Raw genomic sequence first — 57,671 nt, forward strand, 5'->3', positions numbered from 1 at the left:
ACACTAGAACCGCATCGCCTATCACCGTACATATGCCGATATACAAGGCTTTTGAATCTTCGAAGCCGCTGCCCATAACTACCTCCGGTTGCAATTTATGCAGATTAACATCTTGCGCCTGACAATGCCCTTTTAAGACCCGGTCGGCGCGGGCGGAAAACGAAAAACCCCAGCAATCATTACGATTACTGGGGTTCGTAGACGGGGTTAAACGTCTGTACAACTTATATGGTGCCGGCTACCGGAGTCGAACTGGTGACCTACTGATTACAAGTCAGTTGCTCTACCTACTGAGCTAAGCCGGCTAAATTTGGCGGAAGGACAGAGATTCGAACTCTGGGAGCTGTTACACTCGACGGTTTTCAAGACCGTTGCCTTAAACCACTCGGCCATCCTTCCAATGGGCGCAGATATTAGCGCTACCGTTATGAAATGTCTATCGTTTCATGATAAAAAATGCAGGAAAAAGTGCGTTTGGTTAAACTTCATGCCACTAGCGGTTAAAAAATGAAAAACCCCGCTAAAGCGGGGCTGGATTGAACAGTAATACGGGGTTATTTAGGTTGTGAGTCGTAGTCTGAACAAGTCTGATAACCTTTGTTCATCACATGACCGGTGTCGCTATAGCTGACAAAATAAGTTTGTACTTTCCCGTCACGTGGCGCCACCGCATAGGTGTCGCAGGTACCCTGCGCATGAACCAGAGTAGCTGTAGTAGACGGTGGTCCGGCAATCGCCCGTACCTGCTGTTTGGTCATTCCCACTTTTACGTCACTGACCACGGGTTCCGCTACGTAACTGGCGGCCCTGTCATAAGCCGTACAACCGGCGAGAAGGGTGAAAGTCGCTGCAGTGCAAATGGCTAAAACCAGCTTATTCGTCATGGTTTGTCCTCTTAGAGTACGTTTATTGTCCTCTAAGTCTAGAAGAGAGAAGGCTTTTCTACAAATTTCACTTTGTCGATAGGTGCGGTTCGCACCAATATCCTCACCAGTCCACGGTGGACAGGCCAACGTAATTCACATTTTATTTTGTTGCTGTTTTAACTGCGCCTCAAATGTCTGTTGTGACTGTTGTACGTATTGCTGCAACCCCTGACGATCGACAAACGCGTCCAGATCACCCGCTTGCAGTCGTAACATTTTATTTTCCAGATCGAAGCGCGTTCCCTTATTGGCAATAAAAATATCTGCTTGCTGCTGCGCGAGGCTGAGGAAACTGCCGCGGATATCCGCTACCAGGCTGGGATAGTTTTTGTTATTGATCAGGTAATAATCCGGCGTAGCCAGGCTGTCGGCATAAACCAGCCGGTAACTTCGCCCGCCCTGATGCAGAGTGGTCAGCCATGAGGTCGCTCCCGGTAAATGGCCCGGCGTCATCAATGCCGTTAACCTCAGACCTCCCAGGGTAACGCTGTCCCCCTCTCCGACGATAATATCGGCCTTCACCGGTGGGAAGCTCAACGCATCTCCCAGCGCGAAATCCTGTTTGCCCCCCAGTGCCAACTGCTTTGCATTGGCAGCGCTGGCGACCACTTTTGCTCCGCTCCAGGCCTTCATTCGCGCGATACCACCCGCCTGATCGAGACGCGCATGGCTATTAATGATATAGCGCAGATCCTTAATGTTGAAACCCAAAGCCTCAATGTGCGCTCTTATCGTCGGAGCACTGGCATCCAACGCAGCATCGATCAGAATCAAACCTTCTGGCGTACTCAGCAACACCGACGAAAGGTTGCGGGTACCGACATAATAAACATGTGGAAACATCTGGAAGGGTGCCACCGGCTGCGCCCATTGCTCAAACAATGAATACGGTGGCGCACTGGACAAGGGTTGGGCTGGGTTAAGCTGCGCCTGAGCGCTGAAACACAAGGCAAGAGTCATGGCCGTCAGATAGCCAACATTCTTTTTCATGATCCACTTCTATCGGGGTAAATGGGGCTGAAGTATACTCAGACCAATATTGAAAGGTATTCAATTCAAAAGGCCATTAATGAATATCCTGCAAATGGACATGAACCTGCTGAAAGTGCTCTATCTGTTGACCTGTACCGGCTCCAGTCAGAAAACGGCGGACAAGTTGGGCATCAGCACCTCAGCGGTCAGCCATGCGTTGGCTCGCCTGCGTGAAGTGCTGGATGAACCTTTATTTCGCCGCGAGGGACATCGCCAGGTGCCTACACTTTTTGCCCTGTCACTTAAAGAAAAACTGGCGCCGCTGTTCTCTTCACTGGACGGCGAATTGTTCGGTCATGTGCAGGATGTGCCACGGAACTTCACCCTGGTTGCACCACCGGCGCTGCATCCAATTTTACTGCCACTGTTGGCGCAGAAAAGCACTCTCGTCAACGCGGATATCCGCTGCCAAAACTTTGAGCGACGCTCATGGCGCAATGAACTGTTGGAAGGCAGTATCGATATGGTGATCGCAGTCGGCGATCATCAACAGCGCACCAGCGCACTGTGTTATGAACTCATTGGCAGCACCCGGCTGGTGGCGGTATTTGGGCCGCCTTTGCAGCCTGTGTTGCAGCACAAGAATGGGCTGGCCTTCAGCGAATTGGCAGACTACGCACACTATTACTGTCATCCCTGGCCTCAGGCGGAAAATGAACTGGATCGCCAGTTGGAGCGCCAGGGGTTGCAGCGCAGGATCCAACTCAGCTGCGCTGACTATGCCCAGCTACCGCCGGTGCTGCGAGCAGCTCCGCTGATGGCCGTAGTTCCGCAGCCCTGGTTCAGCGCGCAGCCGGATAAACAAAGGCTGTTCACCCTGCCTATTCTGGACAATCTGGCTATTGGCCATCTGTTTTCGCACTATAGACAGAGGGAAGTGGAGTGGAAAAAGCGGCTTATCTCCACGCTTCATACGCAACTGCGGCCCTATTATCAGTAACGCCGGTCAGAAACCGAATTCGCTCAGTGCCGCAATCTCATCCGGACGACGGCCAAGCGGCCAGTGGAACCGACGATCCTGTTCGCGGATTGGCATATCGTTGATGCAGGCGTGTCGATTAATCATCTGACCGTCCGGATTAAACTCCCAATTCTCGTTGCCAAAACTACGGTACCAGTTGCCGGAGTCATCACGCCATTCGTAGGCAAAACGCACCGCGATACGCGCCCCATCAAACGCCCAGAGCTCCTTAATCAGCCGATACTCCAGCTCTTTTGCCCACTTACGCTGTAAGAACGCGCAGACGGCCTCACGGCCATCAACAAACTCCGCCCGGTTACGCCAGTGGGTATCCACAGAATAGACCTGTGAGACTCGTTCAGGATCGCGGCTGTTCCAGGCATCTTCCGCCAGACGGACTTTCTCGATGGCCGATTCACGGGTAAACGGCGGTAGCGGGGGTTTAATGCTCATAGCTCACCTCTGCGGGTTACGATCAAGTAGACAGATTTGTCTACACGATTAAGCTAGCGCATGTAGACAGAGTTGTCTACAATCATTCAAGCCAATATTTCAGGAGATATTTCGATGTCTGCTACTCCCAGCGCTCTGCCGCCGCGTCAGCGTATCCTGCTGACTGCCCATGATTTGTTTTACCGCGATGGGGTACGCGCGACCGGTATCGATCGCATCATCAGCGAGTCAGGCGTGGCCAAGGTGACGTTTTATCGTCACTTCCCCAGTAAAAATGAACTGATTGAAGCGTTTCTGGCCTACCGTCACGATCAGTGGCTGAGCTGGTTCAGTCTGTCGCTGGAGCAGCATGTCGCGCGGTCAGGAGATGTAATGCTCGCGTTGGTGCCTTGTCTCGAAGAGTGGTTCAGCGATCCCCACTACCGTGGTTGCGCGTTTATCAATACAGCGGTGGAACTGGCGGACATGCTACCGGAAAGCCTAATCATAGCCCGTCGACATAAGGCACAGATGGCAGAAGTGCTTGCCCGCTACCTGCCCGCCGGTCCTGAACAGGAACAGCAGGCAGAGATGCTGGCGATGTTGATCGACGGAGCGATCGTCAAGGTGCAAATTGAGCAGCAGGCACAGAACGCACTACTGCTCCTGAGCGAAATGCTGAAAGCCTTGGCCACCGCCTGGAACCATCAGTAATTAGCCCAGATCCCCGGTGTGACCAACTCCAGCAGATGATCATCGGGATCGCGGAAATAAATACTCTCTCCACCCTGTTCCCAACTCATGCGCCCTTCTATCGCTACGCCATGTGCCGTCAGGTGTTGTTCCCATTGCGGTAATTGTTCTTTCGCTACTGCCAGGCCAATATGCAGTGGCCCACTGCCGTCATGTGGAGGGATGTACCCTTCCGGGTAATGCGCGCCTTTCACCGAGTCGCCTTCAATGAACAACAGCAGCACGCTTTGTTGGCCCACGTCATAGGCGCGAAAACGCTCGTTGGCCACCATCGCTGAAAGCTTTAATACCTGCTGATAGAAAACCGCGGCACGCTCGATATCTTTGACGTACAGCACCGTTTCAACCACTCGATCTATCTTGAGTTCCATATTAGCCCCCTGACTTATCTATATGGCAGAAGTTTAGGTAAACCCAGGCACATCGAAATAGCAATCCGTGCCGCTAAAATTCCAATTTGTGCCAAACCGCAGGCAAAAAAAACGCGGCCCGAAGGCCGCGTGATCATATCCACACTCTGTTGCTTAGAACTGGTAAACCAGGCCCACGGCAACCACGTCGTCGGTGTTGATACCGGCAGATTTGGTGAAGTCGTTTTCGTCCATCAGGTTGATTTTGTAATCAACGTAGGTAGACATATTTTTGTTGAAGTAGTAAGTCGCGCCCACATCAACATACTTCATCAGATCCTGATCGCCGTAACCGCGATCGATGTCTTTGCCTTTAGACTGCAGGTAAGCCACGGATGGGCGCAGACCGAAGTCGAACTGGTACTGAGCAACAATTTCAACGTTCTGCGCTTTATTAGCGTAACCGTAAGTGCTGCTGTTGCTGCTACCGAAGCGGGTTGCGTTGTAAGACTGGGTATACATCGCTGCCAGGTAGACGTTATTGGCATCATATTTCAGACCGCCGCTGTAGGCCTCAGCCTTGTCACCACGGCCCAGAATGCCAGGGTTGTTATTGCCATTTTGATCGTTGGTGCGGTCGGAAGAGAAGTACGCCGCTGCAGCGCTGATGCCGTAGCCCAGATCGTAAGACGCGGACATACCATAACCGTCACCGTTCTGTGCCAACACGTCACGACCATTGTTGGATTCGGTAGCGCTGTCGTTTTTACCCTGGTATTGCAGAGCAAAGTTCAGACCGTCAACCAGACCAAAGAAGTCTGAGTTACGGTAAGTCAGCACGCCATTGGTACGCTGGAACATGAAGTTGTCCGCACCGTAGGTATCGCCACCGAACTCTGGCAGTACGTCGGTCCAGGCGCCGATGTCGTACAGCACACCGTAGTTACGGCCGTAATCCAATGAGCCGTAATCGCCGAATTTCAGACCGGCAAAGCCAACACGGGTGAAGTTATTGTTGTCTTCACTTTCTGCGCGGTTGAGGTTTGCCTGATATTCCCACTCACCATAACCGGTCAGTTGGTCGCTGATTTGTGTTTCGCCACGCAGGCCAAAACGCATATAAGACTGGTCGCCATCGGAGCCTTTATCGTCGGAGAAATAGTGAAGACCATCGATTTTACCGAACAAATCCAGTTTATTACCGTCTTTGTTGTAGATTTCCGCCGCGCCTGCAGTGCCTGCAACCAGCAGAGCGGGTACTATCAGTGAAAGTACTCGAAGTTTCATCGTTATTATCCTCGTTAATTATGTCGAACTATGGCCACTGCCCTTTTGAGCATTATTAGCACGACTGTGCATTACCATTCTGGTAACAAGGGTTATATTAATCCAGAAAGAAAATGATACCAAGTATCCGATAGTGTTTCATTGTGATTAATAAAGGTTTCCAAATGTAAATTTTCGCGAACTTCCACAAAACATTACAGACAAACAAAATAAGGCACACAATGCCAAAAAATACATTTATAGAAATAAAATTAGCTAGTTATACAAAACTTTAAGAAAAAACAGACTGATATACAAAACTCACCACTGATAAGCACATTGTGCCAAAAACATCTCATATATCTGACGTTATAATAATCCCGCTATCATCATTATTTTCATTATTACCTTCATTATCTGTAAGATAATTTTTGTACATTTCGACCGGCTTCTGGCCGGTTTTTTATTATTTTACATTTTCTTCACATTTCATCTTTATCCGCACTTTTTGCCAAAAAATAATCACCTATAGATATTATCCCCCTAATTAACTTTCGCACTAATCGCTAATTTATTAGCCTGATTTAGGCTATGAATTAATCGCATTAATTAGGGGAGCGTTTTATGGCTAAAACACCTTCAGCTTAAGTCGGCATTCGGTTTGGGGAAGCAACATTGGCTCATCCTGCCTATTTTGATAGCCTGTACAAAATATCCCGAAGAGATGACCCATGCTATTTCAACCCGAAGCGCTATGGCGTCGGCTGCAAAGCTCCCCTTTCCGCGCCAGGTTCCGCCTGAACCCCAAAGACCAACTTTACTTTGATACCAAAGGGTTGCCGCTGATCCTCAGCCACGCACGAGATTTTATCGAGCAACGGCTTGCGGCCCCTTTCCCGAAAAATGACGGTAAACAAACCCCGATGCGTGGCCATCCGGTATTTGTCGCCCAGCATGCCACAGCCACCTGTTGTCGTGGCTGTCTGGCCAAGTGGCATAACATTCCCCAGGGGCAAGCGCTGGACGAGGAACAAAAGCGGTACATTGTGCAAGTCATTACCTTGTGGCTGGAGCGACGGGCGGGCGCGAAGACCGATGACAGCGCAAATCCTTTCGACCCGGATCGCGGATTGTGATAAAAACACTCCATAACTTTCAGTCCGCATTTCCACAATAGATCCTGATGCCCACATGACATCCACCTTGTGTAATGAACAGCAAAAACCCGGCGTCCCGGCCCAGATTGCAACTCGGTTGGCTTTCTTTGTCGCCGGCTTTGGTATGGCCGCCTGGGCACCCTTGGTGCCGTTTGCCAAAGCACGTATCGGCATAGACGATGGCTCGCTGGGTCTGCTGCTGCTGTGCATTGGTGCAGGTTCGATGTTAGCGATGCCGTTAACCGGCTTCCTGACCGGCAGGTTGGGCTGTCGACCGGTGATCCTGCTCGCTGGCCTGGCGCTGTGTATTGATTTGCCCCTGCTGGTTCTGATGAACACCACCACCGGTATGGCGTTGGCCCTGCTACTGTTTGGTGCGGCGATCGGCATGATCGACGTGGCAATGAATGTGCAGGCGGTGGTAGTCGAGCGCGCCAGCGGCAAGGCAATGATGTCCGGTTTCCATGGTTTCTTCAGCGTTGGCGGTATCGCCGGTGCCGGCGGCGTCAGCCTGATGCTGTGGCTGGGGCTGTCACCCTTGCTGGCAACCTGGGTCACCGTATTGACCATTGCCGTGCTGCTGATGCTGGCCAGTCGCAATTTATTGCGCGAAAGCGGCGGTGAAGAAGGCGGGCCGATGTTCGTGCTGCCTCGTGGCTGGGTGATGTTTATCGGTATCCTGTGCTTCATTATGTTCCTGGCGGAAGGCTCGATGCTCGACTGGAGCGCCCTGTTCCTCACCACCCTGCGTGGGGTTGACCATAGCCAGGCCGGATTAGGCTATGCGTTGTTCTCCATCACCATGACTATCGGCAGGTTGAACGGCGATTGGGTAGTGAACCGGCTGGGCAGATATAAGGTATTGCTGCTGGGTAGCCTGTGTGCGGCCATTGGCCTGAGCCTGGCCATTGTGTTCAACAACGCCATGGTTTCACTGATTGGGTTTATGCTGGTGGGCCTGGGGGCTTCCAACGTGGTGCCAATCCTGTTCAGTGCGGCGGGCAACCAACATGATATGCCGGCCAATCTGGCTATCGCCTCAGTGACCACCGTGGGCTATGCCGGCATTCTCGCCGGACCGGCACTGATCGGCTTTATCGCCCAGTTCTCCAGCCTGACGGCGGCCTTTGCCTGCGTTGCAGTATTACTCCTGGCAGTCACCGCCAGTGCCCGGGCCATAACCCGTTGATTCAGGAATGCGCAGCCAACTATGCAAAATAAACAACTGACCATCAGCTCAAGCAATATTACCCGCTGCTTCCTGTTATTTTCCGTACTGCTGACGATAGCCATCGGCTTGTATGGCTACAACTACACCAACGCCTGGCTGGCAGAAAAGAAATACGCGCTGAACAGCATCGCCAACGGCCTGCAAAAGCGTATCGACAACTACCGCTACATCACTTATCAGATCTACGAAAAATTCGGTAATGCGCCGTCATTGAATGTCGATCCCAGCCTGCAGGAAACCCGGCTGCGCCCGGACGTTTATTACCTGGAGAAGCCGCATAAAAAGACCGACGCGGTTATTTTTGGCAGTCATGAAGAAAGCACTCTGGCGATGATCGCCAATATTTCAGACTATCTGGACACCCGTTGGGGGGCCAAGACTGAAAATTACGCCATGTATTACCTTAACGGGCAAGATAACAGCCTGAGTCTGATCACCACCCAGCCGCTGAAAGAACTGGCCTCACGCTTCAAGGAAAGCTATCTGACAACCTCGGCAGAGGATCGTCGGGCCGAAATGCTGCAACAGGCCAATATGCTCGACGAGCGTGAAAGTTTTTCCGCGTTGCGCAAACAACGCTTCCAGAACACCTATTCGTTTTCAATCCGCACCACTTTTAACCAGCCGGGTCATTTGGCCACGGTGATCGCCTTCGACCTGCCGATTAACGACATCATCCCCATTAATATGGCGCGCGCCAACTTCATGCTGTTGCCTGACGATAGCAGCATGGATGACGGAACCTTGCCGTTGGATACGGCGACCAGCACCGGCATAGCGATGAGCGGCAGTTGGGTGGAGTTCAGCGCTCCCCTGCCTAATTCGCCGCTGAAAGTGGTTTACCGCGTCTCCGCTATCAGCCTGGCGATCGACCTGCTGCGGAACAATATCTGGCTGATCGCCATCAATCTGTTGCTGTTGGCGCTGTCGTTGGTGGGTATTTACTTTATCCGTCGCCAATATATCCGCCCGAGCGAGAATATGGCGGTTGAACTTGAAGCCGAACGCGCACTGAATCAGGAAATCATCGCCAGCCTGCCTTCCGGCCTGCTGGTGTACAACTTCGCCAGCAATACGGTGATCGCCAGTAACAAGATCGCCCAACACCTGTTGCCACATTTAAGCCTGCAAAAAATCGCCCATATGGCCGAACAGCATCACGGCGTTATTCAGGCTACGGTCAACAATGAAGTGTATGAGATCCGCATTTTCCGCAGCCAACTGTCGCCGGAAACCTACCTGTTCCTGCTCAACGATCAGGACAAGGAAGTGATGGTGAACAAGCGGTTGCAGCAGGCGCAGCGCGAGTACGATAAAAATGTCCAGGCACGCAAACTGATGCTGCATAACCTGGGCATTGAGCTGAACCAGCCGGTGCGCCAGATGCACGATCTGGCCGATCGCCTGCGTACGCAAGCGGATGAAGAACAGCAACAAGCGCTATTGAAGCAACTGACGGTACAATCGTCGACGGTGCTGGGGCTGATTGAAAACATCACCCTGCTCACCCGGCTGGAAACCCAGGACTGGCAGCCTTCGCGTCATCCCTTTAGCCCATCGGCCCTGATAGATGAATTACTGCAGGAAGCCCTGCCATCCATCAATCAAAAAGGTCTGTCGTTGTTCAATCATTTCCATCTTGATGTCGAACAGCAATATATCGGGGATGCCAATGCACTGCGCAAGGTGATCTCACTGCTGGTGCATTACGCCATTATCACTACCGCCTGCGGCAAGATTTCGCTGGTGATCGATCATGAGCCCGAGCATCCCGATCGCCTGGTGTTCCATATCAATGACACCGGGTCAGGCATTTCCAACGAAGAGATCAGCAACCTGAACTATCCGTTCCTTAGCCAGACGCTGGTGGATCGTTTTAATCACGGCTCCGGCCTCACCTTCTTTCTGTGTAATCAACTGTGCAAAAAGCTCAATGGCCAGTTGGATATCCGCAGCAAGATTGATATCGGCACCCGCTACACCATCCGCGTGCCGATGGAAATGGAGAAAAAAGAGACGGAAGCACAGGAAAAGCTGCTCGACGGTGTGACCGCATTGTTGGACATCACTTCTGAAGAAGTGCGTGGCATCGTCACCCATCTGTTGCACGCCTACGACGCAAGCTGCATCGTTGCCGACGAACGCCAAATTAATCGCGACTACGACGTATTGCTGACCGATAACCCGCAAAGAGCAGACGATTACACCCTGTTGCTGACCAGCGATGAAGCCGGATGGCAGCAGCTTGAAAAACGGTATATTCGGGTAAACTATAACCTGAGTGGTGCGATGATAGACGCCGTGCTGATGCTGATTGAGCAGCAAATGGCCGCGTTGGAACAGCAGGAAAGCGCGCTTTCACTGACCGCCGATGACATCCAACTCTATGAAAAACAATTGAAATCAAGTGATTACTATGGCCTATTTATTGATACAGTACCCGACGATGTCAAAAAACTGTATACTGAGGCGGGCAGCAGTGATTTCAATGCTCTGTCACAGACAGCACACCGCCTGAAAGGCGTGTTTGCCATGTTAAATCTGCTTCCCGGCAAGCAACTGTGTGAATCGTTAGAACAGCACATCGCAGACGGTGATGCGCTCAAGATCGAGAATAACATCAGTCAGATTGATTTTTTCGTCAGTAGACTGCTGCAGCAAGGTAGCCAACAACATGAATAACCTGAACGTAATTATTGCTGATGACCATCCTATCGTACTGTTTGGCATCCGGAAGTCACTTGAGCAAATTGAATGGGTGAATGTCGTTGGGGAGTTTGAAGACTCAACAGCACTGATCAACAATCTGTCCAAACTGGACGCGAACGTCCTGATCACCGACCTTTCGATGCCGGGCGATAAGTATGGCGACGGCATTACGCTGATCAAATACATCAAACGCCATTATCCGCAGTTGTCGATCATCGTTCTGACCATGAACAACAACCCGGCTATTCTTAGCGCCGTGCTGGATCTGGATATCGAAGGCATCGTGCTGAAACAGGGTGCGCCGACCGACCTGCCGAAAGCGCTGGCCGCATTGCAGAAAGGCAAGAAGTTCACGCCGGAAAGCGTCTCCAAACTGTTGGAGAGGATCAGCGCCAGCGGTTACGGTGATAAGCGTCTGTCACCGAAAGAGAGCGAAGTACTGCGCCTGTTCGCCGAAGGTTTCCTGGTGACCGAGATCGCCAAGAAGCTCAATCGCAGCATCAAAACCATCAGTAGCCAGAAGAAATCGGCGATGATGAAGCTGGGTGTTGAGAACGATATTGCGCTGCTCAACTACCTCTCCTCTGTCAGCATGGCACCGCTGGACAAAGACTAAAATCCCGGTAGTTAACAGAGGGCGCGGCATTTTGCTGCGCCCTTTTGCTTTCAGACGTCTTCTGACTCAGCCCGCGTGCGGCGCACCTGCTGGCTGTAATACCCCAAAGTCTGCTCCAGCGTTTCCAGCGTCACCGGTTTCGACAGGCAGTTATCCATCCCCGCCTCAATACAGCGCTGCTTCTGCTCCGCCAGGGCATTCGCCGTCACGCCGATCACCGGAGCGGTAAAGTGCAACTGGCGCAAACGCTGGGTCAAAAGATAGCCATCCATGTTGGGCATGTTGACGTCGGTCAGCACGATATCGACGGTATTGCGATTCAGTACGTCGAGTGCATCTACCCCATCATTGGCCGTCACCACCTGGTAACCCAGTGAGCTAAGCTGGTCAGACAGCAGACGACGGTTAATCGGGTGGTCATCCACCACCAGCAAATGAATATCCCCGTTGTCTACCCTGCTGGCCTTGGCCGGTACCGGCAGTTGCATCAGAGTATTGCCGCTTTCATCACGGGTACCAAACAAACGGTTGAGCAGCGTCAGGGTTTCACGCGGCGTTGAGGTACTGTGCATCCAATAGCCCGGCCGGGTTTCCTGCGACGGGCCAATATGCTCGGTAGTGAACTGGATCTGCGCCAGCAGTGGCGTATTGACCATCAGTGGGTGATCGCTGAGCATCACATCCCCTGCGGCGGTATCCTGCCCCTGGTGACGCAGTACCGTAGCTCCATAACCACCAAGGATCTCCATCAGGTAACTTTCCAACCGCTGGTTGCGGATATCCAGCCACAGAGTTTTACCTTGCCAGGTATCGCTGGGCTGCGGGATCGGGAACTGGGCGTTAAACAGCGGAATGCGAATGGTGAACAGACTGCCTAATCCCGGCTCGGATTCAACGGCAATGTCGCCATCCATCATGTTGATCAGCTTTTCGCAAATCGCCAACCCCAGCCCGGTGCCCTGGAAATGGCGTTGCACACCACTACCGACCTGGAAGAACGGGTCGAACAGGCGGGTGATTTCTTTCTCCGGAATGCCGACCCCGGTATCGCGAACGCTGAATTCCAGATAGCTACCACGCGTACAGACTTGCAGAATGATGCAGCCAGTATCGGTAAACTTAATCGCGTTGTTCAACAAGTTCGACAGTACCTGCTGCAAACGCACCGGATCGCCGGAAATGCGCTCCGGCACGTTCTGCTCGATAAAACAGTACAACCCCAACCGTTTCTTCACCACCAGCGGCAAATAGTTGCCGGCGATGTGGGTGATCACCTCCAGGCAGGAGAACTCACGCGGTTCAATCTTCAACTGCTCGGATTCAATTTTCGAGAAGTCCAGGATGTCGCTGATGATCTTCAACAACAGCCCGGACGAGTTGTTCATCGCATTGACCAGTCGATCAACGCCCTGCGGCAACGCCTTGGTCTGCAATAAATCGAGGTTGCCGATAATGCCGTACAGCGGCGTACGCAACTCGTGGCTGACGGTCGCCAGGAACATCGATTTGGATTGACTGGCCTGCTCTGCCGCCGCCGCCATCTCCTGTAGCGACTCTTCCATTTTCACACGTGCGCTAACGTCCACCAGCACGCAGATCGCCACATCCTCGTTGCGGTAACGGGAATGAACAAAGCTGATTTGCAGATTATTGTTATTACTGGTCATCACATCGACAAAATTCACCTGTTGTTCGCAGATGATGCGTGTAATGCGGTCACGGTCTTCGTGAGTCAGCAGGTTGATATAGTTGTGTGCCAGCTCATTACTCAGAATGTTGGTACCGTCACTGATGCGCAGAATACAAATGCCCACAGGTGCCGAGGCGACAATCTTACGGTTGAACTGCTCATGCTCCTCCAGCCGGAAAGCGTTGTCTTCCGCCGGCAGGAACATTTTTCGCTCAAACAGCCAGGCCAGGCTGAACAGCACAATGGCGGACAGCAGATTCAGCAGTACTGCATTGAGGATTAACATCCTGAAGCGTTCAACCACCGTCTGCACCGGCACGGCATAAACAATACTGAGCGATGACGGCGGCAGCGCCTTCTTCATGATCAGGTCGCGGTAGTTATCTACATAGCCAAAGTAAGCCGGATCGTCCGGATAGCTGCCGGGGGCCTGCGCATCGCGCTCGCCATCCACCAGCCGCAATATCGGTTGGTTATTCTCATCCAGCAGGGTTACACCGGTCGGCAAGCTGCCTGCGGTGACAAAGTCTTCCAGACGAATAGTCTGCTCAATACCCAGCAGCGCCTCAAGCTTGTTACCAATATAGATAGGCGTCAGCACATACAGATAACCGACATCCGGCCGCTGCTGGCTTGGGCTGATCCAGTACAGATTATTGTCTTTGTCCTGGTTCTTGGCATTACGGTATTTGAGGATGCGCTCATGCAGGGTTTTCAGCGCGTCGGCTCGGTTGGCCACACCGCTGCTGCTGCCACCAAACTCCGCCATGCATAAAGTGTCACCGTCGATGAAAAACACCCGGTTGAGATCGTAGGCCGCAACGAAATTCTCTTTCCAATACTGAATCAGTCCGCTCAGTGAATTGAGCGAGCTGCGATAAGTGGTATTAAGTGAACAGTTGGACTCTGAATACAGTGGTACAAACTCCAGTGGAGTGTTCTTGCCGGGGAAAATACCGCTGAACATGTCCAGGCTACTGACTGAGCCGTTGAGGCGGTTTTCCGCCATATATTTGATATCACGCATTATATCGGCAGAATGGCGGATATAGCCCTGCGCCTGATCGAAATTCAGATTGTAGTCCTGTCGAATGTCAGACTCTTTCTGGTGCAGGATATTCAGGATATAGAAGGTGGTGAGCAACGCCCCCAACGACCACAGCATTATCGCCAGCACCCGGAACAAATAGCGGGATATCTTTAACGTGGTGCGAAAAGAAGCTAAATATTTCAATCGGATACCATACAAAAGTGAGTGGCGACCAGCGCGTTCATATCAGAGCCGGGATCTCTGACTTGGGTCCGGCAATTAAACCATATAACTGAAAAAGGGCCTAGCATCGCTGCCAGGCCCTTTTAACCTCAGTGCGACAGGGGCGGCAAGCCAGCCCCTACCACTTAGGCGTTGTCATCTTCCACGTCATCTGACGCTTCAGAATCATCATCGCCTTCATCCAGCGGTGCAGCGTCTTCTTCTGCAACTTCCGCACCCGGTTCGAGGCTGTCCAGCTCTTCATCTTCCACCGGTTCGGCAACGCGCTGCAGACCGACGACGTTCTCGTCTTCCGCAGTACGGATCAGCGTAACACCCTGGGTATTACGCCCGACCACGCTGACTTCCGATACGCGGGTACGCACCAGCGTACCGGCATCGGTGATCATCATGATCTGATCGGTGGTATCCACCTGAACCGCACCCACTACCTGACCATTACGCTCGCTCACCTTAATGGAGATAACCCCTTGGGTGGCGCGTGACTTGGTCGGATACTCGGTAACCGCAGTACGTTTACCGTAGCCGTTCTGGGTGACGGTCAGAATATCGCCCTCACCACGTGGCACAATCAGGGAAATAACGCTGTCGCCTTCACCCAGATTGATACCGCGCACGCCGGTAGCAGTACGGCCCATTGAACGCACCTGCGTTTCCGGGAAGCGCACCACTTTACCGTTGGCGGAGAACAGCATGACTTCGTTGCTGCCGTCGGTCAGGTCAACACCAATCAGCTCGTCACCCTCATTGAGGTTAACGGCGATGATGCCGGCGCTGCGTGGGCGGCTGAAATCGGTCAACGCGGTTTTCTTCACGGTGCCGCTGGCGGTAGCCATAAACACGTGACGCCCTTCTTCATACTCACGCACTGGCAGAATGGCGGTGATACGCTCATTGGCTTCCAGCGGCAACAAGTTGACGATTGGACGACCACGCGCGCCACGGCTGGCTTCAGGCAGTTGGTACACCTTCATCCAGTACAGGCGACCACGGCTGGAGAAGCACAGGATCGTATCGTGGGTGTTAGCCACCAACAGACGATCGATAAAGTCTTCTTCTTTAATACGTGCCGCTGACTTGCCTTTACCACCGCGGCGTTGCGCTTCATAGTCAGTCAGAGGCTGATACTTCACATAGCCCTGGTGCGACAGCGTAACGACCACGTCTTCCTGGTTGATCAGGTCTTCGATATTAATATCTGAAGTATTGGCGGTGATCTCGGTGCGGCGGCCGTCGTTGTACAGCTCTTTGACTGCCACCAGCTCTTCGCGGATCACTTCCATCAGACGGTCTGGGTTTTCCAGAATAAAGATCAGCTCGGCAATCGCCGTCAGCAGCTCTTTATATTCGTCCAGCAGCTTTTCATGCTCCAGGCCGGTCAGTTTCTGCAGACGCAGATCCAGAATCGCCTGAGCTTGCTGCTCGGTCAGATGGTATTTACCGTCACGGATGCCGAACTCCGGTTCCAGCCACTCAGGACGAGCGGCGTTGTCACCGGCTCGCTCCAGCATTGCAGCCACATTACCCAGCTCCCACGCCTGAGCCACCAGCGAGATTTTGGCTTCCGCAGGGGTTGACGCACGACGGATCATTTCGATGATCGGATCGATGTTAGCCAGGGCGATAGCCAACGCTTCCAGGATATGGGCACGATCGCGGGCTTTACGCAGTTCGAAGATGGTACGACGAGTCACCACTTCGCGGCGGTGGCGGACAAACGCCTTCAGAATGTCTTTCAGGTTCAGCAGTTTTGGCTGACCCTGATGCAATGCCACCATGTTGATACCGAAGGTGACCTGCAGTTGCGTCAGCGAGTACAGATTGTTCAGTACCACTTCACCGACCGCGTCGCGCTTGATTTCAACCACGATACGCATGCCGTCTTTGTCGGACTCATCACGCAGCGCGCTGATACCTTCCACGCGTTTTTCTTTGACCAGTTCGGCGATCTTCTCAATCAGACGCGCCTTGTTCACCTGATACGGGATCTCGTGAACAATGATGGTCTCGCGACCGGTTTTGGCATCGGCTTCTACTTCGGCGCGTGCGCGCAAATAGATTTTGCCGCGCCCGGTGCGGTAGGCTTCTTCGATGCCGCGGCGGCCGTTGATGATCGCCGCAGTCGGGAAGTCCGGCCCCGGGATGTGCTCCATCAGGCCTTCGATGCTGATGTTTTCATCATCGATATAAGCCAGGCAGCCGTTGACAACCTCTGACAGGTTATGCGGCGGAATGTTGGTGGCCATGCCCACGGCGATGCCCGACGAGCCGTTAACCAGCAGGTTCGGGATCTTGGTTGGCATGACGGCTGGGATCTGCTCGGTGCCATCATAGTTAGGCACAAAGTCGACGGTTTCTTTTTCCAGATCCGCCAGCAGTTCGTGAGCAATTTTGGACATGCGCACTTCGGTATAACGCATCGCCGCGGCGGAGTCGCCATCGACAGAACCGAAGTTACCCTGACCGTCCACCAGCATATAGCGCAGCGAAAACGGTTGAGCCATACGCACGATGGTGTCGTAAACCGCGCTGTCACCGTGTGGGTGATATTTACCGATTACGTCCCCGACGACACGGGCCGATTTTTTGTATGGTTTATTCCAGTCGTTACCCAATACACTCATCGCGAACAAAACGCGACGGTGCACCGGCTTCAGTCCATCACGAACATCTGGCAGCGCACGTCCGACAATTACGGACATCGCGTAGTCCAGATACGAGTTTTTCAACTCGTCTTCGATGTTTACCGGTGTGATTTCTCTGGCAAGGTCGCTCATGGAGCTGCTATCCCTCTACTAATGATTCATCTGCCCGCTGCCATAGTGGCAAAGGTGTAAAACTATATCACAAAGCACGCTTTACGGGAAAATAACCGCCGCTGTTTAACTTAAATTATGCATATATGTGCAGTAAAAATGCATCGACGCAGACGGTGCTGCGCCGGAACATGTATAATCCGCGCAACGAGAACCAGGAGCCAAATACGCCCATGAATGCAGAATCATCCAGCCAAGCGCAAAACGTAGACCATCATGAAATCGCCAAGTTCGAGGCCGTGGCCTCACGCTGGTGGGATTTGGAAGGTGAATTCAAGCCGCTGCACCGTATCAACCCGCTGCGTCTGAACTACATCCTGCAGCGCGCCGGCGGCATTTTTGACAAAACCGTCCTCGACGTGGGCTGCGGCGGCGGCATTTTGGCGGAAAGCATGGCGCGAGAAGGCGCACAGGTCACCGGGCTGGACATGGGCGCCGAGCCGCTGCAGGTTGCCCGGCTGCACGCACTGGAAAGCGGCGTGAATGTAAACTACATACAGGAAACGGTGGAGAGCCATGCGCAGGCCAACCCACAACGCTATGACGTAGTGACCTGCATGGAAATGCTGGAGCACGTTCCCGATCCGGCTTCGGTGGTACGCGCCTGCGCTCACCTGGTCAAACCGGGTGGCCACGTGTTTTTCTCCACCATTAACCGCAACACCAAAGCCTGGCTGATGGCGGTGGTCGGTGCGGAATATATTCTGAAGATGGTGCCACAGGGCACCCATGACCATAAGAAGTTCATCCGCCCTTCTGAGTTGATCGGCTGGGTTGACGGCACGCCGTTGCGCGAAAAGCATATGATTGGCCTGCATTACAACCCAATCACCGACCATTTCAAGCTTGGCCGCAACGTTGATGTGAACTATATGGTACATACTCAGCACGAAGGCTGAGCCTTCCAAAGCGCGCCGGGACTGGCTTGTCTGTTCCGGTGCGCCGATAACATTAAGATAAATACCTGATTTTTCCGCTTTCGATCAAAATCACCGTTGTAAACAGTTTTTAAGAATATTAAATCAGATCAATATGCCGTTTTTTTCTAACGTTTAATAAAGCGGCAAACGATCACGTTTTTCTGATTCTAAGGAAATTCTTATCCCGCTTATTGACAAGCTTGTCGCGCCAGTCACAGCGCGCACTGCGAAAGACAAGTCACATTTCACCCCCAAGTTATCCACAAATTAGGCCACTTTTGTTCACTTGCAAACGCCCTGTTTTCTCACTATCTTGTTACCTCACCGACATACAACCCCTATATATAGTGTTTACATACTGAGCAGAGCTACTACACTTCTGCTTAGGGGCACCATACGGACAGGTAAAACACCACATGAACCAAAGTCTGCTTGTAACTAAACGCGATGGCCGTAAAGAACGCATCAATCTCGACAAAATCCACCGTGTCATCGACTGGGCCGCGGAAGGGTTAAACAACGTCTCGGTTTCTCAAGTAGAGTTGCGTTCTCATATTCAGTTTTATGACGGCATCAAAACTGCTGATATTCATGAAACCATTATCAAAGCGGCAGCCGACCTGATCTCGCGCGATGCGCCGGACTATCAGTATCTGGCAGCACGCCTGGCCATCTTCCATCTGCGTAAAAAAGCTTACGACCAATTCGAGCCACCGAAGCTGCTCGCTCACGTAACGCGCATGGTAGAGATGGGCAAGTACGATAAGCATCTGCTGGAAGACTACAGCACTGAAGAGTTCGAGCAGATGGACTCCTTTATCGATCACTGGCGTGATATGAACTTCTCCTACGCAGCCGTTAAGCAGCTGGAAGGGAAGTATCTGGTGCAGAACCGCGTTAGCGGCGAGATCTACGAGAGCGCACAGTTCCTGTATATCCTGGTGGCCGCGTGCCTGTTCTCCAACTATCCGCGTGATACCCGTCTGGACTACGTTAAACGTTTCTACGACGCGATCTCCACCTTCAAGATTTCACTGCCTACGCCAATCATGTCCGGCGTGCGCACCCCAACCCGCCAGTTCAGCTCTTGCGTGCTGATCGAGTGCGGCGACAGCCTGGATTCCATCAACGCCACTTCCAGCGCCATTGTGAAATACGTTTCGCAACGCGCCGGTATCGGTATCAATGCCGGTCGTATTCGTGCGCTGGGCAGCCCAATCCGCGGTGGTGAAGCCTTCCATACCGGCTGTATCCCGTTCTACAAACATTTCCAGACCGCGGTGAAGTCCTGTTCTCAGGGCGGCGTGCGTGGTGGTGCAGCTACGCTGTTCTACCCGATGTGGCATCTGGAAGTTGAAAGCCTGTTGGTGCTGAAGAACAACCGTGGCGTTGAAGGCAACCGCGTGCGCCACATGGATTACGGCGTGCAGTTGAACCGCCTGATGTACCAGCGCCTGATCAAGGGCCAGGACATCACCCTGTTCAGCCCGTCTGACGTGCCGGGACTGTATGACGCGTTCTTCGCCAATCAGGACGAATTCGAACGTCTGTACACCCAGTACGAACAAGACAGCAGCATCCGCCAGAAACGAGTGAAAGCGGTTGAACTGTTCTCACTGATGATGCAGGAACGCGCTTCTACCGGCCGTATCTACATCCAGAACGTTGACCACTGCAACACCCACAGCCCGTTTGATCCGCAGATCGCGCCGGTACGCCAGTCCAACCTGTGCCTGGAAATCGCCCTGCCGACCAAGCCGCTGGATGACGTCAACGACGAAAACGGCGAAATCGCCCTGTGTACGCTGTCCGCCTTTAACCTGGGCGCCATCGAAAGCCTGGACGATCTGGAAGAGCTGGCTACCCTGGCAGTACGTGCTCTGGATGCCCTGCTGGATTACCAGGACTACCCAATCAAAGCCGCTCACCGTGGCGCTATGGGTCGTCGCACCCTGGGTATCGGCGTGATCAACTACGCTTACTACCTGGCGAAGAACGGCGTACGCTACTCCGACGGCAGCGCTAACGCCCTGACCCACAAAACTTTCGAAGCCATCCAGTACTACCTGCTGAAGGCCTCGAACCGTCTGGCTCAGGAACAAGGCGCCTGCCCGTGGTTCAATGAAACCACGTATTCACAGGGCATCCTGCCGATCGACACCTACAAGAAAGATTTGGATGTCATCTGCCAGGAGCCACTGCACTACGACTGGGAAAGCCTGCGTAAAGAGATCAAGGAAACCGGTCTGCGCAACTCTACCCTGTCGGCGCTGATGCCTTCGGAAACCTCTTCGCAGATTTCCAACGCCACTAACGGCATTGAGCCGCCACGCGGTCACATCAGTATCAAAGCGTCTAAAGACGGTATTCTGCGCCAGGTGGTACCAGAATATGAGCGTCTGAAAAACGACTACGAACTGCTGTGGGAAATGCCGAACAACGACGGCTATCTGCAACTGGTTGGTCTGATGCAGAAGTTTATCGACCAGTCGATCTCGGCCAACACCAACTATGACCCAACCCGTTTCCCGGGCGGCAAGGTGCCAATGAAGCAGCTGTTGAAAGACCTGCTCACCACCTACAAGTTTGGTGTTAAGACGCTGTACTATCAGAACACCCGCGACGGTGCCGATGATATTCAGGAAGATTTGCTGCCGGCAAAAGGTGGCGATGATGACTGCGAAAGCGGTGCCTGCAAGATCTAAAGTTTGACACAGCGGGCCGGAACTCTTCCGGCCCCTTCATTTAGCCACGTTACGATGGATTCAGGCTTATGGCTTACACCACATTTTCTCAGAACAAAAACAACCAGTTGCTGGAGCCGATGTTTTTCGGTCAGTCGGTTAACGTTGCGCGTTTCGATCAGCAAAAACATGAAATTTTCGAAAAACTGATTGAGAAGCAATTGTCCTTCTTCTGGCGTCCGGAAGAAGTGGACGTTTCCCGCGACCGTATCGACTATCAGGCGCTGCCGGAACATGAAAAACACATTTTCATCAGCAACCTGAAATATCAGACGCTGCTGGATTCGATCCAGGGCCGTAGCCCGAACGTCGCCCTGCTGCCGCTGATCTCGATCCCTGAGCTGGAAACCTGGATAGAAACCTGGTCCTTCTCCGAGACGATTCACTCACGTTCCTACACCCACATCATCCGTAACATCGTCAACGATCCGGCGGTGGTGTTTGACGACATCGTCACCAACGAAGAGATCCTCAAGCGCGCGAAAGACATCTCCGGCTACTACGACGATCTGATCGAGATGACGGGTTACTATCATCTGCTGGGTGAAGGCACGCATCAGGTCAACGGTAAAACCGTGACCGTTACCCTGCGCGCATTGAAGAAACAACTCTATCTGTGCCTGATGAGCGTTAACGCACTGGAAGCCATCCGCTTCTACGTCAGCTTCGCCTGTTCGTTTGCCTTCGCGGAACGTGAATTGATGGAAGGCAATGCCAAAATCATCAAGCTGATCGCCCGTGACGAAGCGCTGCACCTGACCGGTACCCAGCATATGCTGAACCTGATGCGCTCCGGCGCAGATGACCCGGAGATGGCGGAAATTGCCGTTGAGTGTCAGCAGCAATGTTATGACCTGTTCGTGCTGGCGGCCGAGCAGGAAAAAGAGTGGGCGGAATACCTGTTCCGTGACGGCTCGATGATCGGCCTGAACAAAGACATCCTGTGCCAGTATGTGGAATACATCACCAACATCCGCATGCAGGCGGTCGGTCTTGGCCTGCCGTTCGCAACCCGCTCTAACCCGATCCCATGGATCAACGCCTGGTTAGTGTCTGATAACGTGCAGGTTGCCCCGCAGGAAGTGGAAGTTAGCTCCTACCTGGTCGGCCAAATCGACTCGGAAGTGCATGCCGACGACCTGAGCGACTTCGAACTCTAAGCGATGGCATCATCAATCGTGACGCTGCGTGCCACAGGTACGCAGCTATCCTGCCCAAAAAGTGAAGGCTGCCTGCTCGACGTACTGGAATTGCACGACGTTGAAGTGGAATACCAGTGCCGTTCCGGCTATTGCGGCGCCTGCCGTCTGAAGCTGGTGAAAGGTGAAGTGGTTTATCACCAGCAGCCGCTGGCGTTTATCAACGACGGCGAAATCCTGCCTTGTTGCTGTATGCCACTGACCGATATCGAACTGGAACTCTAAAAAGTTGGGTGCCGGAAACCGCGCCTGGAGACCAGAAGGCGGGGTTTCCCCCGCCCTATGATTACCGCTTCACATACAGGTTAACGTCATCAGGATAGTGATATCTTTCTGGTAGATTTCCAATCCGCAAAAGCGATCTTTAATCATCCAGATAAATACCAAAACCGTAATACATACAACAGTTAACGCGTATAGCGCATGCTTTTTATACATGGCTTGCCTCCTTGCTGTGAAGGGGCTACCATAACGGTGTCTAGGCGTTAGGGCAGCCCCAATCTGATTGAGAGTCAGTTTGGGGCTTTCTTCTATCCGCCTTGCCACACAATGCCCAAGACGAACAGTCTCAAGCACCCGCAGCGATTGTAACAGCCTATTCCAGACGCGATAACCCCTTATAATATTATGATTAATAAGGGATATATTACTGCCATCAAGCATTCTCTACTCAATAATCTCGACGATTTCCAACCAGCCGTTTTTCCCGCACACTGGCCCGCCGTTTAGCCAGCGCCGCAACATGTCCAGCGCTAACATTGCCACCGACTCCTGCCGCAGACGCAAACCATGACGCGATGCCTGGTACCGCACCGTCTGCCCGATACCGCCTTTTGGCGTATGCAACACCACGCTCACCTGGTCACCGCTCATGGCACTGACCGCCAGCGCCAGCTGTGCCCCGGTCAGTTCTGCCAGTGAACGAGCGCGGGCCAGCGTAGTTTCCAGCGTTTCCACACAGTGCGCTGGCAGCAGCTCACCACCGGCCAGCGGCGCGCCCTCGCTCTGTAACTGCAGATTGATCAAGCCGGCGCTAAACTGTTCGCTCAGCGCCAACTTCAACCCCTGCTGATTCAAGCGTTGCGTCAATACTGCCGGCAGGCCAACAGTTCCCTCAAACAGAGTGTTATCCCCCGCCACCTGACGCACCCGTTCCCAGGCCTGCTCCATCGCGGCTCGCTGAGTCACCGGGCCGGTTAACTTCAGTTCAATGATCGGGCTGGAAGAGCGGTAGCCCATTACCACGTCTGCCGGCAGCGGCATGCCATCCAGCGCGGCGGCCAGATCGCTCTCCGAGGTGCCAAAGGTGGTTAAACGCAGGCACAGCGGGGGTGCCGGTAAGGTAAAGCGCTCACGCAGACGCGGTACGATTTGCTGCTCGACCATCACTTTGAATTCAGAAGGCACGCCAGGGGTGAAAAACATCGTGCATCGGTTCAGCTTCAAGGCGAAGCCGCAGGCGGTACCCACCGGGTTATCGAGCATCTCGGCGTTAGCCGGGATCAGCGCCTGTTTACGGTTTGAAGCCGCCATCGGCCGCCCACGCTCGGCAAAATAAGCCTCAATACGCGCCATCCATTCGGCATGTTCAACCAGCTCAACGCCACAAGCGGTGGCCGCCGCCAGCGCGCTGAGATCGTCACTGGTCGGCCCCAGGCCCCCGTTAACGATCAGCACATCGGCGATGTGACTACGCTCCTGTAATGTTTCGATCAAAGAGGAGAGACTGTCCCCCACCGTTTCGCGCCCGCTCATCGGCATACCCTGCTGGAACAGATAGTCTGCCAGCCAGGCGGCGTTGGTATCTATAATTTGCCCATGCAGCACCTCATCACCGGTGCTGAGCATCTCCACCCTTAACATTGATCTCTCCCACATTTTCTGATCATTCCACTATAGAAGCCCGTAAATAAGTTTTCACTAAGCATCAGCGGATAATTTCTGTCGAAGGCACTTTTTTGCGATATCACGCGGCCCATTGGGGTGTAAACATAAGTTAACGTGCTCCGTAACGCCTGTTTGACACAAAATAATCCATCCACTATCCTGCCGCACATAGCATGGGTTACCTATAATTTTACAAAATCTTTGGCTGGTAGAGAAAAACGTGAAAAATCGCACGCTTGGCAGTGTTTTTATCGTGGCAGGAACCACCATTGGCGCAGGGATGTTGGCGATGCCACTGGCGGCTGCCGGTGTCGGCTTTGGCGTCACGCTGGGTCTGTTGGTCGGACTGTGGTTGTTGATGTGTTATACCGCGCTGCTGCTGGTTGAGGTTTATCAGCATGAGCAAGCCGGTACCGGCCTCGGCACGCTGGCAAAACGCTACCTTGGCGGCGGGGGCCAATGGCTGACCAGTTTCAGCATGATGTTCCTGATGTATGCCCTGACCGCCGCTTATATCAGCGGCGCCGGCGAATTGCTGGCGGCCAGTATCAGTCAATGGACCTCACAGGATTTCCCCACCACGCTCGGCGTGTTGTTGTTTACTCTGGTAGCAGGCGGCGTCGTCTGCATCGGCACCCATTCGGTCGACTTGTTTAACCGTATCCTGTTCAGTGCCAAAGTGGTGTTCCTGATCGTCATGCTGGGCCTGATGTTACCCAATATCCATCAAACCAACCTGATGACCCTGCCGCTGGAACAGGGACTGGCGCTGTCGGCCATCCCGGTGATCTTCACTTCGTTTGGCTTCCACGGCAGCGTGCCCAGCATTGTTAACTACATGGGCGGCAATATCCGCAAGCTGCGCTGGGTATTCATTATCGGCAGTGCCATTCCGCTGGTGGCCTATATCTTCTGGCAGTTGGCGACGCTCGGCAGCATCAGCTCCACCACTTTCGTGGGTATTTTGGCGCAGCAAGCCGGTCTGAACGGCCTGTTGCAGGCAGTACGTGACGTCGTGGCTTCCCCACACGTCGAACTGGCGGTGCATCTGTTTGCCGATCTGGCGCTGGCCACTTCGTTCCTTGGCGTAGCGCTCGGGCTGTTTGATTTCCTGGCTGACCTGTTTAAGCGCCAGGATAACGTGCGGGGTCGTCTGCAGACCGGGGCCATTACCTTCTTGCCGCCGTTGGCTTTCGCCCTGTTCTATCCACGTGGCTTTGTGTTGGCTCTGGGCTTTGCTGCCATCGCGCTGGCGGTGCTGGCGCTGTTATTACCGTCACTACTGGTGTGGAAAACCCGTCAGCAGCATCAGGCAAAATACCGCGTCTGGGGTGGCACACCGGCATTGGCATTGGTGTTTGTCTGCGGGATAACGGTGATTGCCATTCAGTTGGGCATCGCCAGCGGCATCCTGCCTGCAGTAGGGTAATAGATTGGTCAATAAAACAAAGGGGCCGATTGGCCCCTTTGTTTTTGGTATCAGAAGCTCAGACCGACACCCACATAGGGGCCATCGGCCAGGGTGTTGTCACGATGCCCGTCTTTCCCTTCCATCTTAATGTAGCGATAACCTACATCTACGCTGAGCGGACGGAATATATTCCAGCGCAGGCCACCGCTGGCTTCGTTATACGCCTTCACACCGCTGGTCAGTGAATCCGGAGCAAAATAGCCTTCGCCATGCAGGCTGAAGTAACGGCTGATAGCCCAGTCCAGGCCGCCGCCCAATGCCAATGCGCCACCGTTATCGCCGTCTTTCGGGCTCAGATACAGTGCCTTGCCGCCCACAGTGGCGGTCAGCGGCCCAAGCGGCAGGCCAAAATTCAACCCGAGACTGCCAACGTTGCCGTTATGATCGCTGCGCGCCCAGTTGCCGGTTAGTCCCAACCCGGTGGTCCCGGTGTCCTGGCCAAAGCCAAGGTTGGTGTAGTGCTGCCCGGCTTCACCCGACAGGCTGAGAGCGCTCGCCGCACCGGTCACGAACAGCATGCTTGCTGCGCAGGCCACCAAAGTCTTTTTCATCATCTATCCCTCTTGCTGCTTCATCCATTGCGAATGATATGAGTTAACCCGTAATAATACCGTCACAAGTCTATACCAAAGCACAACCAGTCCTTAAGGGATAAATCCTTAATTAATCAAACAAATGTAAAGTTTTGCAAGCAAAGCGCATCTCCCCCGAGGCAATGGCAACGATAACTCAGACCTATTTGCCGCGAGCGTTCAATAGGGCTACAACTAGTAGTGGCATTGACCCAAGTCAGGGTAACCATTCCCTGCTGAATTATGATGATGAACGCTTAATTCGCCCGAGTTTTCACTCGATTGCACTAAGTTTAAGGAGCAAGTGATGAGCAAGAAAGGACTGACCACCGCAGCCGGCGCCCCGGTTGTCGATAATAATAACGTGATCACCGCAGGCAAACGCGGCCCGATGCTGTTACAGGACGTGTGGTTCCTGGAAAAACTGGCCCATTTCGATCGTGAAGTGATCCCCGAGCGCCGTATGCACGCCAAAGGCTCCGGCGCCTACGGCACTTTCACCGTGACTCACGATATTAGCCAGTACACCCGCGCAAAAATCTTTTCTGAAATCGGCAAGCAAACTGACATGTTCATCCGCTTCTCCACCGTCGCCGGTGAGCGTGGTGCCGCAGATGCCGAGCGTGACATTCGTGGCTTCGCCATGAAGTTTTACACCGAGGAAGGCAACTGGGATCTGGTAGGTAACGATACACCGGTATTCTATCTGCGCGATCCACTGAAATTCCCGGATCTTAACCACGTGGTCAAACGCGATCCGCGCACCAATCTGCGTAATCCAACCTACAAGTGGGATTTCTTCTCGCTGTCACCGGAAAGCCTGCACCAGCTGACCATTGACTTCAGCGACCGTGGCATTCCGAAATCCTACCGTCATATGCACGGCTTCGGTAGCCATACCTTCAGCTTTATCAACGCCAACAACGAGCGCTTCTGGGTGAAATTCCACTTCCGTTGCGAGCAGGGCATTGAGAACCTGATGGACGATGAAGCGGAAGCGATCATCGCCAAGGATCGTGAAAGCTCACAGCGCGATCTGTATGAGGCCATCGAACGGGGTGATTTCCCGCGTTGGAAACTGCAAATCCAGATTATGCCAGAACACGAAGCCTCCCAAACTCCATACAACCCGTTCGACCTGACCAAGGTATGGCCACACGGTGATTACCCATTGATCGACGTGGGTTTCTTCGAACTGCATCGCAACCCGGAAAACTACTTCTCCGAAGTTGAACAGATGGCGGTGAACCCAGCCAACGTGGTCCCTGGCGTCAGTTTCTCTCCGGATAAAATGCTGCAGGGACGCCTGTTCTCTTACGGAGATGCACAGCGTTACCGTCTGGGCGTAAACCACCATCAAATCCCGGTTAACAGTCCAAAATGCCCATTCCACAACTATCATCGTGACGGTGCAATGCGCGTGGATGGCAACAGCGGCAACGGAGCAACCTACGAGCCGAACAGCTTCGGTCTGTTCCAGGAGCAACCGGACTTTAGCGAACCGCCGTTGAGCATCGAAGGCGCAGCCGACCACTGGAATCACCGTGAAGACGATGATTACTACAGCCAGCCACGCGCGCTGTTCAACCTGTTGAGTGCCGAAGAGCATCAGCGCATGTTCACCCGCATCGCCGGTGAGTTGTCGCAGGTGCCGGAACAAATTCAGCGCCGTCAGGTTGATCTGTTTAGCAAAGTGCACCCGAATTACGGTGCCGGCGTGGCCAAGGCTTTGGGTCTGAAATAAACCTGTCCTGAAGACAAACTGCCCCTGCGGCTAATACCATGCACGCAAGCTCGCTGAATGGGAAAGCCGCTATAGGTATAAAGCACCGATTGATTATCTCGTCGGTGCTTTTTTTACCGGAAAATAAAGGCGTTGAAATCAGACTCGGCGTCCGATTTTGAAACCTTTTACATCAAATGACATCCATTACCATTCTGAATGTATTTTATAACCATCTACCCTGCGCCGAAAACGAGCACCTGGCCAAACCAAACACCATAAACACTTGAGAACAGCGGAAAAACCCAGGTATGGTGCGGGATTCATTGTTCTCCCCACCTCTATGTGCATAGATATCGGCATGCAATTACGCAAGGCTAAAAAGTACAAAAAGTAACCTCGCTAGTTGAATTGTGATAAACATCTAATGATTCGTACAAAAAAACACATTCCCTTTGCCCTTCCGACTGACTTCTGAGAAATATGCTGATGCCTGGTGTCAGGCATACCAACCCTACAAAAGGATCAATGTGATGAAACTGAAAAAAATCAGCAAAAAATCCACGAAGAAGCTGGGCGGCGCAACCTGCGGCTAACCGGTGATCATAATAAGCAGGGCCAGTCATAAGCACCGGCCCTGCCTTCAGAATAAAAGGAAAATGCCATGGATAAAAACTACCAGACTTCTCCAAAATTCGTTCACAACCTGTGGACCACTAATGAAGATGACGAATACTATCTGCGTTTTACCGCAGGGCTTTACGAAGTGGAAAAGGAAGATGCCCGGGATTTTTATAAAATACGCAGCTATTGCACCGGTCATAACACCGTAGCTGAAATTTCAAGTAAAACAGATATCCCCATTCAGCGTATCGAGGAGATGGTCGCTTCTCTTAACGAAATAGGCATGGTTAGGAACGAGACAAAATCGGCTAATGAAGATTTTCTTGGCAAAGCTATCCAAGCCTGTGAGATGTGGGCGGAGCAGGTCGAAGAAACGCATTTATTTAATAAGTTTCTGTATGGCGACACCAACCGAAACGTCCTTATCGGTTTTTTCATGGAAACTTACCATTATATAAAGGCCTTCCCATCCATCATTAACGCTGCGATTGATAACACAGACAATCCCGAGCTAAAAATGGTTTTAACAGAATACAAACAGCAAGAAACAGGGCATGAATCTTTTATATTGTCGACATTACTGAAACTGGGAATGAAACAGGCCGAAGTGGAAAGCTCGGTTCCTTTGGTCTCAACGCTTAATTTAATCAGCATGATAAGCGCGTTGTTCAGAACCCACCCCAGTACCGTATTCCTTATTGCCAAGGTCATCGAGTCTCATGACTTTGACCAGGCAGAAGTCACAAAAGCCATTGAGGACATCACGCAGCACTATGACCTTGAGCCAGGTACCCTTGAGCCATTCTTCCAACATTCACAAATCGACTACGAATTGGGTCATTCACGCCTGCTCGACGAACATAGCCATCTGGTTAGCCTCGGGGACCTGGAAAAAACCTCTTTCATTTTGAATGCCATACATGACATAAAACATGCCATTGATCTTCAGTGTCTTGAAATAGAAGAGTATTATTCAAAAGAAGGCAACTACATCCCTCGTCAACGAGTCGACTACTTTGGTATATAATATATGTTTCCCATTCTGCTCTCCGCATTCACATCCGGCGTTTCTATGGCAGTATTCTTCACTGCCATTGCCTGGTTTATAGAGAGCACGTTCAATTCCAGCTTGCTGGTTTCTGTCGTTCTGTCGTCAGGGTATATCATCACCTTTTTTGCCCTGCCCTACATCGGTCACCTGACAGACAAAACAACATGTAAAAAAATGCTCAATATTATTTACGTCGCGGGGGCCTTCAATGCGCTGGTTTTTTTGATAATAAATCCAGCCACGCACGACTCATTACTTTCATTTATCGTCATTTTGTTATCCACAGCGGTGTTTACGCTGATACGTGCATCTGACCAAGTGATCCGTTCCACCTACATGAAAAAGGTCTTGCCTGAACATAAGCTGTACCACGCCAACAGGTTGTTGGAAATGGTCAGGCAAGGGATAACTTTTCTTTCCGGCGGAATTGCATTTTTGATCTTGCAGGATAAATCCATTCAAAACGTTTGTTTGATTGCCCTGATCTGTTTCTCTCTTTCATTAGTTATCAACCGCTATATCCCCCGAGACATTATCAATGAGGTGGATGCGTCAACAACACCAGAACCTAAAAAACTGACGATGTACCATAATGGCTATGTATTTTTCCTCGGTGACAAAAAACGAATTATTGAACTGCTCTCATTATTCCCCTACATTTGCGTCGTGTTCTTGAACGCATTATATCCGGCTCTATTTACTCATATAGGGGCCCCCGTCAGCGCATATGCTATTCTCGTCGTCCCCTATGGGCTGGGTGCCATTATAGGCAGTATGCTAAATACACAATCTTGGGTGCCAACCTTAAAATCCGTGTATGTTATTTTCGGCAGCGGTTTTATTATCGGACTGCTTTTACCCTTGTTTTTCAAAAGTCTCCCCGCCGTTTATATCTGTCTTTTTGTGATCGCCTTCTGTCATTCCCATATTCGGGTGAGAAGAAACACACTGATCATGACCCAGGCAGAAAGCAAAGAACTGGCACGCATCCTCGCCTTCAACGAAGTGCTGTTCATTTGCCTGTCCACGGTGTTAAGTCTGGGATTGAGCCTGATAGCCGACCGACTGGATTTCTGGTTGGCCTGGGAGATCGTGATTGCCCTGAATTCGATGGTGCTGTTGCTGATTGTCCTGACGAAAAATCCGGCGACAGAACCCTGCACATCAATGGAAAGCGCTGCGCAACACGACCGCTGAGCGACGGTTTTGGCCGAAAAAAAGCGGTGCCAGAAACAGTCGGCCCCGCTTTTCCTTTTTATCTCACTGCCAGAAAATAACGTTTCGATCCAGGCTGCCTATTCGATGGAGATCTGCTCCGCCACCCATTGCTGCAACTGACGGCGCGAGATCTTGATGCCGCCGGCTTTCAACGCATTTGGCATCGGCAACAGCGCCATTGGCCGCTGGAAGTTCACCAGCCGATCTTGCGACCAGGCCAGCAGTTCTTCCAGCGAAAGAGGCTGCTCACTGTCGATAACCGCCACCGGGCGTTGACCAAACTCGGCATCGTTCACCGGAACCACTACCACTTGTAAAATCTGCGGATGAGCTGCCAACACACGCTCAATATCCTCCGGCTGAATGCCTTCTCCACCGCTGAAAAACAGGTTGTCCAGCCGACCGATAATCCGCAGCTCACCCTGCTCCATAACGCCGCGATCGCGGGTATGGAACCAGCCTTGCGGATCAACGAGCGGCTGCAACGCACCCTGCCGCCAGTATCCTAACGCCAGACTCTGTGCACGGATCCACACTTCTTCATCCACCAGCTTAATTTCCCGACCGGCCAACGGCAGGCCGACACCCGGCCGTGCATCGGCGCGCTTGGCACACACAGTGGAAGCCAGTTCGGTCAGCCCATAACCGCACCAGCAGCGGATACCCGCGGCCTCCGCCTGTTCGGTCAGCGCAACCGGGATCATCGCGCCCCCCAGCAGCACTTTTTTCAGCGTCAGCCCTGCCAGCGGTTGCGCCAGCAGACGCCAAAGCTGAGTCGGCACCAGCGAGGCATGGGTACAGCCCGCCAAAGCATCCGCCAGCGGGTGCATATCGCGCACCACCAGCGTGGCACCCGCCTTCAGCCAGCGCCAGACAATGCCCTGCCCGGACACGTGAAACAAGGGTAACGACAGCAGCCAACGATCCCGAGGTTGAAACTCCATCAGCTGCAACACGCCTTCGGCGCTGGCGAGATGCCCGGCAAAACTGTGTGCGGCCGCTTTCGGTCTGCCGCTGGAGCCGGAGGTCAGGGTCAGCGTGGCCAACCGTTGGGGATCCCAGCGCGGCGGATTCAGCCAACGGGGTTCGGTAGAAGGAGGATTTAAGCGGATAACGCTGGCCGGCAAGGTCGGCAACGCGTCTGGGCTGAAGGCAAAATCGATATCCAGCTCGGGCAACAGCGTCGCCAGCAGGGTAGCAGGCAGCGCCGGATTCAGCGGCAGCAGTCGTGCACCACACTGCAACAGCGCCAGATAGGCCAACAACAGCGGATAACTGTTCTTGCCACACAGCGCAACGCCGCAACCGGGCTCGACCCCCTGGTACTGAAAATCCGCCGCCAGCTTATCCACCTGACGCCGTAACACCAGCCAGCTCACCGGCTGATGACCGACAATCAGTGCCGTCGCCTGCGGACGCCGTTGCGCCCAATATCGCCATGGCCAGTCATTTAACTGCGCCATACACACTCCAGCGCTTGCTGATCCAGTAGCGGCAGCTTGCTGTCCGGCCAGCGCCGCAGCAGTTGTGCCTGCATCAGATCCAGCGTGTCGAGTCCAGGCACGGTGGCCGGTGTCAGCCAGTGCGCGATGCGCGCCAACTGCGTCAGCCCCAGGCTGGATTCAATGCTGGAACTGATCACCGCCGTCAACCCCACCGCATGGGCCTGCTCCACCAACGCGCGACAACGGGTCAGGCTACCGACCAACGTCGGCTTAATCACTATCGCTGCCACGCCCGGTTCCGCCTGCACCACAAAATCGGCCTCGCGCACGCTTTCGTCCCAGGCAATGGCAATGCCGGTCGCCTGAGCGAAATCCCGCGATTCATCACGGGTTTTACAAGGTTCTTCAAGGAAAGCAATGCGGTCACGCAGCGCCGGGTTGACGTATTTAGCGAAACCATCGGCCTTGGCCCGCGTCCAGCTGCGGTTGGCGTCCAGCCGCAGTCGGAGATCCGGCAGTGCTTCCAACAGCACGTTGACGATCATACCGTCGCGCACCGCTTCATACAGCCCGACCTTCACCTTGGCGACCTTTTCCCCCGGCAAGGCGGTCAATACTTCGAACAGCTCATCGGGGTCACCGGTACACAGCGGCGCCTTGCGGTAATCGGCCTGCAGCGGCAGCCGCTGCTCCAGCTCGGCCAATGCACAGCTGATGCCGAACGCCACCGAAGGTAACGGGCTTTCTGCCGGTAATGCCCCGCCTTGCCAGCTTTGTAGCCAGCTCAGTGCGGCCTGTTCGGCCTGCGCCAGCGTTTCCTGACTGAACTCCGGCAGTGGCGCGATCTCACCCCAGCCCTCCTGTTCACCCTGCTGCAGATGGATCAGCAAGCCATCGCGGGTTTTCAGCCGCTGGTTACGCAGCACTACACCAGCGTCCATCGGCAGGCTGTAACGGTAAACGGCCGCGTTACGTCTAGCCGTGTTCATTACGGATTACGCTTGAATTTGCTGAAGTCAGGCTGGCGCTTTTCGTTAAACGCGTTGCGCCCTTCCTGGCCTTCGTCAGTCATGTAGAACAGCATGGTGGCGTTACCCGCCAATTCCTGCAGACCGGCCTGACCGTCGCAGTCGGCGTTCAGGGCCGCTTTCAGGCAGCGCAGCGCCATCGGGCTGTTCTGCAGCATTTCACGGCACCAGCGCACGGTTTCTTTTTCCAGCTCCGCCAGTGGCACCACGGTATTGACCAGGCCCATGTCCAGTGCTGCGGCTGCATCATATTGACGGCACAGGAACCAGATCTCGCGGGCTTTCTTCTGGCCGACGATACGCGCCATGTAAGAAGCGCCCCAACCGCCGTCGAAAGAACCGACTTTCGGGCCGGTCTGGCCGAAAATGGCGTTGTCCGCCGCAATGGTCAGGTCACACATCATATGCAACACGTGGCCACCGCCGATCGAATAGCCGGCGACCATCGCCACAATCGGTTTCGGGCAGGTGCGGATTTGACGCTGGAAGTCGAGCACGTTCAGATGATGTACACCGCTGTCGTCCTGATAGCCGCCGTAGTCGCCGCGTACTTTCTGATCGCCACCGGAGCAAAATGCCTTGTCGCCGGCACCGGTAAGGATAATGGTGCCGATCCCGTCGTCATAACGGGCATTGGACAACGCTTCGATCATCTCTTTTACCGTATGCGGCCGGAACGCATTGCGCACCTGCGGACGGTTGATGGTGATTTTGGCAATGCCGTCGCTGGACTTGTGATACAGGATATCTTCGAAATCACCGGAGCAATCCTGCCAGTCGATGGCGGCGTACAGTTGTTCTTCATTCGGATAGAGCATGTTCTGTTCCTTTAACCAGGGTTAACGAGAAAAGTGCGCAGCTCGGCGGCGAAATCTTGCGGATTGGCCAGGTGCGAGTTATGCCCGGCCTGCGGCACGATGCGTAACGGCAGCCCGGCATCGCGCGCCAGCTGTTGAAATTTGTGATCGTCACCACCACACAGCACCACCAGCGGGACCGGCAGTTGTTGCAGCAGTGGCGCCAGAGCGGGCTGTCTGCCCAGCGAAGTGGCTTCCAGCATGTCTGCCACGGCCGCGCCGGCATTGTCAGAGCGGGCGTCGATCAGCGCCTCACGGTGCACCGCACTGAGATTGGCGAACACCGGCTGTTGATACCAGTCTGCCAACACCTCGGCGAGTGGCTCACGGCGAAAACGTTCGGCCCAGGCGGCATCATGCGCCAACCGCTGCTCGCGCTGCGCGACATCGGCCAGCCCTGGGTTCCCCCCTTCAATAATGACACCCTGTAAGCCACGGGTGTCACCGTGGCAGGCGTGATACATGGCGATACGTCCGCCCAGCGAATAGCCCACCAGCCAATAGCGTTCGATGCCGTGCATTTGCAGAGTGGCGCTGATCTGCGCGCTGATATCGTCAAAGCTGGTGCAGACTACCGCAACGGAATCCCCGTGGCCGGGCAAGTCGATCGCCAGCGACGGCCATTCCGGACAGCGTGAAGCGATCACTCGCCATTCATTATTATTGCCCAACAGGCCGTGCAGCCAGATCAGCCATGGGCGATCGGCCTCGCCCTGTTGCAATACTTTGGTTGCCAGCATCATTGCTCCGCCATCTGTTGCACCAGATGCTGCAGCGTCTGCGCACCATCACTCGGCGGCACCTGCAGCTCAATCAGCGTGGCACCGCTATGGCGCCAGCCCTGTTCCACCGCCTGCAGCAGTTGCCCCCAGTTTTCCGGGCAGGCGTAAGCCAGCTGGAACATCGCCGCCGCATGGCTGAATTCTACGTCCTGCGGCATGCAGTAAAACCGCTGCCGATCTTCTTCCGGCGTCGGCAACAGTGAGAAAATCTGGCCGCCGTTGTTATTCACCACGATCAGCACCGTCGGCGCAGAACATTGGCGCAGCAGCGCCAGCGCGTTCAGGTCATACAACGCAGAGAGATCCCCCACTACCGCCAGCGTCGGTTTGGCGGTTGCCCGCTGCACGCCAGCCGCCGTGGAGATCAGGCCGTCGATACCGCTGGCCCCGCGATTGCTGAATACCGGGTAACCGGCCGGCAAGCGGGTCAGCGCATCAATCAGCCGCACGATCAAGCTATTGCCGAGGAACAGTTGGCCATTTACCGGCAGTAATTCCGGCAGTCGGTGAGCTAACTGCGCCTCACCAAAGCGGTTAACCAAATGGCCGGCGACGCTATCCAGCGCGTTGTCTGCCAACCGAGTCAACTCATCGGCCCAAGGGGAACGCCGCTGCGCCGGGTGCAGTTCAAGCCACTGCGCCACGCTGGCACGAATGCGACGTCCACGATGCTGCGCCGGATCGAGCCGCCCCGGTAAATCGTCGATCAGCCAATACTCTTGCGGACGACACTGTTCCTGCCACTGCAACAGGCGTTTGCCAGTCAGGCTGCTGCCGAACTGCACCACCAACTGCGCATCATCCAGCCGCTTTTGCGCCTGCGGCTGAGCCAGCCATAAATCGGCGCAGGGCAGCGGCTGCCCAGTCTGAGACAGCACGTCGCCAATCAGCGGCCAACCGAGCAGTTCGGCCCATTGGGCCAGTTGCTCGCCCTCTTCCGCGCTCATGCGCCCCGCCACTATCACGCCGCGCTTTTGCCGCCAGAAGAACCAGTCCGGTTGTTTGAGCACCTGGTGGGGATCCATTTCACGCAGCCAGGGGTGGCTGCCTTGCCACCAGTCGCCGAGCGTCGCCGACCAGTCGGCATACTGTTGCTCATCACCGCCGTACAGCGGTTCGGCAAACGGGCAATTAATGTGCAAAGCGCCGTGCTGCAGGCGTGCCATCGCGCTGTCGACGGTGGACACCAGCCAACGGGCAGGAATGTCGGTCGTCGGGCGCGGCAGGTCAATACTCAGCGCCGGGTGGCTGGCATACAGACCATTTTGGCGGATCGCCTGGTTGGCGCCGCAGTTGATCAGTTCAGGTGGCCGATCGGCGGTGAGAAACACCAGCCGTTCACCGGTCAGCCCGGCTTCGATCAGGGAAGGGTAAAGGTTGGCTGCCGCAGTACCGGAAGTGACGATCACCGCCACCGGCTCCCGCGATGCCTTCGCCAGGCCAAGCGCCAGATGGCCCAGCCCGCGCTCATCAAAATGGGTATGGCAGATAAAAGACTTGTTAGCCGCCGCCGCCAGCGTCAACGGTGTAGAGCGTGACCCCGGAGCGATACAGACATGTCGCACTCCATGGCGGGCCAGCGCTTCCAACAGCAACGCCGCCCACCGGCGATTAAAAACACTTGTCGACATAATTCGCTCACAAGTCGGTTAACAGAATCGTCCGCTGGCCCCGCCAATCGCGGTGTGCCAAAAATGATGTTCTGCATTATATGAGTAGTTATCTTTACGACTTTTGCGCCAGCGCAAAAACGCCGTATATCCCGGTGACTTTATGATAGACAATCAATTGATTTTGAACAAAAAATAAACATAAAAATCACAAACAGTTTACACTCACCGCGCCATTCTCTCAATGAATCCAGAACAACAGCAGGGAAATTCAGGCCAGGCTTAGGGTTGCAGCAAGCTCAGCAACCCGGCGGCCTTGTTTTCAATTTCCTGCCACTCTGCGGCAGCGTCAGAGCCGGCCACGATGCCCGCACCGGCATACAGCCACAACCCCTGGTCATCGAGCTGTGCACAGCGCAGGGACACACAAAACTCACTGCGGAAAGAAGACAGGTAACCGGCAGATCCGGCGTACCAGCCACGGTCGAAAGGTTCATGTTGCAGAATAAACTCGCGGGCAGCCTGGCGTGGGAGCCCGGCAACCGCCGCCGTGGGCTGCAAGCGCTGCAGGCAATCGGCATCGTCACCCTGGTTGAGCCGGCCTTCAATGCGACGCCGCAGATGCTGCACCTTACGCAAGCGCACCACCTCCGGCGGCAACACATCCACCGCATCGGCTCCCCCTTGCAGACGTTGGCAGATGTCATCCACCACCAGCAGATTCTCATGCTGGTTTTTGCCATCCTGCAATAACCACTGCGCCAGCGTCTGAGCCTGCTGTCGATCGGGGTGATTGGCCACGGTGCCCGCCAGCGCCTCCGTCTGCAGATGGCGACCGTTGCGCAGATACAGCCTTTCCGGACTGGAGCCGAGAAAGGCGCAATCTGCATCAAAGCGCAGCATAAAGTGGTAGCAGCGGTGGTTCACCCGGCGGCTGGCGTCCATCATCGCCGGTGCAGACAGCGGGCAATCCAGCGTCAGTAACGTACTGCGCGCTAACACCACCTTCTCCATCCGTTGCCGACCTATCGCTTGCAGTGCGTCGTGCAGCATGATTTCCCACCCGGCAAAATCCGGTTGATGCTGCACCTGGGTCACCTGCGCCTTTAATGGCGTGATGGGCCTTGCCAACGAGAGCTGCTCCAGCCCGTGGCCGGCTAACGCCGCATCTTCACGTAGCGAGCTGGCAGAAAACAGATTCAGAGTTAATTGTGTTTCACCGTCACGGCTCAGAATTTCCAGCCGTGGCAAAAATAAATGGGCCACACCGTCAAAAGCATTCAGCCCCCATACCCGCGCTCCCTCATGCTCCCTGAGAAATGCCTGTGCCTGCCGTGGCTGGCTAAACTGACATACTGCGCCGCAGACTGCCGCCTCCTCATGCCCATCGCGATGACGCCAATAAAATTGCGGGAATGCCGCTTGCGCCGCCAGCCACTCCAGCAAATGGTCGGCTAACGGTGCCGGTACGGGAAGTGAAAGCTGCCGGAAACCACCCACAGCAGGAAAAGGTTGTTCAAGCTGCTGGCGTAACCGCCTCAGCAATCCCGAAAGTTGTTCCACGACCACCTCAATAACCAAGCTTAATGTAAGGAATTATACGGCAAATCAAGGCAGGACGGCGGAAAAATAGCGTTGGGGATCAACGCCAGCGGTCTTTAATTGTTTATTAAAATTAAACAATTAGTTCAAAAAACGGCCAACATGCCATTATGCAGCTATACTGAGAAGGCATGTTCCTGCCTGCTGCGAACCCACGCCAAATCTGCCCGGCGCTAAAAACAGGATATTCACGATCTCCCAGCGGTTTCACCGGCTGCCCTTTGGGTCAGATGTAAGGAGCTTTTGTGTGAAAGAAATACTAATCAATTGGTTAAAAAAACAACGCAGAACACCGAAAGTAAAATCTTTACCCGCCCGGCGCGGCAAGGGAGAACCCGAGCCTAGCGGCGGAACGATCAAGGCCGAGCTGTTTTCTGTCGATCAAATGGAGCGCTATGGCCAACGTCTGGCGCGCTCCCACAAGCTGGCGACGCGTAAGACTCCCTACTACTTGCTGAAACGACTGGATGATAACGAGCGCATCCTGGCGGAAAGCTGCCATCAACTCAGCAATGGCAAGAAAGCCAGCATGACCCCCGCCGGCGAATGGCTGCTGGATAACTACTATCTGATCGAAGAACAAATCCGCGTCGTGCGCCATCACCTGCCGAAAACCTTCGGGCGCGGCCTGCCGCAATTGAGTGCACCGCATAACTGTCCACGCATCTATGACGTTGCTTCGGAAGCCATTGCACACGGTGACGGCCGCTGGGATGCCGAGAGCCTCACGCGCTATATCGCCGCCTATCAAAAAGAAGCCAATCTGACATTGGGTGAACTTTGGGCGCTGCCTGGCATGCTGCGCCTGGCGTTGATCGAAAACCTGCGGCGCGTCAGCGTTGAGGTGGCCCAGGCGCAGCAGGAACGCAATCTGGCCGACAGCTGGGTGACTAAAATGCTGGAATCGGCGGAAAACGATCCGGCCAATCTGATCGTGGTGATTGCCGACATGGCGCGATCCAATCCCCCGCGCACCAGTGCCTTCGTCGCCGAGCTGGTTCGCCGCCTGCAGGGTCACGGCACCATGCTGGCGTTGCCGCTCACCTGGGTGGAGCAGCGCCTGGCGGAAGTCGGCCTGACCTCCGACGAATTGATCCACCGCTTTAACCAGCAATTGGCGGTCAGCCAGCTGTCGGTTAGCAACAGTATTTCCGGGCTGCGCCAACTGAGCGAAATGGACTGGGCTGAATTTGTCGAAACCATGAGCCAGGTGGAACAAACTCTGCGCCAGGATCCGGCCGGGGTTTACCCGTTGATGCACTTCACCACCCGCGACAACTACCGCCACGTGATTGAAATGCTGGCGCGGCATTGCCCGCACAATGAGGTGCAGGTCGCCCAGCATGTGCTGAATATGGCACGCATTGCGGCTGAAATTCCCTCCAGCGATCCACGTTGCAACCACATCGGCTATTACCTGATTGATGATGGTCGCCCGGAGCTGGAGCAACAACTTGATGTGCGCCTCGGCCGTATTACCCGCCTGCGCCATGCGTTGAGTCAGGCGCCGCTGCTTTCCTGGCTCGGCAGCCTGAGTCTGATCACCACCGCCTGCTGCGCCGAGCTGCTGCGCCACGCTTACAGCACCGGCATCAGCTGGGGGCTGGCGCTGTTGTTTTTCCCCATGGCGATCGTCATCAGCCAATTCGTGCTCAACCTGCTCAGCGAGGTCACTACCCGCAGCCGTACCCCACAACCGCTGCCGAGGCTCGATTTCTCCTGCGGCATTCCGGCCGAGTTCCGTAGCCTGGTGGTGATACCGACGCTGATTGACAGTAAAAGCGACGTCGATAAGCTGATCAATGCTCTTGAAGTCTGTTATCTGGGCAACGCGATGAAACATCTGCACTTTGCCCTGCTTACCGACTTCAACGATGCCCCGCAACAACAGCACGCGGACGATGCCGAACTGCTGGCCTATGCCAGCCAACAGATGGAGGCGTTGAACGGGCGCTATCCTTGTGAAGGACCCAGCCATTTTTTCCTGTTTCACCGCAACCGTGAATGGAACGAAAAACAGGGCGTGTGGATGGGACTGGAGCGTAAACGCGGCAAACTGAATGCGCTGAACGACTGGCTGCGCAACCGTGGCAACGCCTTCTGCACCCAGATTGGCGACGGGCTGGAAGTGCTGAAAAACGTCAAATACGTCATCACCCTGGACAGCGATACCGTCTTGCCGCGCGAAAGCGCCCACCAATTGATTGCCGCCATGGCCCATCCACTCAATCAGCCCCAGTATGACGCGCGTCAGCAACGGGTGGTGGAAGGTTATGCCATCCTGCAGCCACGCATGGCCGAGGAGATCCCAAGCTATGGTCAGGGCCGTTATGCCGCGCTGTGCAGCAGTACGCCGGGTAACGATCCCTATACGCTGATGGCCTCGGATATCTATCAGGATTTGTTTGGCGAAGGCTCGTTTATCGGTAAGGGGATTTACGACGTAGACGTGTTCTCACACAGTCTGAAGGGAACCTGTCCGCCGAATCTGGTGCTGAGCCACGACCTGCTAGAGGGGTGTTATGCCCGCTCCGGCCTGCTGAGTGACGTGCTGCTGTATGAACAGTATCCCAGTAATTATCTGGTAGACGTGGCGCGGCGTTCGCGCTGGATCCGCGGTGACTGGCAACTGCTCAACTGGCTACTGCCACGGGTGAAAACCGCAGACGGCAGCCGTACCGCCAACCCGCTGAGCACCCTGTCGCGCTGGAAGCTGTTCGATAACCTGCGTCGCAGCCTGACGGCACCCAGCCTGCTATTGCTGTTGTTTTGCGGCTTCGTCTGGCTGCCGAATACCCGTTACTGGCTGGCGGTGTTCGCCATTATTCTGCTGCTGCCGACCCTGTTGGCGCTGGTGCAGGACATCGTGCACAAACCGCCTCGCAGGCCGTTCCTGCAGCACCTGTTGTTGGCGCTGAAAGGCTCACTGCGCCGACTGTCGCAGGTTGGATTACGGCTGGCCACGCTGCCGCATGAAACGCTGTACAGCCTGAAAGCGATTGCCGTCACCCTCTGGCGATTGCTGATCACTCAACGCAACCTGCAGGAGTGGACCAGTTACGATCAATCCAAAGCCCGCCAGCAGGTCACGCTGAAAAACTTCTACCGCGCGATGTGGATCAATCCGGTGACCGGCCTGGTGCTGCTGTTCTTCACCCTGATGCATAACCCGATGGCGCTGTTTATCACTCTGCCGCTGGCCGCCCTGTGGATGCTGGCGCCGTTGCTGCTGTGCTATCTCAGCCACGAACCCCAGCGCAGTAAAACCGCCATTAACGATGAACAGCGGCGCTTCCTGCGCCATACCAGCCGCCAGACCTGGGACTTCTTCAATACCTTCGTCAATCAACAGGAAAACTGGCTGCCGCCGGATAACTATCAGGAAATACCCGAACCGGTCGTCGCGCACCGCACTTCACCGACCAATATCGGGCTGTCGCTGCTGGCGAACCTCACTGCCTATGACTTTGGTTATCTGACGCTCAGTGAGGCACTGCGGCGTATCGAGCTGACGCTCAATACCCTCGACCGCATGGAACACTATCGCGGCCACCTGTACAACTGGTACGACACTCGCACGCTGGAGCCTCTGACCCCGCGTTATATCTCCAGCGTCGACAGCGGCAACCTGGCCGGTCACCTGTTGACCCTCAGCGCCGGCTTGCCGGCCCTGGCTCACCAACCGGTCATTGACCCGCAACAGATGCTGGCCGGGCTGGGCGACAGTTTGCAACTGCTGGAGCAACATTGGGGCGACGCTGCGCCGAAAAACCTGTCGAAGCTGCGTAATCACTGGGAGCGAGCGCACCACAGCCACCCCGCCGCCCTGCTGGCGGAGCTGAATGCCATGCGCAATTACAGCAACGGGCTGCAAGAGCCGGCACTGAATCACGATGAGGAAACCCAACGCTGGGCCGGTGCACTGCATCAACAGCTCAATGAGCTCTGTGCGGAATGGGCGCAGTGGTGCGACTGGCTGAGCGACGGTCTGTCAGAACTGGAACAGGTGCCCAGCCTGCACTGGCTGGCTAACCCACCGGGAACCTTGAAGCTGTCGCCGGAGCAGCAAAGCCAACTCGAGGCAGCCAGCGCCCTGGCGCAGGAACGACTGACCCAGTTGTACAGCCTGCAGCAACGGCTGGAAAAAATGGCGCAGATGGACTTCCACTTCCTGTATGACGAATCGACCCATTTACTGACCGTCGGCTTTAACTGCGATCAAAACCGCATGGACAGCAGTAAATACGATCTGCTGGCATCGGAGATCCGCCTGACCAACTACGTCGCTATCGCCACTAACCAGGTACCGCAGCGCAGTTGGTTTGCGCTTGGCCGCTTGTTCACCGTGATCGACCGTGAACCGGCGCTGATGTCGTGGAGCGGTTCAATGTTTGAATACCTGATGCCGCAGTTGGTGATGCCCGCCTACCCTGATTCGCTGCTGGTGCAAATGTGCCGGGCGGCGGTGGAACGGCAGATTGCCTGGGGCAAGGAACGCGGCGTGCCCTGGGGCATTTCCGAATCCGGCTACTTTGGCTTCGATGCCGATCAAAACTACCAGTATCATGCCTTTGGCGTGCCCGGACTGGGCCTGAGACGCGGGCTGGGTGACGATATGGTGGTCGCACCTTACGCCACGCTGATGGCGTTGATTGTCGATCCGCACGCCGCCTGCAATAACCTGGTCACGTTGGAACAAAACGGCGCCAAAGGCCGCTATGGTTTCTACGAGGCGCTGGATTACACCACTGCCCGCCTCAGCCGCGGTCAGCTGTACGTGATTATCCGTTCTTATATGGCGCACCATCAGGGCATGAGTTTCCTGGCCCTGTCGCACCTGCTGCTGGATGCGCCGATGGTGGCGCGCTTTGCAGACTATCCGGCATTCCAGTCGACACGCCTGCTGCTGCAGGAACGGGTGCCGGATGCGGTTGAGCTGTACAGCACCCGCCGCCACTTCGAAACCCATGAGGGCACCATTACCCCGGCCAGCTTCGCCGCACGCGAATTCAACCGGGTGGACTCGCCGATCCCGGAAGTGCAGTTGCTGTCCAACGTCAATTATCACCTGATGCTGACCCAGGCGGGCGGCAGCTACAGCCGCTGGCAGAACCTGGCACTGACCCGCTGGCGTGAAGATGCCACCTGCGATAACTGGGGCGCTTTCTGCTACCTGCGCGATCCACAAACCGGCGAGGTATGGAGTAATACCTGGCAGCCGATCGGCGGTGCTGCCAAGGGGTACAGCGCCGTATTCAACGATGCCGGCGCCGAGTTCCAGCGCCAGCAGGGCGCGTTGTCGGTCAAAACGCAGATCGTGGTGTCACCGGAGGATGATATCGAGCTACGCCGGGTGACGCTGATCAACCGTGGTAAACAGCCGCGGACTATCGAAGTCACCAGCTATGCGGAAGTGGTGCTGGCGCCGGCCGGCAACGATCTGGCTCACCCGGCCTTCAGCAACCTGTTTGTACAAACCGAGCTGCTGGCGGATCAGGACGCTATTTTGTGCCACCGCCGCCCACGCGAACCGCAAGAGAAATGCCCGTGGTTGCTGCACATGATGACGGTACAGGGCCGCAGCAGCCAAACGTCGTTTGAAACCGACCGTGCCAAATTTATCGGCCGTGGCCGTACCCCGGCCAACCCCCAGGCGCTGTATCAAAATACGCCGCTGAGCAACAGCGCCGGTCCGGTGATTGATCCGATCATCGCTATTCGCCAGCGCGTGGTGTTGGAACCGAACGTGCCGCTGACGCTGGATATTTTCTATGGCGTCTGTGAAGACCGTGTCAGCAGCCTGGCGATGCTGGAAAAATACCGCGACCGTCATCTGGCGGACCGCGTGTTTGAACTGGCCTGGTCACACAGCCAGGTGGTGCTGCGTCAATTGAATGCCAACGAGGAAGACGCCAACCTGTTCAATCGCCTGGCCAGCGCGGTGGTGTTCCCGGCGCAGGAAATGCGCGCTGCCAGCAACGAGATTATCCAAAACCGCCGTGGCCAGTCAGGGCTGTGGGGACATTCGATCTCCGGCGATCTGCCTATTGTGCTGCTGACCGTCACCGACGGTGAAAATATCGAGCTGGTGCAGCAGCTGATCCAGGCGCACAACTACTGGCGTCTGAAAGGGCTGCAGGTGGATCTGGTGATCCTCAACGAAGACGTCGGCGGCTACCGCCAGGAGCTGCAAAATCAGATCATGAGCCTGATCGCCGCCGGGATGGAATCTACCCAGACCGACAAGCCCGGCGGCATCTTCGTGCGCACCAGCGAACATATGTCACCGGATGATCACCGCCTGCTGCTCAGCGTGGCGCGGATTTATCTCGACGATCGCCGCGGTGGACTGACCGAACAGCTCAATCAGCGCCTGCAACTGCCGCAAATTCCGCAGCAACCGCTGTCGCCGGTGACCGCCTCGTCGAAACTGGCCACGGTGGACAATCTGCCGCGTAACCTGCATTCGCCGCAGTTGCCCGCCATTGACGCACTGCAGTTCTATAACGGTCTCGGCGGCTTCTCGGAGGATGGCCGTGAATATGTGATTGCGATGAATGAAAGCAAGATCACCCCCGCGCCCTGGTCAAACGTGATCGCCAACCCGATGTTCGGCTCGGTGATCTCGGAAAGCGGTCAGGCATACACCTGGTACGAAAACGCCCATGAATACCGCCTGACGCCGTGGGATAACGATCCGATCTGTGACCGCAGTGGGGAAGCCTTCTATCTGCGTGATGAAGAGAATGGGCATTTCTGGTCGCCCGCACCGTTGCCCGCCCGCGGCCGCGGTCACTATCTGACCCGCCACGGTTTTGGCTACAGCGTGTTTGATCACCGCGAAAACGGTATCGACAGCCAGCTCACCGTGCTGGTGGCCAAAGAGGCACCGGTCAAACTGTTCCTGCTGACGCTGACCAACACTTCCGGGCGCACGCGCAAGCTATCTGCCACGGGCTATGTGGAGTTTATCCTCGGCGATTTACGGCAAAAATCCGCCATGCACATCGTCACCCAGGCGGCAACGCTCGAGAGCGGCTGCGGGATCCTGGCCACCAACCACTACGGCAGCAGCGGATCGGAACGCACGGCTTTCTTTGGCGTGACCGGTGTGCACTGTTCGATCAGCGGCGATCGGCGTGAATTCATTGGCCGCAATGGCTCGCTAACCAATCCGGCGGTGCTGAAGCTGCGGCGGCTGTCTGGCAAGGTCGGCGCAGCCATGGATCCCTGTGGCGCCGTGCAGTCGGCCATCAGTCTGATCGACGGCGATCAGCGCAGCTTTGTATTCGCCCTCGGCTTGGGGCAAAACGCCGATGAGGCCCAGGCGCTGCTGCAAAATTACCTGCGGGAAGACAGCCTGCAAGATGAACTGCAGCAGGTCGCCGCGCATTGGGACGGCATTCTCAACAAGGTGCAGATCGGCACGCCGCAGCCGGCCGTCGATCTGCTGGCCAACGGCTGGCTGCTGTACCAGACCCTGTCCTGCCGAATTCAGGCGCGCAGCGGTTACTACCAATCCGGCGGTGCCTTTGGCTTCCGCGATCAGCTTCAGGATACGCTGGCATTGACCCACGCCGCCCCTGAGCGCCTGCGAGAACAGATCCTGCTGTGCGCCTCACGTCAGTTTGTCGAAGGCGATGTGCAGCACTGGTGGCACCCGCCACAGGGTAATGGGGTGCGCACGCGCTGTTCAGATGACTATCTGTGGCTACCGCTGGCGATTTGTCACTATCTGGACGCCACCGACGATCAAAGCATTCTGGACGAACAGGTAGGTTATCTGGAGGCGCGCAAGCTGGCGCCGGGCGACGAATCTTCCTACGAACAGCCGGCCCTGAGTGCAACGCAGGAAACCCTGTACCAGCACGGCGTGCGAGCGTTGAAACACGGCTTGACCTTCGGTGAACACGGTCTGCCGCTGATGGGTGCCGGTGACTGGAACGATGGCATGAATATGGTGGGCCTGGAGGGTCGCGGTGAGAGCGTGTGGCTCGGTTTCTTCCTGTTCCATATTTTGCAGCGCTACGGTGAACTGGCGCAACGCCGTAACGACGCCGACCTGGCCACGCAGTGTCGTCAACAGGCCGCCACCCTGCGCGATAATCTGCGCGACCACGCCTGGGACGGCGAATGGTATCGCCGGGGCTATTTTGACAGTGGGGAACCGCTGGGATCTCATCAGTCGGCCGAGTGCCGTATCGATGCCATCGCCCAGAGCTGGTCAGTGCTGTCCGGGGCCGGCGATCAGCCGCGCAGCCTGCAGGCCATGCAGTCACTGGACAAACATCTGGTCGACGATCAGGCCGGTCTGATCAAATTGCTGACGCCGCCGTTTGACGGCAATGGCCCTAATCCTGGCTATATTCGCGGCTATCTGCCCGGCGTGCGGGAAAATGGCGGTCAGTATACCCATGGCGCCGTATGGGCGGTGATGGCCTTCGCCGAGATGGGCAATATTGAACGCGCCTGGGAATTGATGGCGCTGATCAACCCGATCAACCATAGCCTGGACAGCACCGCTGCCGAGCGCTACAAGGTCGAACCTTACGTGGTCACCGCCGATATTTACGCGGTGGCACCGCATGTTGGCCGTGGCGGCTGGAGTTGGTATACCGGTTCGGCCGGCTGGATGTACCGGCTGATCCTCGAGTCTCTGCTGGGGCTGAAACGCCATGGCGATCGGCTGACCGTCAACACCCGTCTGCCAGCCGACTGGCCGCAGGTGACGGTTAACTATCGGGAAGGAGGCAGCGAGTATCAGTTGATTGTCCGCCAGGGACAGGGAGATGCGCAGGTGACTGTCGACGGTGAAAAACAGCCGGAGGCCGTGATCACACTGCTGGACGATGGGAAAGTCCATCAGGTGGAGGTCACGCTGGGGCAGTAAATGTCAGGGCGCGGCGGTTGCCGCGCCCACCTTCTGACAGGCGTTATTTACGCGCCAGCAGCAAGCCCAGTACCAGACCGACCGTCGCGCCGATGCCCACGCTGTGCCATGGGTTTTCACGCACGTAACCGTCGGTGCGGCAAACCGCATCCTTGGCCCGCGCATAGTAGGACTCGGTAGAGTCAGCCAGTCGTGACTTGACCTCGCTCAACGCCTCTTCGGCATGAGCCTTGATGTCAATATAGGCCTGATCGGCACGATCGCCGGAGTACTTCAACACTTCTTCCAGCGTGTCGCTCAGCATTCTCAGATCGTCATCGAGCGTGGTTTGATCCGCATCCGTATTTCTCGCCATGTTAAGTTCTCCGTGATAAAAAATGAAACGGCCCTTAACTATAGACAAGGATCACCGCTCTTCGCCATCAGACTATCGGCTAAAATCAGAACACCAGCTGTACCTTGGCCGCCTGACTCTTGTCACCGGCAAAGGTCAACGCCTGTGCCAGTTGCTGATTATCAAACTCGGCAGACAGTAGCGGCAACGGATTGACGGTCCCCTCGGCCAACCAGGCCACCGCCAAATCAAACTCTTCAACAAAACGAAACGATCCCAGCAGAGTCAACTCCTTGGCGATCAGCAACATCAGTGGGAAGTCAGGGAAACTGCCGCCCATGCCTACCTGCACTACCGTACCTTTGGCGCGGGTGACTTCCAGACAACGCTGCAACGACAGTGGGTGGCCGGAAACTTCAAAAGCGATATCAAAGACCCCCTTTTCCTGCTGGTAGGGGCTAAAATCGTCATTGCCGGCATGCAGACAACGGGTCGCCCCCATTTTCTGGGCAATATCCAGGCAACGCGGGCTGAGATCGGCACAGACAATTTCGTCGGCGCCCAGCGCCTTCAGTGACGCCACCAACAGGCAGCCAATCGGGCCAACGCCGGAAACAAACACCCTTTTCCCTTTAACCTCACCCGGCTGTTTCGCCGCGTGGATCGCCACCGCCAGGGGTTCGGCAAACACCATCACCTTTTCATCGCGATCGGCATCGAAGGCAATGCACTGGGCGCTATCGACCACCTTGTACTGAGTAAAGGCGCCGTCAACATGCGGGAAGTACATCGCACTGCCGAAGAAACGCATTTGGGTACATTGGTTTTGCTGACTCGCCAGGCAATACTTGCACTGTCCACAGGGTTTGCTGGGGTTTAACGCCACCTTCTGCCCCACTGGCAGCCGCGCGGTATCACTGGCCACCACTTCACCGATCACCTCATGGCCGAGCACCATCGGCTGCCGCACCTGAAAACTGCCGACTTTGCCTTCCTGGTAATAATGCAGGTCGGAACCGCAGATGCCGCCACGGGTGATTTTCACCAGCGTACCGATCCCCTGATAATCCACTTCCTGCTCCACCACCGCCACGTCATATTTGCCGTTTACCACGCAGGATTGAGTTTGAATTTTCATCATGATTTTCCCTTGAGCAGGCGGCTAGACCGCAGCGGACATGCCGCCATCGACAAACAGCAGATGACCATTAACAAAATCCGAGGCTTTGGACGACAGGAACACCGCCGCGCCGATCAGCTCCTGCGGATCGCCCCAGCGGGCGGCCGGGGTACGCTTGGTCAGCCAGGCGGTAAACTCCGGGTTATCCGCCAGCGCCTGGGTCATCTCGGTTTTGAAATAGCCCGGTGCGATACCATTGACCTGAATGTTGTAGCGTGCCAGCTCCACGCACATGCCACGCGTCAACATTTTTACCGCACCTTTGGAGGCGGCATACGGCGTGATGGTGTCGCGGCCCAGTTCGCTCTGCATCGAGCCGATATTGATAATTTTGCCGCTTTGGCGCTGCACCATATGGCGCGCTACGGCTTGTGACACCATAAATACCGCCTTCTGGTTGACGGCGATAATGTCGTCCCAGTCTTTTTCCGGAAATTCGGTAAACGGATGACGGCGCTGAATACCGGCGTTGTTGATCAACACATCAATCCCGCCGCTTTCCGCCTCGATTTTTTCTATCGCAGCATGAATAGCCTGTGAGTCGGTGACGTCAAAAGCCGCCGCATCGGCGCGGAACCCTTCACGGCGCAGTGTTTCAACCGCACGCTGGGCGTTTTCCTGAGTGGTGGCATTGACCAGAATATGGGCGCCATACTGCGCCAGCCCACGAGCCAGCAGAAAACCAATGCCTCGAGAAGCGCCGGTAATCAGTATTTTTTTGTTATCCAGTGAAAATAAGGTGTTCATAACATTCCCCGGCAATAGCATTTGGATAGGACTGACGCCTATCTCAGCGGATCGCCGTCGGTAAAAACGTGATAAAGATCACTTAAAACAGTGTTACTAAAAGCTGTTACCTTTAACGTGAAGCCGCGCATTCACCCGGGGCAGGGAATTACCATATTTAATTGAAAAACATGAAGTTTATACTTTACAACGTCGATTGTTATCACCAGATCGATTTGTTAACATGGCAGAATTAGCCATCTTTCCGCTCCACCCTGTTAAGGCCCCTGAATGAAGAACCAACGCGTCACGCTGCAGGACATTGCACTGCTCGCCGGTGTGACCAAAATGACCGTCAGCCGCTATCTGCGTACGCCGGAAAAGGTGGCGGCCGAAACCGCCGCGAAAATTGCCCAGGTGATGAAAGAAGTTAACTTCACCGACAGCGATGAGGCGCGCTCAACTCAAAAACCGCGTATTGGCGTGTTGATCCCCTCCTTCAACAACCAGATTTTTGCCGATCTGCTGGCCGGTATCGAATCCATCACGCTGGAGCACGGCTATCAAACCCTGGTGGTGAACTATGACTACAGTCGTCAGCGGGAAGAAGAGCACATTATCCAACTGCTGGCCTACCCGATCGCCGGGTTGATCCTCACCGATTCAGAGCACACTCTGCGGGCGGAAAAATATCTGGCGGCGGCAAAAATCCCGGTGGCGCAGGTCATGGATCTTGAAGGGCCTGAAGGACGGATCGCCGTGGGGTTTGATAACTATCAGGCGGGTTTTGACATGACCGAAGCGCTGCTCGCCAGCGGTAAACGTCAGGTGGTTTACTTTGGCGCCATGTCCGACGCACGCGACACCAAACGTTTCCAGGGCTATTGCCGGGCGATGGAGAAGCAGGGGTTGATGCCGCGGCAAATCACGCCGCATCGGGTGTCGTCGGTCTCGGTCGGCTCCGACATGCTGGCGATGGCGCGACAGCTCTACCCTGATTTGGATGCTATCTTGTGCACCAATGATGATCTGGCGGTGGGCGTATTGCAGGCGTGTCTGCGGCTCGGGCTGAAGGTCCCGCAGGATATCGCCCTGTCAGGTTTTCACGGTCTGGATATCGGTAAGGCTACCACGCCGGGGATCGCCAGCGTGATCACCCCAAGGTTTGATATGGGCAAGGTCGCTACAGAGATTTTGCTGAAACGCATCAAAGGGGTGCCCTGCATTGAGCGCGTTGACCTGCACTACCGCATTTCACTCGGCGGCACCATTTAAATCAGCGGTTAACATGCTCGGTAACAGCCGTTGTCTGTTTAGGTTTATCTTTGCGCGCCGCCAGCCACAGGCCGCTGTTTTTCATCGCGTAGCCGAATACCAGCCCCACCAGTAAGGATAGAGTCACCAGCGGCCAGTTACCGCCACCGGCGAAGGTGGCGCAGGCGCCAATAAAGGTGCCGGGTACAAACCCCAACCACTGCTGCCTGGCCTGAATGCACATCAGGAAGGCCACCGCACCGGTCAACAGGTAGCCGAGCATGCTCCAGGCGGGCGCCAATTCGCTGCCGTGAATGATCACCATCGCCCAAAAGATCCCGCTGCAACAGGTTAGCGTGCTGATCAACAACCCTTTCAGCCCGCCCTGTGGGCAAGCAAAATAGGCCGTACAGCCCAGGAAACCGGCCCAGCTGATCAGCCCCAGGCTAACCGCCACCCAGCCCCACACACCGGACAGGATCCCGGTCGTCACAGCAATGGCAAAAATAACGTTCATAAACCGACCCGCAGCAGAGAAAGCGCGCAGTTTACTCGAAAATCGGCAATATTATGTGATGAAATTCACATAAAACATGTAATGAGAAACATGGTAATTACAGAGTTGTGGAATTTGTCACAAAAAAAACCAGCGTGGCAAGCACGCTGGAAATGACACACAACAACACCAGGGAAATCGGATCGCCACATTGCGCAGCGACTAGAGACTTATACCCTACCAACTTCAAGTTTCGGTCAACAAGACCTCAGCTTGGAAGGCGACGGGTATCTCAGCGCGGGAAGCCCGCACGGGTCACCATGAAGCTCAAAATTAAGCACACCACGGCACTGACCATAAATAACAGATTGACCGCCAGATGCAGACTGGCATGGTCGATCACTACCCCCAACAGGATCGGGACCCAGTTGGCGATATAAGCAATAACGTAAAACAGTGAAATCAGTCTGGCATGGCTGGCCTTCGGTGAAATCAGGTTCACCAGCGTGGCACTGCCGACAAAAATAGCCCCGTAGGCATAACCGGCAATCACCATGCCGGCACTGGCCAGACCCAACGAGTTGATCTGAATGGCTTCGGCAAACACCACCACCGACAACGCCTGCGCCAGACAACCAAACATCAGCGAGTGGCGCGCATTAACGCGGCGACTCAGGATCTGGCTGATACCGGCAATCACCAGGTAAACCGCAATCACATAGCCGTAAACGCCGCGGCTATGCATACCCAACAGCTTTTCCGACACGCTCGGACCGATCGCCAGAATACTGGCGGCCACCGCCCAACAGATAAACAGTGCGCCGGCACACAGGTAGAACTTGCCGCCGGTAGCGCGCAGGCCGTCAGCCAACGAACTTTTCTCTGCTGCGGCATCACTCCCCTGCGCCCCGCTTAACGGCACGGCGACGGCTTCAACCGGCCATTTCAGCATCACGCCCAGCGCGGCCACGGCGGCCACCGCCATAATGATAATGAACGGCAGCGAAGTGGTATGGAACCCGGTTTGCAGCGCCACACCGCTGAAAATCGGTCCCAGTGCCAGGCCGGTGGTGAATGACAGCGTGGCAATCAGCGCCGCATTTTTACCGCCATCTTTCGGCCCAAAACGCACCAATGCAATGTTGGCCGCTCCGGTCAACGCCCCGGTGCCGATCCCGGCCAGCAAACGTGCCATAAACATCATCAAAAACGAATCGGCCATCGAGAACAACAGGGCCCCGGCCAGCACCACCAGCAAAGCCGGCACTATCATGCTGCGCAGGTCTTTCACCTTACCGGCCATGTTGCCCACGCCGAACAGCGAGATCAGCACACCGGCGGCATAGGCACCATAAATGACCGTCAGGCTGACCGAGCTTAACGCCAACTCATGTTGATAAAGCGGATAAAGCGGCGTCGGTGCACTGCTGTTGAGCAATGCAGACATTAAGGCCAGGGCTAAAAACAGCAGGATGGCAAAATGCGACGTGCCCGAATTCGCTTTAGCCGCTTCATCAACAGCCACACCTTCAGACATTCTTCTCTCCCGAAATAATCTGGATAAACACTAAACCCTGAAAACCAAACTCATCAGGAGACGCGTTCATCATACCTTTCGGGTATAACCGTCAAAATAGCCAAGAATGCATCATAGTGATTCATTAATGCATTCTGTTGCATGCAAAACTACACCGCTTCGGCCTTGGCGACCTTCGCCGGCGCGCGTTTTAAAATAGCCAGCGCACCGGAAAGTATAATCAGCGCCATACCGCCCGCGGCAATATAAGACAGCGTCTCGCCAAACAGCAGATAGCCGAGCAGCGTGGAGAAAATGATGGTGCTGTAGGACAGAATACTGACGATCACCGCGTTGCCGCTGCCATAGGCACGGGTCATGGTGATCTGCCCCAGGCTGCCAAAAACGCCGATGGCACCAACGCACAGCATCATGGCGCTATCCAGCGTGGTGAAGCCCACAACCGTCGTCATCACGCCCCCCACCAGGGTGCCCACCAGCGAGAAGTAAAACACCACCCGCAGTTCCGGTTCGCCACTGCGCACCAGTTTGCCGACGTTAAAATAGGCCAGCGCGGTCAACAAGCCAGAAAACAGGCCGATCAGCGTGGCGGCATACTCACCGTTCGGCGTATCAGGGCGCAGCAGGACCACAATGCCGATAAAGCCCAGCAGCACCGAGAACAGCAGCTTGCCGGTCAACTGCCCTTTCGACGTCACAAAGGCGATCGCCGACTGGAAAATCGGGTTGGTGTAACCCAGCGTGGTGGCGGTGGCGATCGGCAGGTGGATCAGCGAATAGAAACCGCAGTACATTGCCGCATTACCGATGGCGGCGCGCTTCATATGCAGACCCAGGTGCCGGGTGCGAAAGCCGAGGTTTTTAACCTGAATTAACGCAGCGACGATCAGCACGTTAATCACCGAGCGGTAAAAAATGATGTCGAAAAAGCCGACTTTGGCCGAAGCCAGTTTGATGCTGGCCCCCATCAGCGCAAAGAACCCGCTGGCGACAACCATCCACAAAGCAACCATGATTCCCTCGGTATACTGCCCCCAATGGGCAATAAAATAAAACGGGGCGAATGTATTCGCCCCCTACAGGTAACGCAATCGACAACGCTGTAGCTTGAAAGATGCCGGGGATATTATTCGGCGGCTTTCACCGTCAAGGGCTTGTTATCGGCGCAGGCAAAGAATACCAGCATCTCGGCACCTTTATCGCCGGAAACGCCCTGATGCACGATATCTACCGTGTCGGTAAAGGAGTCGCCCTGCTTAAAGGTGTGCTTCACGCCGGTTTTCTTAACCGTCAGTGAGACGCTGCCACCGGTCATATACACCGCGCTAATGCACGGATGGGTATGCCAGGCGAGTACCTTGTTCGGCTCCACCGTGACCTTCAACATGGTGATCTGCGGGGCGCCGGCCGGATAATGCTGGTACGGCGAACCTTCCCACGAGGTCTCGGTTTTCAGCAGGGTTTCTTTGGTAATGCCTTCGCCGTGATCGTCAGCGGCCTGGGCATAGCCCTGAAATGCCATCATTAATGCCAGAAGTGCCAGTTTATACATTGTTATCGCTCCATGACTACTGTGAACAAAATAGAATGGCGTGATACAAAAGCAATAATGACGGCTCCCGCAGTTTGTGGGCTACGTCCTTACAAGCCTTTGATACGCTGCTCGTATTCTACGATGCTCTCGGCATAGTATCGATTAGGCGCCACATGATTACCTACCAACACTTCTATCAGGAACGGCCCTTCGTGCTCAGCCGCAGCGGCTAACGCCTCATCCAGCTCTTCCAGCGTGGCCGCTTTGGCAGAAGAAACCCCCAGGCTGTTGGCGAAGGCCTTCCAGTCGTGATTCGGCAGCGCCGTATAGTCCGCCGAGACACCACGGTTCTGCAAGGTATCTATGTGCATCGCACCATGGGCGCAGTTATTCATCACCACAAAGGTCATCTTGACCTGATAACGGGCCGCAGTCTGGATCTCCATGCCATGCATCAGCATGCAACCGTCGCCGGTGACCACCACGCAATCACGGTGCGGCGCCGCCAGCTTGATGCCGATACCGGCACAAATCGCCCAGCCCATCGGTGCCAGAGAGCTTGAGGTATGGTAATCACCGCGCCCACTGGCCAGCCAATGATGTGCCATAAAGATCCGGTGCGCACCGGAGTCGACCACCACGTTAGTGTCCTGATTCATGCGGCTGCGAATGCGTTTGATGGCATCGCCGGGGTACATATTGGCTTCACCCAGGGCAAGACGCGCCTGTAAATCGGGCCTTTGTTGCTCCAGCGGCAGTGAACGCACCTGTTCGAGCCAGCCATTGCGCAAGCTTTTGATACCGACCAAATGCGCATATTCATCGCTGACTGCATCCAACAGGTGGTGCAGCGTGCCGGTCAGGCTGGAGAAAATCTGCATGTCCGGCTGATAGTGCGAACTGACCTTGTCAAAATCTTCATCAATTACCACCAGCGTTTTGGTGCCATGCAGCCGCGGGTTCCAGTTCAGGCTGTCGCGCTGGCTGAGATCGCAGCCCAGCACCAGCAGCACATCGACTTCGTCGCCATTGATGGTTTCCACCGCCCGGGTGTGACCGGCGAAGCCATACAGCCCCAGCGCCAACTCGTGCCCTTCGGGAAAAGCGCCCTTGCCGGACAGCGTAGTGGCGACCGGCAAACGGTATTTCTCCGCCAGGCGCAACAACAGTGCAGCATCCAGCGGGTTATTCATGCGGTTTCCCACCAGGCAGGCAACGTTCAGCCCGCGCAGCAGATAATCGTCCACGACCTGCTCCAGCGCCTGCTGGTCGATCGCCGCTTCGCGGCACTGCGGCGTACGCTGCGGGCTGGCTTCATAATTGCCGGCCACCCCTTTCTTTTGCATATCAACCGGCACGCTTAAATAAGCGCGGCCTTTACGCTGGGTGTTCAGGCAGGACAAACTGCGCCGCAGCTCGTGCTGCAACGTAAGGTTATTTTTCACTTCTATGGCGGCGGAAAGCAGCGGTTTGACGATAGTCAGCTCATCGATGCCGCTATTGCTGCCGTCCTGGAAAGCGCCCTGCGCTTCATGATAAGTGGCGATCCCGCCGGCCAGATACAGCACCGGGATTTTATCGGCCTGTGCCGCGGCCATTGCCGGCAGGAAATTCATGGTGCCGGGGCCGGAGATACCCAGGCAGACGCCAAATTTGCGGTTAGCACGGGCGTAGCCATCGGCCATAAAACCGCAGGCGGTTTCATGAGCACCGACGATGCCGGTAATGGCTGAATGTTCAATGGATTTAATCAGTGGGTACACCAGCTTGCCGGGTACCAGGAATATGTGCTGAATGCCGCGTGCTTCAAGACTCTGGATAATCACCTCAGCGTTACTTTGCTCTGCCGCTTTCGCGCCGGGCGTTGCAATAACCCTGACACCGTCCGCAGTTGCCAGTGCAACGGGGGTGTATAACTTCTCTGCGTGAGACTCCATTTTTAATGTCCAGTCGTGGTAGGCCAACCTGATTCAGAGTCGATCCCACCAGGCTGTTAGCCAACAGAGACAGGCTCTCATACGCATCTGTTTATGCGTTTAGGGTAACACTGGCACGAAATGTGCGCCAGATCACAGCATAAACGTTGATAAGCATAAAGATTGTCGGGTAAAAATAAAGATGCAAAACTGCTTCACGTTGATGCATTTATTCATATCCTGAAACATAATAAATAATTATGATACGTGGGCTCCATTTGCAGCCTAAACCAGAGCCAGTACGGTTGCGCAAGAATGAACATCGACAAGGCCGATAAGCCTGTACAAAGGAAATGGCATGATGAATTGGGATGACGCACGCTTCTTCCTGGCAGTAGCACGCTGCGGCACTTTACGAAAGGCCGCCAATGAACTACACGTCGACCAGGCCACCGTCGGACGGCGCATTACCGCTTTTGAAGAGAGCCTCGGCTCCAAGCTGTTTATCCGCACGCCAAAATCATTTTCCCTCAGCCCCCTGGGCGAGGAAATGCTGGCGGACGTCATGAATATGGAAAACGCCGTGCAGGCGATTGGCCGTAAAGCCACCAGCGGCGACGACAGCCTGTGCGGCAATGTGCGCATCGCCACCACCGATACCATGGCCGAGGCCTTTGTCATCCCGGCGCTGAAAGCACTGCGGGAGCAACACCCGCTAATCACCGTCACTATGCTGACAGCGGTGAATATCTCTGATATTTCTTACCGCGGGGCAGATCTGGCGATCCGCGGCGCACGGCCCGAATCCGATGAGTTGATTATCAAACGCATGGCGACCATCGAAATGGGCTTGTATGCGACGCAGGACTACCTCGACAAACACGGCCTGCCGACCAAGGGTGACCATCTGCGCGGTCACGATCTGCTGATGTTCCCGCGTGAACTGGTACCCCGTCACTGGAACGACTTTTGTGGCGAAGCGCTGATCGACCCCAACGTGGTTCTGCAGTGTAATTCACAGTTACTGCTGCGCTCGGCAACCCGTAACGGCTTGGGGATTGGCCTGCTGTCCTCCTTCCTGGCGGATAAAGACCCGGATCTGGTACGCATCTTCCCGGAGAATAAAGACTGGGTCGATATCTGGCTGGTGCTGCATCCCGATCTGCAGCGTGCCGCGCGGGTACGTGCCGTCGTGCAGGCACTGGAAGCCTCGTTTCAAAACAATCCCGGCTGATCTCCCGCCTCATAAAAAAAGGTTGCCGAAGCGACCTCAGACTGCTGACAAAGCCCGTTATTAGGGAGAGCGTGCCGAAGGGGTCGTAGCGGCTTGCCCGCCGGAGCGCCCCTCGGTGCGCTAGGCCCGGGTATCTCGGCTTCAATGACGATTTCATCTTCATCAAACTCAAAAAAAGGGCGCCAAATGGCGCCCTTTTTTACTGCCTTGCTGCCAATCAGAACATCGGCTGTGCCATCTGCACCAGCGTAATCAGCGGCTGCGGATAAACACCCAACAGCAGCACCAACGCGGCGGAGATCAGCACTACCACACCGCCTGCGGTCAACGCCCAGTTGTTCGGGGTATCGCGCTGCAGCGCTTCCGGCGCACTGAGGAACAGGCTGACGGTCACACGCAGGTAGTAGTACAAACCAATGGCGCTGCCCAGCACCACTGCGCCGGTCAACCACCACAGGTGAGCACTGACACCCATCGCGATAACAAAGAACTTACCGATAAAGCCCAGAGTCATCGGGATACCGGCCAGTGACAGCATCATCACCGTCATGACCGCAGACAGAATTGGCTTATGCCAGAACAGACCACGGTAGGAGAACAGTGAATCGGCGTCCGGACCACGGTA

43 protein-coding genes and 2 tRNA genes (2 of these 45 running past the window's edge) are annotated in these 57,671 nt (G+C 55.2%); 17 read left to right on the plus strand and 28 right to left on the minus strand.

What is annotated here, in order from left to right:
• The 5 genes from QOT07_RS17115 to blaSPR form a co-directional block, all read right to left on the minus strand.
• Positions 1-76, minus strand: the start of a protein-coding gene (locus tag QOT07_RS17115) for a DUF2767 family protein (RefSeq protein ID WP_112348874.1). 131 nt of this gene lie to the left of the window's left edge; only the first 76 of its 207 coding nucleotides appear in the window; the start codon lies at positions 74-76; its stop codon lies beyond the left edge, outside the window.
• 153 nt (positions 77-229) lie between these two features.
• A tRNA-Thr gene (locus QOT07_RS17120) sits at positions 230-305 on the minus strand.
• A gap of 6 nt (positions 306-311) precedes the next feature.
• Positions 312-399: transfer RNA gene (locus QOT07_RS17125), tRNA-Ser, on the minus strand.
• A gap of 155 nt (positions 400-554) precedes the next feature.
• Positions 555-884, minus strand: coding sequence for an osmotically-inducible lipoprotein OsmE (osmE, locus tag QOT07_RS17130; protein WP_085117690.1), 330 nt, complete (start codon positions 882-884; stop codon positions 555-557).
• 135 nt (positions 885-1,019) lie between these two features.
• The gene (gene blaSPR / locus QOT07_RS17135) at positions 1,020-1,916 is read right to left on the minus strand and encodes an SPR family subclass B3 metallo-beta-lactamase (protein ID WP_099061566.1); all 897 of its coding nucleotides are present in this window, start codon (positions 1,914-1,916) and stop codon (positions 1,020-1,022) included.
• A gap of 79 nt (positions 1,917-1,995) precedes the next feature.
• Between blaSPR and QOT07_RS17140 the strand changes: the two genes are divergently transcribed.
• Complete coding sequence (locus tag QOT07_RS17140) at positions 1,996-2,898, plus strand: LysR family transcriptional regulator (RefSeq protein ID WP_283603641.1); 903 nt, start codon at positions 1,996-1,998, stop codon at positions 2,896-2,898.
• Positions 2,899-2,904: 6 nt separating this feature from the next.
• Here QOT07_RS17140 and QOT07_RS17145 read toward each other — a convergent pair whose 3' ends face one another.
• Positions 2,905-3,372 (minus strand): nuclear transport factor 2 family protein, encoded by a 468-nt coding sequence (locus tag QOT07_RS17145; RefSeq protein WP_099061568.1) that lies wholly within the window; start codon positions 3,370-3,372, stop codon positions 2,905-2,907.
• Positions 3,373-3,486: 114 nt separating this feature from the next.
• On the opposite strand from QOT07_RS17145, the gene QOT07_RS17150 reads away from it, so the two are divergent.
• On the plus strand, positions 3,487-4,065 hold the full coding sequence (locus QOT07_RS17150; RefSeq protein ID WP_129936532.1) for a TetR/AcrR family transcriptional regulator: 579 nt from the start codon (positions 3,487-3,489) through the stop codon (positions 4,063-4,065).
• Here the strand turns inward: QOT07_RS17150 and QOT07_RS17155 are convergent.
• Together QOT07_RS17155 and QOT07_RS17160 are read right to left on the minus strand one after the other, a co-directional pair.
• On the minus strand, positions 4,059-4,475 hold the full coding sequence (locus QOT07_RS17155) for a VOC family protein (protein ID WP_099061570.1): 417 nt from the start codon (positions 4,473-4,475) through the stop codon (positions 4,059-4,061). The two genes, QOT07_RS17150 and QOT07_RS17155, sit on opposite strands and share 7 nt — an antisense overlap.
• A gap of 153 nt (positions 4,476-4,628) precedes the next feature.
• Positions 4,629-5,741, minus strand: a complete 1,113-nt coding sequence (locus QOT07_RS17160; RefSeq protein ID WP_099061571.1) for a porin OmpC — start codon at positions 5,739-5,741, stop codon at positions 4,629-4,631.
• Between the two features lie 710 nt (positions 5,742-6,451).
• Here QOT07_RS17160 and QOT07_RS17165 point away from each other — a divergent pair.
• The 4 genes from QOT07_RS17165 to rcsB are packed head-to-tail and all read left to right on the plus strand — an operon-like array spanning position 6,452 to position 11,433.
• The gene (locus QOT07_RS17165) at positions 6,452-6,856 is read left to right on the plus strand and encodes a DUF4186 domain-containing protein (RefSeq protein WP_283603642.1); all 405 of its coding nucleotides are present in this window, start codon (positions 6,452-6,454) and stop codon (positions 6,854-6,856) included.
• A 55-nt stretch (positions 6,857-6,911) separates the two neighbouring features.
• Positions 6,912-8,066 carry an MFS transporter gene (locus QOT07_RS17170; RefSeq protein WP_219016670.1) on the plus strand — a complete coding sequence of 385 codons (1,155 nt, stop codon included), beginning with the start codon at positions 6,912-6,914 and terminating at the stop codon, positions 8,064-8,066.
• A 21-nt stretch (positions 8,067-8,087) separates the two neighbouring features.
• A complete protein-coding gene (rcsD, locus tag QOT07_RS17175) occupies positions 8,088-10,790 on the plus strand; it encodes a phosphotransferase RcsD (protein ID WP_283603643.1) in 2,703 nt (900 codons plus the stop codon).
• Positions 10,783-11,433 carry a response regulator transcription factor RcsB gene (gene rcsB, locus QOT07_RS17180; protein WP_037420903.1) on the plus strand — a complete coding sequence of 217 codons (651 nt, stop codon included), beginning with the start codon at positions 10,783-10,785 and terminating at the stop codon, positions 11,431-11,433. The genes rcsD and rcsB overlap by 8 nt, the downstream gene beginning before the upstream one ends.
• A gap of 50 nt (positions 11,434-11,483) precedes the next feature.
• Here rcsB and rcsC read toward each other — a convergent pair whose 3' ends face one another.
• The gene (gene rcsC / locus QOT07_RS17185; RefSeq protein ID WP_283603644.1) at positions 11,484-14,357 is read right to left on the minus strand and encodes a two-component system sensor histidine kinase RcsC; all 2,874 of its coding nucleotides are present in this window, start codon (positions 14,355-14,357) and stop codon (positions 11,484-11,486) included.
• Positions 14,358-14,521: 164 nt separating this feature from the next.
• The gene (gene gyrA / locus QOT07_RS17190; protein WP_099061576.1) at positions 14,522-17,173 is read right to left on the minus strand and encodes a DNA topoisomerase (ATP-hydrolyzing) subunit A; all 2,652 of its coding nucleotides are present in this window, start codon (positions 17,171-17,173) and stop codon (positions 14,522-14,524) included.
• A gap of 212 nt (positions 17,174-17,385) precedes the next feature.
• Here gyrA and ubiG point away from each other — a divergent pair, with 212 nt between their 5' ends.
• The 4 genes from ubiG to yfaE all read left to right on the plus strand — a co-directional run bounded on the left by ubiG (position 17,386) and on the right by yfaE (position 22,300).
• A complete protein-coding gene (gene ubiG, locus QOT07_RS17195) occupies positions 17,386-18,111 on the plus strand; it encodes a bifunctional 2-polyprenyl-6-hydroxyphenol methylase/3-demethylubiquinol 3-O-methyltransferase UbiG (protein ID WP_099061577.1) in 726 nt (241 codons plus the stop codon).
• Positions 18,112-18,548: 437 nt separating this feature from the next.
• Entirely contained in the window at positions 18,549-20,837 is a 2,289-nt protein-coding gene (gene nrdA, locus QOT07_RS17200; RefSeq protein ID WP_099061578.1) for a class 1a ribonucleoside-diphosphate reductase subunit alpha, read from the plus strand.
• Between the two features lie 68 nt (positions 20,838-20,905).
• Positions 20,906-22,036: a class Ia ribonucleoside-diphosphate reductase subunit beta gene (nrdB, locus tag QOT07_RS17205; protein ID WP_099061579.1), complete on the plus strand. Its 1,131-nt coding sequence runs from the start codon at positions 20,906-20,908 to the stop codon at positions 22,034-22,036.
• A gap of 3 nt (positions 22,037-22,039) precedes the next feature.
• Positions 22,040-22,300: a class I ribonucleotide reductase maintenance protein YfaE gene (yfaE, locus tag QOT07_RS17210; protein ID WP_085117715.1), complete on the plus strand. Its 261-nt coding sequence runs from the start codon at positions 22,040-22,042 to the stop codon at positions 22,298-22,300.
• Positions 22,301-22,369: 69 nt separating this feature from the next.
• On the opposite strand, the gene QOT07_RS25870 is transcribed toward yfaE, so the two are convergent.
• Positions 22,370-22,738 carry a Hok/Gef family protein gene (locus QOT07_RS25870; protein ID WP_346822920.1) on the minus strand — a complete coding sequence of 123 codons (369 nt, stop codon included), beginning with the start codon at positions 22,736-22,738 and terminating at the stop codon, positions 22,370-22,372.
• 3 nt (positions 22,739-22,741) lie between these two features.
• Complete coding sequence (locus QOT07_RS17220) at positions 22,742-23,938, minus strand: nicotinamide mononucleotide deamidase-related protein YfaY (protein WP_099061582.1); 1,197 nt, start codon at positions 23,936-23,938, stop codon at positions 22,742-22,744.
• Between the two features lie 244 nt (positions 23,939-24,182).
• Between QOT07_RS17220 and tyrP the strand changes: the two genes are divergently transcribed.
• Positions 24,183-25,391: a tyrosine transporter TyrP gene (tyrP, locus tag QOT07_RS17225; protein ID WP_207978840.1), complete on the plus strand. Its 1,209-nt coding sequence runs from the start codon at positions 24,183-24,185 to the stop codon at positions 25,389-25,391.
• A 50-nt stretch (positions 25,392-25,441) separates the two neighbouring features.
• On the opposite strand, the gene QOT07_RS17230 is transcribed toward tyrP, so the two are convergent.
• Positions 25,442-25,984, minus strand: coding sequence for a YfaZ family outer membrane protein (locus tag QOT07_RS17230; protein WP_099061584.1), 543 nt, complete (start codon positions 25,982-25,984; stop codon positions 25,442-25,444).
• A gap of 328 nt (positions 25,985-26,312) precedes the next feature.
• Here QOT07_RS17230 and katA point away from each other — a divergent pair, with 328 nt between their 5' ends.
• The 3 genes from katA to QOT07_RS17245 all read left to right on the plus strand — a co-directional run bounded on the left by katA (position 26,313) and on the right by QOT07_RS17245 (position 30,600).
• Positions 26,313-27,749 carry a catalase KatA gene (gene katA / locus QOT07_RS17235; protein WP_099061585.1) on the plus strand — a complete coding sequence of 479 codons (1,437 nt, stop codon included), beginning with the start codon at positions 26,313-26,315 and terminating at the stop codon, positions 27,747-27,749.
• 643 nt (positions 27,750-28,392) lie between these two features.
• The gene (locus QOT07_RS17240) at positions 28,393-29,379 is read left to right on the plus strand and encodes an iron-containing redox enzyme family protein (protein ID WP_112348863.1); all 987 of its coding nucleotides are present in this window, start codon (positions 28,393-28,395) and stop codon (positions 29,377-29,379) included.
• A gap of 45 nt (positions 29,380-29,424) precedes the next feature.
• Complete coding sequence (locus QOT07_RS17245; RefSeq protein WP_261427986.1) at positions 29,425-30,600, plus strand: MFS transporter; 1,176 nt, start codon at positions 29,425-29,427, stop codon at positions 30,598-30,600.
• Positions 30,601-30,698: 98 nt separating this feature from the next.
• Here the strand turns inward: QOT07_RS17245 and menE are convergent, their stop codons facing one another.
• The 6 genes from menE to menF all read right to left on the minus strand — a co-directional run bounded on the left by menE (position 30,699) and on the right by menF (position 37,906).
• Positions 30,699-32,084 (minus strand): o-succinylbenzoate--CoA ligase, encoded by a 1,386-nt coding sequence (gene menE / locus QOT07_RS17250; RefSeq protein ID WP_261427985.1) that lies wholly within the window; start codon positions 32,082-32,084, stop codon positions 30,699-30,701.
• Positions 32,072-33,055, minus strand: a complete 984-nt coding sequence (gene menC, locus QOT07_RS17255) for an o-succinylbenzoate synthase (protein ID WP_261416743.1) — start codon at positions 33,053-33,055, stop codon at positions 32,072-32,074. Before menC ends, menE begins: the two co-directional genes overlap by 13 nt.
• Entirely contained in the window at positions 33,055-33,912 is an 858-nt protein-coding gene (gene menB / locus QOT07_RS17260) for a 1,4-dihydroxy-2-naphthoyl-CoA synthase (protein WP_085117730.1), read from the minus strand. The genes menC and menB overlap by 1 nt, the downstream gene beginning before the upstream one ends.
• A gap of 11 nt (positions 33,913-33,923) precedes the next feature.
• Positions 33,924-34,694: a 2-succinyl-6-hydroxy-2,4-cyclohexadiene-1-carboxylate synthase gene (gene menH / locus QOT07_RS17265; protein ID WP_219016678.1), complete on the minus strand. Its 771-nt coding sequence runs from the start codon at positions 34,692-34,694 to the stop codon at positions 33,924-33,926.
• The gene (gene menD, locus QOT07_RS17270; RefSeq protein WP_261416745.1) at positions 34,691-36,364 is read right to left on the minus strand and encodes a 2-succinyl-5-enolpyruvyl-6-hydroxy-3-cyclohexene-1-carboxylic-acid synthase; all 1,674 of its coding nucleotides are present in this window, start codon (positions 36,362-36,364) and stop codon (positions 34,691-34,693) included. The genes menH and menD overlap by 4 nt, the downstream gene beginning before the upstream one ends.
• Positions 36,365-36,625: 261 nt before the next feature.
• Positions 36,626-37,906 carry an isochorismate synthase MenF gene (gene menF / locus QOT07_RS17275; protein WP_283603646.1) on the minus strand — a complete coding sequence of 427 codons (1,281 nt, stop codon included), beginning with the start codon at positions 37,904-37,906 and terminating at the stop codon, positions 36,626-36,628.
• 286 nt (positions 37,907-38,192) lie between these two features.
• Here menF and QOT07_RS17280 point away from each other — a divergent pair, with 286 nt between their 5' ends.
• Entirely contained in the window at positions 38,193-46,835 is an 8,643-nt protein-coding gene (locus QOT07_RS17280) for a glycoside hydrolase family 94 protein (protein WP_283603648.1), read from the plus strand.
• 43 nt (positions 46,836-46,878) lie between these two features.
• Here QOT07_RS17280 and elaB read toward each other — a convergent pair whose 3' ends face one another.
• From elaB to idnO, 3 genes are all read right to left on the minus strand, one after another.
• Positions 46,879-47,190, minus strand: a complete 312-nt coding sequence (gene elaB / locus QOT07_RS17285; protein ID WP_112348855.1) for a stress response protein ElaB — start codon at positions 47,188-47,190, stop codon at positions 46,879-46,881.
• A gap of 85 nt (positions 47,191-47,275) precedes the next feature.
• Positions 47,276-48,307 (minus strand): L-idonate 5-dehydrogenase, encoded by a 1,032-nt coding sequence (idnD, locus tag QOT07_RS17290; RefSeq protein ID WP_283604386.1) that lies wholly within the window; start codon positions 48,305-48,307, stop codon positions 47,276-47,278.
• Between the two features lie 24 nt (positions 48,308-48,331).
• Entirely contained in the window at positions 48,332-49,096 is a 765-nt protein-coding gene (gene idnO, locus QOT07_RS17295) for a gluconate 5-dehydrogenase (protein ID WP_085117744.1), read from the minus strand.
• A 270-nt stretch (positions 49,097-49,366) separates the two neighbouring features.
• Between idnO and QOT07_RS17300 the strand changes: the two genes are divergently transcribed.
• Entirely contained in the window at positions 49,367-50,350 is a 984-nt protein-coding gene (locus QOT07_RS17300) for a LacI family DNA-binding transcriptional regulator (protein ID WP_099061596.1), read from the plus strand.
• A gap of 1 nt (position 50,351) precedes the next feature.
• Here the strand turns inward: QOT07_RS17300 and QOT07_RS17305 are convergent, their stop codons facing one another.
• The 5 genes from QOT07_RS17305 to QOT07_RS17325 all read right to left on the minus strand — a co-directional run bounded on the left by QOT07_RS17305 (position 50,352) and on the right by QOT07_RS17325 (position 55,833).
• Entirely contained in the window at positions 50,352-50,846 is a 495-nt protein-coding gene (locus QOT07_RS17305) for a DUF1097 domain-containing protein (protein WP_261416750.1), read from the minus strand.
• 271 nt (positions 50,847-51,117) lie between these two features.
• Complete coding sequence (locus QOT07_RS17310; protein WP_099061598.1) at positions 51,118-52,362, minus strand: MFS transporter; 1,245 nt, start codon at positions 52,360-52,362, stop codon at positions 51,118-51,120.
• A 149-nt stretch (positions 52,363-52,511) separates the two neighbouring features.
• On the minus strand, positions 52,512-53,375 hold the full coding sequence (locus QOT07_RS17315) for a DMT family transporter (RefSeq protein ID WP_099061599.1): 864 nt from the start codon (positions 53,373-53,375) through the stop codon (positions 52,512-52,514).
• A gap of 113 nt (positions 53,376-53,488) precedes the next feature.
• A complete protein-coding gene (locus QOT07_RS17320; protein WP_099061600.1) occupies positions 53,489-53,914 on the minus strand; it encodes a cupin domain-containing protein in 426 nt (141 codons plus the stop codon).
• A gap of 89 nt (positions 53,915-54,003) precedes the next feature.
• On the minus strand, positions 54,004-55,833 hold the full coding sequence (locus tag QOT07_RS17325; protein ID WP_283603649.1) for a thiamine pyrophosphate-binding protein: 1,830 nt from the start codon (positions 55,831-55,833) through the stop codon (positions 54,004-54,006).
• A 337-nt stretch (positions 55,834-56,170) separates the two neighbouring features.
• Between QOT07_RS17325 and QOT07_RS17330 the strand changes: the two genes are divergently transcribed.
• Positions 56,171-57,046 carry a LysR family transcriptional regulator gene (locus QOT07_RS17330; protein ID WP_099061602.1) on the plus strand — a complete coding sequence of 292 codons (876 nt, stop codon included), beginning with the start codon at positions 56,171-56,173 and terminating at the stop codon, positions 57,044-57,046.
• Positions 57,047-57,263: 217 nt separating this feature from the next.
• On the opposite strand, the gene nuoN is transcribed toward QOT07_RS17330, so the two are convergent.
• Positions 57,264-57,671: the end of an NADH-quinone oxidoreductase subunit NuoN gene (gene nuoN, locus QOT07_RS17335; protein WP_112348849.1), read on the minus strand. 1,050 nt of this gene lie beyond the right edge of the window; 408 of the gene's 1,458 nt are visible here — the last part of the coding sequence; its start codon lies off the right edge, out of view; it ends in the stop codon at positions 57,264-57,266.

The organism is Serratia proteamaculans (assembly GCF_949794035.1).
Taxonomy (GTDB): domain Bacteria; phylum Pseudomonadota; class Gammaproteobacteria; order Enterobacterales; family Enterobacteriaceae; genus Serratia; species Serratia proteamaculans.

Excerpts from the sequence above, each read along its gene's own strand:
- menH (WP_219016678.1), bottom strand. The coding sequence starts at position 34,694 with ATGATGCTGGCAACCAAAGTATTGCAACAGGGCGAGGCCGATCGCCCA.
- QOT07_RS17155 (WP_099061570.1), bottom strand. The coding sequence starts at position 4,475 with ATGGAACTCAAGATAGATCGAGTGGTTGAAACGGTGCTGTACGTCAAA.
- menB (WP_085117730.1), bottom strand. The coding sequence starts at position 33,912 with ATGCTCTATCCGAATGAAGAACAACTGTACGCCGCCATCGACTGGCAG.
- QOT07_RS17165 (WP_283603642.1), top strand. The coding sequence starts at position 6,452 with ATGCTATTTCAACCCGAAGCGCTATGGCGTCGGCTGCAAAGCTCCCCT.
- rcsB (WP_037420903.1), top strand. The coding sequence starts at position 10,783 with ATGAATAACCTGAACGTAATTATTGCTGATGACCATCCTATCGTACTG.
- elaB (WP_112348855.1), bottom strand. The coding sequence starts at position 47,190 with ATGGCGAGAAATACGGATGCGGATCAAACCACGCTCGATGACGATCTG.
- QOT07_RS17320 (WP_099061600.1), bottom strand. The coding sequence starts at position 53,914 with ATGTATAAACTGGCACTTCTGGCATTAATGATGGCATTTCAGGGCTAT.
- QOT07_RS17330 (WP_099061602.1), top strand. The coding sequence starts at position 56,171 with ATGATGAATTGGGATGACGCACGCTTCTTCCTGGCAGTAGCACGCTGC.
- menD (WP_261416745.1), bottom strand. The coding sequence starts at position 36,364 with ATGTCGACAAGTGTTTTTAATCGCCGGTGGGCGGCGTTGCTGTTGGAA.
- QOT07_RS17300 (WP_099061596.1), top strand. The coding sequence starts at position 49,367 with ATGAAGAACCAACGCGTCACGCTGCAGGACATTGCACTGCTCGCCGGT.
- katA (WP_099061585.1), top strand. The coding sequence starts at position 26,313 with ATGAGCAAGAAAGGACTGACCACCGCAGCCGGCGCCCCGGTTGTCGAT.
- QOT07_RS17150 (WP_129936532.1), top strand. The coding sequence starts at position 3,487 with ATGTCTGCTACTCCCAGCGCTCTGCCGCCGCGTCAGCGTATCCTGCTG.
- QOT07_RS17240 (WP_112348863.1), top strand. The coding sequence starts at position 28,393 with ATGGATAAAAACTACCAGACTTCTCCAAAATTCGTTCACAACCTGTGG.
- ubiG (WP_099061577.1), top strand. The coding sequence starts at position 17,386 with ATGAATGCAGAATCATCCAGCCAAGCGCAAAACGTAGACCATCATGAA.
- gyrA (WP_099061576.1), bottom strand. The coding sequence starts at position 17,173 with ATGAGCGACCTTGCCAGAGAAATCACACCGGTAAACATCGAAGACGAG.
- QOT07_RS17245 (WP_261427986.1), top strand. The coding sequence starts at position 29,425 with ATGGCAGTATTCTTCACTGCCATTGCCTGGTTTATAGAGAGCACGTTC.
- nrdA (WP_099061578.1), top strand. The coding sequence starts at position 18,549 with ATGAACCAAAGTCTGCTTGTAACTAAACGCGATGGCCGTAAAGAACGC.
- menC (WP_261416743.1), bottom strand. The coding sequence starts at position 33,055 with ATGAACACGGCTAGACGTAACGCGGCCGTTTACCGTTACAGCCTGCCG.
- idnO (WP_085117744.1), bottom strand. The coding sequence starts at position 49,096 with ATGAACACCTTATTTTCACTGGATAACAAAAAAATACTGATTACCGGC.
- yfaE (WP_085117715.1), top strand. The coding sequence starts at position 22,040 with ATGGCATCATCAATCGTGACGCTGCGTGCCACAGGTACGCAGCTATCC.
- idnD (WP_283604386.1), bottom strand. The coding sequence starts at position 48,307 with ATGAAAATTCAAACTCAATCCTGCGTGGTAAACGGCAAATATGACGTG.
- QOT07_RS17160 (WP_099061571.1), bottom strand. The coding sequence starts at position 5,741 with ATGAAACTTCGAGTACTTTCACTGATAGTACCCGCTCTGCTGGTTGCA.
- QOT07_RS17140 (WP_283603641.1), top strand. The coding sequence starts at position 1,996 with ATGAATATCCTGCAAATGGACATGAACCTGCTGAAAGTGCTCTATCTG.
- nrdB (WP_099061579.1), top strand. The coding sequence starts at position 20,906 with ATGGCTTACACCACATTTTCTCAGAACAAAAACAACCAGTTGCTGGAG.
- QOT07_RS17315 (WP_099061599.1), bottom strand. The coding sequence starts at position 53,375 with ATGGTTGCTTTGTGGATGGTTGTCGCCAGCGGGTTCTTTGCGCTGATG.
- QOT07_RS17170 (WP_219016670.1), top strand. The coding sequence starts at position 6,912 with ATGACATCCACCTTGTGTAATGAACAGCAAAAACCCGGCGTCCCGGCC.
- QOT07_RS17220 (WP_099061582.1), bottom strand. The coding sequence starts at position 23,938 with ATGTTAAGGGTGGAGATGCTCAGCACCGGTGATGAGGTGCTGCATGGG.
- QOT07_RS17230 (WP_099061584.1), bottom strand. The coding sequence starts at position 25,984 with ATGAAAAAGACTTTGGTGGCCTGCGCAGCAAGCATGCTGTTCGTGACC.
- QOT07_RS25870 (WP_346822920.1), bottom strand. The coding sequence starts at position 22,738 with ATGCTTGATGGCAGTAATATATCCCTTATTAATCATAATATTATAAGG.
- menE (WP_261427985.1), bottom strand. The coding sequence starts at position 32,084 with ATGGCGCAGTTAAATGACTGGCCATGGCGATATTGGGCGCAACGGCGT.
- QOT07_RS17310 (WP_099061598.1), bottom strand. The coding sequence starts at position 52,362 with ATGTCTGAAGGTGTGGCTGTTGATGAAGCGGCTAAAGCGAATTCGGGC.
- QOT07_RS17305 (WP_261416750.1), bottom strand. The coding sequence starts at position 50,846 with ATGAACGTTATTTTTGCCATTGCTGTGACGACCGGGATCCTGTCCGGT.
- blaSPR (WP_099061566.1), bottom strand. The coding sequence starts at position 1,916 with ATGAAAAAGAATGTTGGCTATCTGACGGCCATGACTCTTGCCTTGTGT.
- QOT07_RS17325 (WP_283603649.1), bottom strand. The coding sequence starts at position 55,833 with ATGGAGTCTCACGCAGAGAAGTTATACACCCCCGTTGCACTGGCAACT.
- rcsD (WP_283603643.1), top strand. The coding sequence starts at position 8,088 with ATGCAAAATAAACAACTGACCATCAGCTCAAGCAATATTACCCGCTGC.
- QOT07_RS17145 (WP_099061568.1), bottom strand. The coding sequence starts at position 3,372 with ATGAGCATTAAACCCCCGCTACCGCCGTTTACCCGTGAATCGGCCATC.
- osmE (WP_085117690.1), bottom strand. The coding sequence starts at position 884 with ATGACGAATAAGCTGGTTTTAGCCATTTGCACTGCAGCGACTTTCACC.